The organism is Herbiconiux sp. (assembly GCF_004297105.1).
Taxonomy (GTDB): domain Bacteria; phylum Actinomycetota; class Actinomycetes; order Actinomycetales; family Microbacteriaceae; genus Herbiconiux.
Map to the genome: position 1 here is coordinate 111,828 of NZ_SCVE01000020.1, position 57,671 is coordinate 169,498.

Genomic DNA, 57,671 nt, shown 5'->3' on the forward strand with positions numbered 1-57,671 from the left:
AGGGCTGGGGGGCGATGGAATCAACGGAATCTACGCTCGAAATCGACACCCCGAAAGTCTATGTCGACCCACCGACACCGGCCCCCGATTACGCTCTGGGCAACATCCCCAGACCAGCCGAACGGGTCGCGCTCTCGGTGCGATTTCCGAACCCGCCCGCCTGTCGTTCTCGTCGAGATCGAATTCGCAATAATAATGTGAGTATGACTCATACACTAGTGGACTCGCCCCGTAGATCCGCAACAACACCGCTTGCCTTGGCGTTCGGCGTCGCTGCACTCTTGCTTTTCGCTGTCCGACCGATTGGTGCAGGAACACTGGCGATCATGGCCTCACATGGCGGAAACGTCTACACCGCTATGGCTGTCTCGCCTTTCGTCATGGATGGGATGAGCAACTGGCTCTTCGATGCCGGTTCGGTTCTGCTTCTCGCGGGCAGCGGCCTCATTGCCGGCATCTTCGCGGCTCGTGGCGGGCGGGCCTCCGTATGGCCGACGGCCGTTCTGCTCGCCCCGTCGGCGACGGCGCTGCTCTTCACTGCGGGCTCGTTCGTGGTGTTCTGGCGCTGGGCAGACCTCCTCTCCTTGTGGTCATGACAGAGCTGGTGGGTTGACGTGACGAATGCTCAGTACATGTCCTCACAGATCACCGCTCCAGGCCGCTCGGCGCAGGCGAATGCGGCACTCGTTCTCGGGGTCGTGGCCGCCCTCCTCGGCCTTCCAAGTCTCTTGACGCTCGCAGTGTTCTCACCCCCGAAGATGACGGAGTGGGTACCGGCCCTGGTTCCCAGCTGTCTGCTCGGAATCGCGATTTATGGGGCGCCGCCATACGCCATCGGAGCCTTCGCCGTGGCTCTCGCCGGCATCGCTTTCGGCCTCGTCGCTCTGATGCGACGGTCGGCCGCTCGGTGCGCGGTTGCCGGCATCGTTCTCGCAGTAGCTGCCTGTGTCGTGAGCCTGATCCCCTGGGTGGGCTGGGCGCTTATCCTGTCCGGCTCAATGGTGGTCTGACTGGCCACGAGGCGGGGCCAAATCGGGAGGAGAACACTGCGACCGTGGCGCCCGAGTGCGGACAATATCGATTGCCGGCGCGCGATAGTATATGAGTATGGCTCAGAGAAATGAACTTTGGATCTCCTCTCCGTACTCTCCAGAGAGGCCGGGGGCAAGGATGGCACGAGGGGTCCGTGCTGCCGCGGCGTGGTGTGCCGTGCCTGCGCTCGCGCTGGCGACGCCTACGCTGCTGATCTATGCGATTTACGCGGGATTGGGTCAAGGTATCGACTTTCCGCCCCTGTACTTCATCGTGACGATGTTCGCGGTGTGCTTTCAGATCTCGGTCGTGACGACTCCTCTGGCGTTCACCTTTGGCGTGGCCGCGATCGTGCTCGGGCTCATCGCCCTCGTCACAGCCCATCGCAACGCGACTGCCTATGTCGCGATTGCATTGGGATTGACGTCTCTGCTGATCGTCCTGCCCGACCTTCTAGTACAGGTTGCCCCCGATGCGTTCCTCATCAATGGATACGAGTCCTGGTACTGAATCAGACCATTTGCCTGAGCGACAGGCAGCAGTCCCGCACGGCACGTCATTCTCTGTCCTCAGTCCTCCTGCCCATCGGGCACCCCGTCAGGAGATGTGGCCTGCCTTCTCCATCTGGCGGAGTTCGCGCTTGAGTTCGGCGACCTCGTCGCGGAGGCGGCCTGCGAGCTCGAACTTGAGCTCGGCGGCGGCTTCGAGCATCTGGCCGTTGAGGTCGGCGATGATCGACTCGAGGTCGTTCGCGCCGGCCGCGGCGATGCCCTCGCGACGGAGGTTCGGCGTGGGGCTCTTCTTGCCTCGGCCCGAACGGTCGCGCAGCAGCTCTGCCGTGTCGGCACCCTCGCGGGCCAGGGCCTCGGTGATGTCGGCGATCTTCTTACGGAGGGGCTGCGGGTCGATGCCGTGCAGGGTGTTGTAGGCCACTTGCTTCTCACGGCGACGATCGGTCTCGTCGATCGCGAGACGCATCGAGTCGGTCATCTTGTCGGCGTAGAGGTGCACCTCGCCCGACACATTCCGTGCGGCACGGCCGATGGTCTGGATGAGCGACGTCGACGACCGGAGGAAGCCCTCCTTATCGGCATCCAGGATCGCCACCAACGACACCTCGGGCAGGTCGAGCCCCTCCCTCAAGAGGTTGATGCCCACCAACACGTCGTAGACGCCCATCCGCAACTCGGTGAGCAGTTCGACGCGCCGCAGGGTGTCGACGTCGGAGTGCAGGTAGCGCACCCGCACGCCCGCCTCGGTGAGGTAGTCGGTGAGTTCTTCGGCCATCTTCTTGGTGAGAGTGGTGACCAGCACGCGCTCGTCTCTCGCGGCACGGATGCGGATCTCTTCGAGCAGGTCGTCGATCTGACCCTTCGACGGCTTCACGATCAGCGTCGGGTCGATGAGGCCGGTGGGGCGGATGATCTGCTCCACCACACCATCGGCGATGCCCATCTCGTACTTGCCGGGCGTGGCCGACAGGTACACCGTCTGGCCCACCCGGTTCTTGAACTCGTTCCACTTCAGCGGACGGTTGTCGAGAGCGCTGGGCAGCCGGAAACCGTGGTCGACCAGGGTGCGCTTACGCGAGGAGTCGCCCTCGTACATCGCCCCGATCTGCGGCACGGTGACGTGCGACTCGTCGATGACCACCAGGAAGTCGTCGGGGAAGAAGTCGATGAGGCAGTGCGGCGCCTCGCCGGGCTGGCGGCCGTCGATGTGCCGGGAGTAGTTCTCGATGCCCGAGCAGAAGCCGATCTGCTGCATCATCTCGAGATCGAAGGTGGTGCGCATCCGGAGCCGCTGGGCTTCGAGCAGCTTGCCTTCGCGCTCCAGCACGGCGAGCCGGTCGTGCAACTCGGTCTGGATGGTCTCGATCGCCCGGTGCATCACGTTCGTGTCGGCCACGTAGTGCGAGCCCGGAAACACCGAGACCGCCTCCATCTTCTTCACGATGTCGCCGGTGAGCGGATGCAGCGCGTACAGACCCTCGATCTCATCGCCGAACATCTCGATGCGGATGGCCAACTCCTCATACATCGGGATGATCTCGATGGTGTCGCCGCGCACCCGGAAGTTGCCGCGCGAGAAGTCGACGTCGTTGCGCTGGTACTGCATCGAGACGAAGCGCCGGATGAGCCAGTCGCGGTCGACCTTGTCGCCGACCTGCAGCGCGATCATCGCGTTGAGATACTGCTCCGGTGCGCCCAAGCCGTAGATGCACGACACGGTCGACACGACGACGACGTCGCGCCGCGAGAGCAGCGAGTTCGTGGTGGAGTGCCGGAGGCGTTCGACCTCCTCGTTGATCGACGAGTCCTTCTCGATGAAGGTGTCGGTCTGCGGCACATAGGCCTCGGGCTGGTAGTAGTCGTAGTACGACACGAAGTACTCGACCGCGTTGTTGGGCATCAGCTCGCGGAACTCGTTCGCGAGCTGGGCGGCCAGCGTCTTGTTGTGCGCCAGCACGAGAGTGGGGCGCTGCACCTGCTCGATGAGCCACGCGGTGGTGGCCGACTTGCCCGTACCCGTTGCGCCGAGCAGCACGACATCCGTCTCACCCGCGTTGATACGCCCGGCCAGCTCGGCGATGGCCGCCGGCTGGTCGCCACTCGGCGTGTATTCACTGATGACCTCGAACGGGTGTACAGAGCGAGTGGGTTCCATGCGTTAAGTTTAGGGAGCACCACCGACACCAGCGTCGGTGCTCGCTCAGAGCGTGATGCCGAGCGGAGCAACCTCACCCACCACCACACGAGGTAGACATCAGATGCGTATTGGAATCCTCACGTCAGGCGGCGACTGCCCCGGTCTGAACGCGGTCATCCGCGGTGCCGTGCTGAAGGGCACCGAGATCAACGGCCAGGAGTTCGTCGGCTTCAAAGACGGCTGGCGCGGGGTCGTGAACGGCGACGTGCGACCGCTCGAGCGCAGCGACGTGCGCGGCATCGCCAAGCAGGGCGGCACCATCCTCGGCACCTCGCGCACCAACCCGTTCGAAGGCAATGGCGGGCCCGAGCGCATCCAGGAGATGCTCGACGCCAACGGCATCGACGCCATCATGGCGATCGGCGGCGAAGGCACCCTCGCCGCGGCGAAGCGGCTGACGGATGCGGGCCTCAAGATCGTGGGCGTTCCCAAGACCGTCGACAACGACCTCGACGCCACCGACTACACCTTCGGCTTCGACACCGCCGTGGAGATCGCCACCGAGGCCATGGATCGCCTGCGCACCACCGGCGACTCGCACAGCCGCTGCATGGTGGCCGAGGTCATGGGCCGGCATGTCGGCTGGATCGCGCTGCACTCCGGTATGGCCGCGGGCGCGCACGCCATCCTCATCCCGGAGCAGACCACGAGCCTCGAGCAGGTGGCCGCATGGGTCAGAAGCGCCGCCGACCGTGGTCGCGCCCCGCTCGTCGTGGTGGCGGAGGGCTTCAAACCCGACCACGCCGACGACGCCCACTCGGAGCGAGGCCTGGACGCCTTCGGCCGCCCGCGCCTGGGCGGCATCGGCGAGCGTCTCGCCCCCATGATCGAGGAGCTCACGGGCATCGAGACCCGCGCCACGACCCTCGGCCACATCCAGCGCGGTGGTGTTCCCACCGCCTTCGACCGGGTGCTGGCCACCCGGCTCGGCATGGCGGCCTCCGACATCGTGCAGGACGGCGCGTGGGGCCGCATGGTGGCGCTCCAGGGCACCGACATCATCACGGTGGCGTTCGAGGATGCGCTCGGCAAGCTCAAGACCGTTCCGCAGCACCGCTACGAGGAAGCGGCGATGCTCTTCGGCTGATGCGGAACTGAGATTTGCTCTGCATTGGGATTCCGACTAGCGTGACCTCATGAGCCTAAAGCGAGCAAACCTCATTCGCGCCCGAATCGTCGCTATCGGCTGTGCCGTGGCAGCCGTCACCGTGTCCACCTTCGGAGTATCGATAGCAGCCAGCGCGGCGTCTCCGGTGGCGGTCGGGGCGCGGCCGGTCACGCTCGATGTCGATGCGTCGAACCATCGCGTCTTCGTCGCGAACTCGCTGGCGACCACGGTTTCCTATTTCGATGCATCAGCCGTTTCGCCTACGGCCGCCACGATCGCCGTCGGCGCATCACCGAGCGCAGTGGCTGTGGACTCAGGACGTCATCTGGCCTTCGTCACCCTCCCTACGATGAACCAGGTCGCGGTGATCGATACCGCTGCGGCCATGCCGACGGTCCTCCGTACGATTCCGGTCGGGGCGAATCCGAATGGCATCGCTGTCGACCAGATATCCGGCAAGGTATTCGTTGCGAACTACGGCTCGTCCACGGTCTCTCGCTTCGTCGGCTTCGATCCCGCGACGGCTGTCGACAATTACGCGTCGGTCGGAGCCGGACCGGTCGGCATCGGCATCGACCGCGGAACTCAAACTGTCTTCGTCTCCAGCGCATCTGCGGGCACGATCTCTGTATTCAGCGGCACAGGCGCGACCACGGCGCCGACCGTTGCAACAATCACGGGCGTTGCGAATGCTGGTTCGATCGCCGTGCATTCCAACTCCCACCGGGTCTTCGTCACCGACAGCACGGACAACCTGCTCTACGCCTTCGATGGGCTGTCGTCCTCGCCGGCTGTGAGCACGATCACCGGGGTGCTCGCTCCGGCGGGCATAGCGGCGGATCCTGAATCAGGCGAGGTCTACGTGAGCGAGCTCAATTCGAATCGCGTGTCGCACTTCGACGGCACTCTTGCAGTGCCGGTCGTCACCACGTTCTCTGTTGGAGCCGGCCCTCGAGGGATCGCAGTGGATTCCGGTTCGGCGGCGCGCACCGTTCTCACCGCCAACTCGGCCGATGACACGGTGTCACGTGTCGATGGTGTCCCTCTGGTGCCCCCAATGATCACGTCGGGTATGCCGCCCGAGGCTACAATCGGTGTCCCTTACACATTCCAATTCACCGCCACTGGTCGACCGACTCCCGTGTTCGCGAGCAACTTGCCGCTCGGCGGTCAGTTCAACCTCAACGCAGACACCGGCCTGCTCACCGGGACGCCCACGACTGCCGGTGACATCGTCTTCTCTGTGTCGGCATTCAACGGCGCTCTACCTGCGGCGCAGAGCGACTACGTCCTCCATGTCAAGGAGGCTCCGACTCCCACTCCGACGCCCGCTCCCTCGACGATGGCAACGGCTGGCAGCGGGCACGGATCGGGAACCGGCGAACAGGGTTCCGTCGAAGCGGGCAACCGCCTTGCGAACACTGGGCAGGATGTATCGACCTCGGTCACCTTCGGTGGACTCGCCCTGGTCACGATGCTTCTGGGGCTTGCCTCCGTCATCTGGATCCGACAGAAGCACGCTCGCAACTGAGCCTCCCGGCCAGAGGCCCCCTGGTCGCAACGAACGCGCGACAACAGATGGCCAATTGGAGTCTCGGCGGCTGGGCTGAATAGTCGAACCTTGCTGCCCGGAGGCCGTCGCAAGCCGGGTGGCACAGAGCGAGGAGATCGACGCCGTATGAGGGGTCGGTCCCTCTCGCTCTGTGCGTTGGAGGTCAGCGTTGGTCCGTGAATCGCGCCGGGTCGCCGGGGCGGAGTTGGGATGCCGCGTCGATTGCGGTATCCGTCAGCACGGCGATCACCGGGTAGCCGCCCGTGACCGGGTGGTCGCGCAGAAAGATGACCGGGAGACCGCTCGGGGGGATCTGGATGGCGCCTGCCACCATTCCCTCGCTCGCCAGCTCGCGGTGCGCGAAGGGGGCAAGGCGGGCGACGCCATCCGGTGACTCCAGGCGTACGCCGACACGGTTCGAGTCGGCGCTGACGGTCCACGTCGTCTCGAGGAGAGCCGCCCAGCCCTGATCGCCGAACCAGTCGTCGCGCGGGCCGCGCCGGAGACGGAGCGGGAGAGGCGCGATCGGTGGGCGCACGAAGTCGGCCGCCGGCCACTCGCCCGCGTCATCCGCGAGCTGGAGGACATCGCCCGGTCGAAGTGCGGCTGGTCCCAGGCCGCTCAGGACATCGCTCGAGCGACTGCCGAGCACGCGTACGGCGTCGAAGCCGCCGCGCACGGCCACGTAGGTCCGGAGGCCCGCAGCGGGCTGCTCCACGGTGAGCACGTCGCCGGAGAACAGGGTGAGCGAGTGGCCGGGCGGATGATGGCGCTCGAGCAGCGCGTGCCCGCCCTCTTCGCCTGCAGGTGCTGCGTGTCGACCGCGGAGTGTGTCGTTGTCGACGAGTCGCCTTGCCGAGGCCGACGATGCGGTCCCGGTCGAGGTCGACGGTGCCGGCCCTGGTCGAACGGTCACGGATGCGCCCGCCCCCGCAGTCGCAACCAGCAGAGTGCGCCGCGCCCGAACCGTCAGCCCGCCGAGCACCGTCTCGATGCACGCGGCTCCCGGCCGATTGCCGACCAGCCTGTTGGCGGCGCGGTAGGCTCCGCGATCCGCGGCCCCGGATGCGGTGACGCCGAGGTGTGCCCATCCTGCGCGCCCGTCGTCCTCGAGCAGCGAGAGCGGTCCTGTCGCGAGGATGTCGAACGCCGGCTCATCCTGCACGGTGGAACCTCACGCGGCTGCCGGGTTCGAGGAGCGATGCAGGTTCGCGCGCGGCATCCCAGAGCGGTGCGGGGGTGGTGCCGATCACATGCCATCCGCCCGGCGACGGCCGAGGGTAGATGCCGCAGTAGCCGGCGGCGAGGGCGACCGCACCTGCCGGGACCGTGGTTCGCGGGGTCGCGCGGCGCGGGAGGTCGAGTCGGTCGTGTTCGCCGCGGAGGTAGGCGAAGCCCGGGGCGAAACCGAGGAAGGCGGCGGTCCAGAGCTGCTGGGTGTGCAGCTCGATGAGCTCATCGATGCCGGCCAGGCCGAGGGACCGGACGACATCCCCGACATCAGGGCCGTCGTAGCGAACAGCGATGTCGACGACAGCGTGCCGCCGGGTGCGGACGTCGACGACGATACCGTGCACGGTGGACGACTGGGCGGCGGCCGCCTCGACAGCCTCGATGATCCGTGCGCGCGTGGTCACGGCCGGGTCGAAGGCCACGAGCAGGGTCACTTCTGCCGGAACGAGGTCGACCACGCCCGGGACTGCCGCGTGCCGCATCCGTGTGTACAGCGGCAGGAAGCGGCCGGGCTCCGTGCACTCGGCCAGCACCGCCGACTCCCCCACCGCCAGGATGCGGAGACCCGGCGCCTCGGCCGGCAGCGCCTGCGCGGAGCTCATCGTCGGCCGCCGGGCAGCAGTGCTCCGACAAGGACGGGTGCCCCGCGAAGTACGGGTGCCCCTCGAAGGAAGGGTGCCCCGCGAAGCGGCGATACCCCGCGAAGCATCAGTGCTCCGAGAAGGAGGTGATCGTGAGTCCGGATGCGGCCAACGCCTCGCGCACGGCCCGCGCGATGCCGACGGCATCCGGGGTGTCGCCGTGCACGCAGATGGTCTCGGCGGAGAGCGCGATGTCGGTGCCGTCGATCGACGTGATCACACCCTCGGCGGCGAGGCGCAGCATCCGCTCGGCGATCTCGTCGCGGTCGTGCAGCACGGCGCCGGCCTCCGTGCGGGAGACCAGGGTGCCGTCGGCGCGATAGGCCCGGTCGGCGAAAGCCTCTGGCACGAAACGAAGGCCTTCGGCCTCGGCAAGGCGCCCCACCTCGGAGTCGGGCAGTCCGACCAGCGCCAGCGCCGGGTCCAGGGCGACGACCGCTTCGACCACGGCGGCCGCCTGTCGCTCGTCGTGCACGATTCGGTTGTAGAGGGCGCCGTGCGGCTTGACGTAGCGCACGCGGGTGCCGGCCACGGTGGCGAGAGCCTGCAGAGCGCCGATCTGGTAGATGATGTCGGCCGTGAGGTCGGCGGCGGGGAGATCGAGATCGCGACGGCCGAAACCACGCAGATCGGGGTAGGACACCTGGGCGCCCACGTCGACGCGATGGGCCGCGGCGAGGCGGAGGGTCTCGAGGAGGTGAGCGGGGTCACCGGCGTGGAAGCCGCAGGCGACGTTGGCGCTCGTGACGAGGCCGAGCATCGACCTGTCGTCGCCGAGCGTCCAGGTGCCGTACGACTCGCCGAGATCGGCGTTGAGGTCGACGGAGGTCACCGGATGCTCCCCGCCGCCCGCTCACGCAGCGCCGGCCAGAGCGCGTCGACCTGGGCGAGGGTCTCGTCGAGCGTGCCCCCGGTGTCGATCACCACATCGGCCAGCGCGCGCCGCTCCTCGTCGCTCGACTGCGAGTCGATGCGGCGCGCGGCCTCCTCGCGACTCATCCCCCGGATGTCGACCAGTCGCTCGAGCCGGGTCGCGGCCGGTGCGTCGGCCACGATCACATACTCGAACAGGCCGTTGCGCCGCCCGCCCGATTCGGCGAAGAGCGGCACGTCGTACACGAAGACACCCTGGGGATCCGCCGCGGCGGCCTCCCGGATGCGCTGGTTGGTGAGGTGGCCGACGGCCGGATGCGTGATTCCGTTCAGGTCGCTCAATGCGACCTTGTCGGCGAACACGATCGCACCGAGGGCCGGCCGATTCAGGGTGCCGTCGTCGGAGATGACGGACGCGCCGAAGCGGTTCCGGATGGCGGCCAGGGCGGGCGTGCCGGGTTCGACGGCCTCACGCGCCAGCTGGTCCGCGTCGACCACGGTTGCTCCGTGCTCGCGGAGTCGGGCGGCGACGGTGGACTTTCCGGCGCCGATGCCGCCGGTGAGCGCGATGACGAACACCTGCCCATGCTATCGGCAGCCCGCATCCGCTTTCCTCGGCCCACGTCGGACGGAGCGGCGAAACGACGGATGGCCGCCCCCGAAGGGACGGCCATCCGTGTGACGCGGTGTGCGCGAAGTGATCAGCTGTTGGAGCTGAGCTTCTCGCGCAGGGCGGCGAGGGTCTCGTCGTCGGCGAGGGTGCCGGCGCCGGCCGACTCGCTCGAGAACGAGTTGGAGCCCGACGGGATGTCGCTGTTGAGCGCCTCGGCGGCCGACGTGGCGACCTGCTTCTTGTGCGCCTCCCAGCGAGCCTGGGCCTCAGCGTACTGCTGCTCCCATGCCTCGCGCTGGGTGTCGAAGCCCTCTTTCCACTCGTTGGTCTCCGGGTCGAAGCCCTCGGGGTACTTGTAGTTGCCCTGGTCGTCGTACTCGGTGAGCATGCCGTAGAGAGCCGGGTCGAACTCGGTGCCCTCGGGGTCGACACCCTCGTTGGCCTGCTTGAGGCTCAGCGAGATGCGGCGACGCTCGAGGTCGATGTCGATGACCTTGACGAACACCTCGTCGCCGACCGACACGACCTGCTCGGCGAGCTCGACGTGCTTGCCGGAGAGCTCGGAGATGTGCACCAGACCCTCGATGCCCTCGGCGACGCGGACGAACGCACCGAACGGCACCAGCTTGGTGACCTTTCCGGGCGCGACCTGGCCGATGGCGTGGGTACGGGCGAACACCTGCCACGGGTCTTCCTGGGTGGCCTTGAGCGAGAGCGACACGCGCTCGCGGTCGAGGTCGACCTCGAGGATCTCGACGGTGACTTCCTGGCCCACCTCGACGACCTCGGAGGCGTGCTCGATGTGCTTCCAGGAGAGCTCGGAGACGTGCACGAGGCCGTCGACGCCGCCCAGGTCGACGAACGCACCGAAGTTGACGATCGACGAGACGACGCCCTTGCGGACCTGCCCCTTCTGGAGGTTGTTGAGGAAGGTGGTGCGGCTCTCGGACTGCGTCTGCTCGAGCAGGGCGCGGCGCGACAGAACGACGTTGTTGCGGTTCTTGTCGAGCTCGAGGATCTTCGCCTCGATCTCCTGGCCCAGGTACGGGGTCAGGTCGCGCACGCGGCGGAGCTCGATGAGCGAAGCCGGGAGGAAGCCGCGGAGTCCGATGTCGACGATGAGGCCACCCTTGACGACCTCGATGACCGAACCGGTCACCACGCCGTCGGCGTCCTTGATCTTCTCGACGTCGCCCCAGGCACGCTCGTACTGAGCACGCTTCTTGGAGAGGATGAGGCGGCCTTCTTTGTCTTCCTTCTGGAGGACGAGGGCCTCGACCAAGTCACCGACCTGAACGACCTCGGTCGGGTCGACATCGTGCTTGATGGAGAGTTCACGCGAAGGGATGACGCCCTCCGTCTTGTAACCGACGTCGAGGAGGACCTCGTCGCGGTCGATCTTCACGACGGTGCCTTCGATGAGGTCTCCGTCGTTGAAGAATTTCAGAGTCTTTTCGACCGCGGCGAGGAAGTCTTCAGCAGATCCGATGTCATTGATGGCGACCTGCTTGGTTGCCTTTTCGGTCGTTGCGATTGTCATGTAGTAGTTGCTCCGTTATGGACATAGTTCGGGCCGGTTGCGGGTGATGCATGTTGTGGTTTCCGCGACCGGCGGGCGGATGGAAGTCACAAGAGTGACGCTCTAGTCTAGCTATCTGGGAACCGCGGCGGCAAGCCTGGTTTCCAGCACTCCTCGAGACAACGCCGAAGTGCCGTTCAGCATTCCTGCGCCGGAGAGCGCCGCGCCGAGTTCTGAGCGACGGCGCACCCCGAGCTTGCGGAACACCCGGAGGAGATGGGTCTCGACCGTGCGCACGGACAGCACCAGCCTTTCGGCGATCTCACGATTGGAGAGGCCGTCGAGTGCGAGGGCTGCGATCTCCCTCTCGCGTTCGGACAGGTCTGGGCCGGCGACCTGTTCCCACCGGCCGAATATCGTGGTGCCGCAGATCTCCCGCTGGGCCACCCCGCGTCTCGACGAGGAGGCGGCCGCTCGAGCATCGGATCCGATCGCCAGGTGGAGTCGTGCTGCGATCGAGTAGCACTCCGCGGCGACCCCGTGCATGTCGAGTGCAACCGAATCGTTCCCGATCTCGTCGAACTCGGCGGCGAGCTCGACCTCCCGCGTGCCAGGAGGAGCAGATGACGTCGCATCCCGCTCTCCGGTCAGCATCTCGTAGCGCGCCAGAGCACCCGCCTGTCTCACCAGCACCGAGACGCAGCAGCCGTCGACGAGCGGAGCGAGCGCGTCGATGGCGCCGATCACACGGGCCGCGCCTCCGGAACGCGCTGCACCGCTGAGCGCGATCATCCGGGAGAGGGAGAACCCCATCGAGTGCTGAATCGCTGCCGCCGTCTCGAATGCCTCGATCGCCTCCTCGGATCGATTCCTGCCGAGCAGCACCCACCCATGGCTCTCGTGAGCCCAGGCTCCGATCATCGGGTTGTCGGGCGCTGCCTCGAGAGCGGGAGCGAGCATCGCCAGAGCTGCGTCATCGTCTCCGGTGCCCACCTGGGCCTTCGCGAGCGCGATCCGGGCGAGCTGCGCCGTCTCCGACAGCGCGAGGCGGTTCAACTCGGTCACGGCGCTGCCGAACTCCTCGATGGCCTCGCGTGCCCTTCCGGCATAACCGAGGGCACACGCCGCCGACCATCGAGACAGCACCTCCTGTTCGGGCTGCCCGAGCACGGCCGCCTCGTCGGCGAGGAGCATCAACTGGTCGTAGGTGGTGCCGAACGGCTGGTCCCACATGCGCGAATACGCCAGGCCCCATCGGATCCGGAAGGTGTCCGCTCCTGCCTCTCGGAGCAGGGACTCAGCGCCGTGCAGCATCTCCAGGGCGTGGGTCGACTCACCCTTCATCACGGCCAGGGAGGCCTCGAACGCGATCCGTTCACCTTCGAGGACGATCGACTGGTCCGCACGGGCGCGCCCCTGGTCGGACTCGTTGTTCGTGCCGCTCCGATCGGCCTCGATCAACGCCGCCAGATCGATCGGACCACCGACCTCCAGGTCGGTGGTCTGCTCCAGTGGACGGTCGGGCAGGCTCCATCTCGTCTTGGCGTCGCTCACCCTGTCCGAGATGAGTCGGATCAGTTCCCGGTGCGTGCGCCGCCGGTGCGGATCCGAATCCAGATCCGCCTCGATGCCGCTCAGCCGGGCCAGTGCCTCCCGGGACCGCCCGGATTGAGACTCCGCAGCAGCCAGTACGAAAGAGGCCTCCACGGGAGCGTCGTCGCGCGCGAGCGCCGCCGTCGCCAGTCGGCCCGCCAGATCGATTCGCGACGATCGCAGCGCGGCCCCGGCGGCACGGGTGAGAGCCTCACCCGTGACCGGCCACCCCAAGGGAAGGGTGAGCCGCGCCAACGCGAGCAGATCGCGATCATCGGATTCGCCCACCGCCTTCTCGGACAACACCTCGACGACCGAATTCGAAAGACGACGACGTCTCAAGCGGCCCATCGTATGAGGGAGGATGATCTCCACGACAGGGTCGCGGAGATGGATCCCCCTCCCACCGGCGTGGTGCTCGACGTCTATCACGCCGTGATCTTTCAGCCGTTCGAGAATCGACTGGGCGTCGTCGACGTCGAGACTGCCGAGGAGACGTCCGGTACGCGCGCTTCCGAGTTCGGGGGCCAGTGCGATCACATCCAGGACCGTCTCGACCTCAGGGGTCACCGGAGTGCCGAGTCGTGAGTGGAGAAGAGAACGCACGCTGTCCAGAGGGGGCAGAGGGCCGGACAGCGCCCAGACGCCCCGGGCTTCGAGGAGAGCGCCCTTGGCCCGGGCCTCGTCGAGTGCCTCACGAAGGACGACCAGATCACCACCATCTCGTCGAGGCACGAAGACCGGAACGGTTCGGGGGTCGAGCGGACCGTTCAGAAACTGTCGGCAGAGAGCCAGAACTGCTGTTCGTGTGAACGGGCGCATCGCGATCGAGACGAGTTCAGGCGTGACACGGGCGGGTTCCTGCACGGCGTCGAAGGGGTGCGATGCCGAGACGATCACCGGCAACGCGTCGGCCACCGAGACTGCTTCGGCCACGCGTCTGCGGGTGTCTTCACCGAAAGGTCGATCACTGTCGAGAATCCAGAGTCGACGGCGGAGGTCATCGTCGAGCCCGGTGACGAGCGTTCGCAGGAAAAACGACTTCCCCGAACCAGGAGCGCCCGTGATGAGAACGCCCTTGTTCGAGTGCAGAGCTCCTCGTGCCTGTCGAAGAGCGTCTTCGCGTTCGACCTCCGGTGCGCTCACGATTCGCCCCCTACCTCATGTTCCGGCGACTGGAATGCTTCACACCCCGTCTCACGGACCAGCAATTCTGCCCCATCGCCTGGTGGGAACGCCAGAGCTCTGCACGATGTCTGTCAGGGCGTCGGCGTGGTGGCTGAAGAGGAAGGAGTAGCCCGCTGCTTCGAGGCGCTCGGGCAGCACCCATCGGCTCTTCAGCACCAGTTCGGTCTCGGTGCGGATGGCCACCGAGCCGATCTCGAGCATCCAGCGCCAGGTGGGCAGGCCGAAACGGGCGCCGACGGCCTGGCGCAGCGAGGCCATGAACGTGCGGTTGTCGGTGGGGTTCGGGGCGGATGCGTTGATGGGGCCGTCGAGCTCGGGGTGGGCTTCGAGGAAGCGGATGATGCCGACCACGTCATCCAGGTGCACCCAGCTGAACCGCTGCCTGCCCTTGCGGCTGCGGGGGCGGTATTGATGAAAGGTGCCGGCCGCACGGCGTGCGGGCGTGGAGGGCCAGCGGCCGTCGAACTGCGAGCCGCCGAGGCCCGCGCGGGCGAGCGCGATGAGGGGAGCGAGCGCGCTGCCGTCGCCGAGCACGATCGCCATGCGAAGGGCCACCCGACGCGTGTGCGGGAGCTCGCCGCGGAAGAACTCCTCCTCCCAGCTCGTGGCCACGTTCACCGAGAAGCCCTCGCCGATCTCACCGGTCGCTTCGGTCATCGGCCGGTCGTCGGCGTGGCGGTAGATGGTGGCCGTGGACGAGTTGATCCAGAGCGAGGGTGGCCGGGTGGAGGCGGCGACGGCTTCGCGCAGCTGCCGCGTGGTGTCGAGGCGGGAACGGAAGATCTCTGCGCGGTTCTCTGCGGTGTAGCGGCAATTGACGCTCTTGCCCGCCAGGTTGATGAGCAGATCGGCACCGTCGATCACGCGGCTGATGGCGGCCTGGTCGCCCCACTGGGCATCCGGCGCCGCGGCGGTGCTGGGCCTGCTGGCGCCCGGGCTCTGCCGTCGCCCGATCAGAGCGACATCCGCCCCTTCGGCGCGGAAGACCTCGGCGAGGCGGGAGCCGATGAATCCGGATGCGCCGGCCAGAACCACGCGCCGGGCGCGTGCCGGGGTGGTCACTCAGCGTGCCCTGGCCGAGTGGTGAGCCCTTCGGCCACGGGGGTGCCGGCGGCCGCCTCCGCGTCGTCGGCGACGGGATCGGGCCGCACCTCGTAGTCGAAGGTGCCGGTGTATTCGAAGAGCCGGCCGAACAACGGCGCATCGACCGTGACCGAGACGCGCTGGGCGCCCGCACCAGACGCTGCGGCGTCGTCGTAGCGCTCGACGAGTGAGACGCGCGGAGCGATGGCTCGGGGGATGCCGAAGTGCTGCCGGCCGATGCGCACGTCGAGTGCGGTGGAGGTGAGGTGGAGTTCGCCACGCACCACCCGGGTGGCGAGCCGCACGCGCAGGCGGCGATCGAAGCCGAGGTGGTCGACGAGTCCGTCGGCGCCCGGGTTCTCGGCGGTGATCGCGTCGATCATGGTTCGCTCGCCATTCAGGAGGTGGAAGCGGCGCACGGCCACGATCGCGGTGCGGCCGTCGCGGTCGGTGAGTGGTGCGTTGACGACGGTGAAGGGCACATTGTGCTCCCACGCGGGGAACAGGATGCCCTGGCGCGCCAGCATCCGGAGCACCAGCCGTACCGCGCGCCGCGGGGTGCCGACGGTTTCGAAGACGCCGCTGCCGTAGCCGCGGTATCCGGGTGCGATCACGCCGAAGTACCGCCGCAGCACGGGATGCAGATCGTCGAGTACCGAGCCGGTCGTCAACTCATAGGGAGAACGCGCCTTGGCTGCCATCACGCCTCTTTCAAGAGTGTGCTGCGGAGGGTGTCGAGGCCCACGCCACCGAGGTCGAGAGCGCGGCGGTGGAACTCCTTCGACGAGAAGGCCTCCTTCTCGCGGGCCCGGGTGGCGTCGCGCAGCTCCTGCCAGATGCGCTGGCCGATCTTGTACGACGGGGCCTGACCGGGCCAGCCGAGGTAGCGGTTGACCTCGAAGCGGATGAAGGCGTCGTCCATGTTGACGTTCTGACGCATGAACTCGAGCGCGTACTCCGCGTTCCACACGCCCGTGCCGTCGAGACGGGGCTTCTGGAGGTGCACGCCGATGTCGAGCACTACGCGTGCCGCGCGCATCCGCTGCCCGTCGAGCATGCCCAGGCGGTCGGCCGGGTCGTCGAGGTAGCCCAGCTCTTCCATCAGGCGCTCGGCGTAGAGGGCCCAGCCCTCGGCGTGGCCGCTCGTGCCGGCGAGCTGGCGGCGCCAGGTGTTGAGCTTGGCGCGGTTGTGCACCGCCTGCCCGATCTGCAGGTGATGGCCGGGAACGCCCTCGTGGTAGACGGTGGTGAGCTCGCGCCAGGTGTCGAACTCGGTGACGCCCTCGGGCACCGACCACCACATGCGCCCGGGGCGGGAGAAGTCGTCGGTGGGGCCGGTGTAGTAGATGCCGCCCTCGTGGGTGGGGGCGATCATGCACTCGAGCGTGCGGATCTCGGCGGGGATGTCGAAGTGGCTGGCGCCGAGCTCGGCCACGGCGCGGTCGCTGGTGGCCTGCATCCATTCGCGCAGAGCATCCGTTCCGTGCAGTTTGCGGCTCTGGTCGCGGTCGAGGAACTCGATGGCCTCGTGAACGGATGCGCCGGGCGTGATCTCCTCGGCGATGGCCTCCTGCTCGCGCACCATGCGCCCGAGTTCTTCGATGCCCCACTCGTAGCTCTCGTCGAGGTCGACCGTGGCGCCGAGGAAGCGCCTCGACTGGAGCGCGTAGATCTCGCGGCCCACGGCATCGTCGTGTGCGGCGACGGGCGCGAGCTCGTTCTCGAGGAACTGGGCGAGCTTCGAGTAGGCCTCCGACGCGGTGGTCGCGCCGCGGTCGAGATCGGCTTTCAGCGAGGTGGGCAGCTCGCCCTCTTTGACGGTCGCCTCCGACGCGAACTCGGCGAAGAAGCTGCCGGGGCCGGAATTCGCCCGCACCTGGGTGAGCACCTCGGCCACCTGGCGGCGAGCCGGCGTGATGCCGTGGCGCATGCCCTCGCGCAGCGTGACGATGTAGCCGTCGATGGCTTCCTCGACCGCCGAGAGGCGCCGCGCGACCATCGACCAGTCGTCGGGCGTGTCGGTGGGCATGAGGTCGAAGACCTCGCGGATGTGCTGCGACGGGGAGTCGATGACGTTCAGGTCGCGCAGCTGCAGCCGGGCGTCTGAGCTCGCGAGCGTGAGCCGCAGCTCGTTGCCGAGATCGGTCTTGGTGACCTCGTCGATCTCGTCGACGGCCTCGGTGCGGGCGAGCTCGGCGAGAACCGAGGAGGTGGCGATGATCTGGGCTTCGTGGCCCTCGGGTGAAAGGTCTCCATAGCGGTCGTTGACCTCGGTGCGGCCGATGTAGGTGCCCAGCACGGGCTGCAGCTCGACAAGCGTGTCGACCCATCGTTCTGCGATGCGATCGATGTCGGTCTGAGGGCGGGAGGTCGAGCTTTCCATGCTTCGACCCTAGGCCACGCCCCGGACAGCGGAGGGTGTTTCCACAGCGACCGGGATTGTCCACAGGCTGAGCGTCCCCGATTGACTTATTCGAACATATATTCGAACATGAGGGCATGACGGATGCCGCACTCACGCTCTCCTCCCCCGCTCCGGCGGGCGAGGAGATCCGGGTGCTGCAGTCGCGCATCCGGGAGATGCAGGCCACCAAGCTCGACACCCGCGCGGTGCCCACTCACCCGTCGCTCGCCTCCCTCCTGCCGGGCGGATCGCTCAGGGCGGGGGCCGCCTACTCGGTGCAGAGTTCGACGGCGCTCGTGATGGCACTGATGGCCGGGCCCTCGGCCGAAGGGCTGTGGTGCGGTGTCGTGGGGCTGCCCGATTTCGGGGTGGAGGCCGCATCCCGGTTCGGCGTCGATCTGGCTCGGCTGGCGCTGGTGCCGCATCCCGGTGAGGAGTGGCTCACGGTCACGGCGGCGATGGCCGATGTGGTGGCAGTGGTGGTCACCCGGGCGCCGGGGCGGGTGTCGCCGTCGTCGATGGCGCGGCTGCAGGCACGCATCCGGCAGCGGGATGCGACGCTGATCGTGCTCGGAGACTGGCCGCAGAGCGAGGCGACGTTGCGCATCACCGAGAGCTCCTGGTCGGGCATCGGAGTCGGGCACGGGCACCTCGCGGGTCGCCAGGCCATGGTCTCGGTCACCGCGCGGGCCGGGTCGGGCCGGCCGCGGCGGGCGCGACTGTGGCTGCCCGATGGAGACGAGCTGTTCCGGCCGGTGCACGAGCCGCCGCAGCTCACCGACGTGCGGCCGAGAGCGCTTCACGAGGTGGCGGGATGAACGCGGTCACCCGGCTTTCCGCGCCCGCGCTGACTCCGGTGCGCACGATGGTGGTGTGGTGCCCCGATTGGCCCGTGGTGGCCACTGCCGCCCTCGAGGAGATCTCGGTCGACGAGCGCATCGCCGTGATCGAGAGGGGTCTGGTCTACGCCTGTTCGGAGTCTGCCCGGGCGGATGGGGTGCGCCGGGGGCTGCGGCTCCGGGAGGCGCAGGCGCGGAGTCCGCGCCTGCGCGATTTCCCGCACGACCCCGTGCGAGTCAACCGCGCCTTCGAGCCGTTCATCTCCGCCCTCGAAGAGATGAGCCCCCATGTGCAGATCGTGCGGGCGGGCAGTTGCGCCCTCCGAGCGCGCGGCCCGGCGCGCTTCTACGGCACCGAGCACGCCGCGGCCCTCGCCTTCCTCGAGCGCTTCGCCGAACTGGGGGTCACGGATGCGCGGGTCGGGGTGGCCGATGGCGTCTTCGCGGCCGATCAGGCGGCGAGGCTGCCGGGCGTCGATCTCATCCGTATCGTGCCGCCGGGGCGCTCCCCCGAGTTCCTCGCGGGGCTGCCGTTGAACCTGCTCGATGAAGAAGAGCTCACGCTGCTGCTCTGGCGGCTGGGAATCCGTACCCTGGGTGATTTCGCGCGGCTTCCGGCCGAAGACGTGCAAGCCAGGTTCGGCGAGGCAGGGGCTCGGGCGCACGCGCGTGCCGGAGGGCTCGACGGCACCCAGGTCACACCGCGCATCCCGCCGGAGATCCGCGAGAGCGTCAACGACTTCGAGCCTCCGCTCGACCGCATCGACCAGATCACGTTCGGGGTGCGCGCGGCGAGCGATCGTTTCATCTCCGAGTTGGCGGGGGCGATGTTCGTGTGCACGGCACTCCGGGTGGAGATCACCACCGAGCGCGGGGAGGTGCGGGAGCGCAGCTGGCTGCATCCGCGCTGGTTCACGGCCTCCGACGTGGTCGACCGGGTGCGCTGGCAGCTCCAGGGCGGCAGCACCATCGAGAGCGCGCTCTCCTCGCCGGTCATCCGGGTGCGCATCACCGCCGAGACGATCGACCACAGTGCCAAGCACGAGACGGGGCTCTGGGGAACCGGGTCCGATGAGCGCATCCACCACGGTCTGTCGAGGGTGCAGAGCATGGTGGGTCATGAGGGAGTGCTCACGGCCTCGATCGGGGATGGGCGTTCGCCACGCGAGCGTCAGGTGCTCATCCCCTGGGGCGATCGAGGCGAGGAGACTCCCGCGCCGAAGAGGGCTTCGACGGGGAGATCGTCAGCGCGCGGAGGGCGAGGTCCGGCCGGCGAGGTCCCGCCCTGGCCGGGCAGCCTGCCGCCTCCGTTGCCCACGACGGTGTTCGAGAAGCCACTGCCGGTTCTGGTACTGGGCGCCGACCACGATGCGGTGTCGGTCACCGAGCGCGGAGAGCTGTCGGCGGTGCCGGTGTACTTCGCGGCGAATCCCGCCGGGCAGGGGCTCCGGCCGCTGGAGGCCTGGGCGGGCCCGTGGCCCGTGTACGAGCGCTGGTGGGATGCGGAGAAGCGGCGGCGGCTCGACCGGTTCCAAGTGGTCGACGCCGAGGGCACGGCCTGGTTGCTCGCGCTCGAAGACCGGGTGTGGCGTGCGGAGGCTCGATATGACTGAGTTCACCGCGCCCGTCACCGCGGCCGGGTCCGGGCCCTGGTCCGCGAGCGAGAGAGGCCGGTGAGATGGGATTCAACAACCCCGCCATCCCCTGGTCGGAACTCGAGCGCACCCTCTCCGGGCGGAGCCGGCCGGAGAGCGCCCTTGCCGATGAAGAGACGCACTCCCGCAAGAGACCGGCGTACGAGGCATCCGAATCGCTGCCGCGAATCGATGCCGGCTCGGTGGTGCCCTATGCCGAGCTGCACGCGCACTCGAACTTCAGCTTCCTCGACGGGGCATCCTCCCCCGAAGCTCTCATCCAGGAGGCGGCTCGATTGCGCCTGAACGCGCTCGCCATCACCGATCACGACGGGTTCTACGGCATCGTGCGATTCGCCGAGGCGGCGGAGACGCACGACGTCGCCACGGTCTTCGGGGCCGAGCTCTCGCTCGACCTCAGCCGGCCGCAGAACGGCGTGGCCGACCCCGAGGGGTCTCATCTGCTGGTGCTCGCCCGGCAGCAGGAGGGCTACCACCGGCTCGCCGGCGCCATCACCTCGGCTCAGCTCGCCCCGCGGGCGGAGAAGGGGCGCCCGCTCTACGACCTCGATGAACTCGCCGCCGAGGGTGCAGGCCAGTGGATGGTGCTCACCGGGTGCCGTAAGGGTCCGGTGCGGCAGGCGCTCGCCTTCGAGGGAGCACGGGAGGCAGAACGGGAGATCGACCGCCTGGTCGCGCTCTTCGGCCGCGACAACGTGCTCGTCGAGCTGTTCGATCGTGGAGACCCGCTCGACAGCGCCGCCAACGACGCCCTCCATGACATCGCCCTGCGCCGCCGACTCGGCGTCGTGGCCACGGGCAACGTGCACTACGCCTCCCCCGACAAGCACCGGCTCTCCCAGGCTCTCGCCGCCGTGCGGGCGCGTCGCAGTCTCGATGAGCTCGACGGCTGGCTGCCCGCCGCGCCCGCGGCGCATCTCCGCTCCGGAGCAGAGATGGCTGCCCGCTTCGCGCGGTACCCGGGCGCCGTGGAGCGCACCGTCGAGGTGGCCGACGATCTCTCGTTCCAGCTCCGGATGGCGAAGCCGCACCTCCCGAAGCAGGAGGTACCCGAGGGCCACACCCCGATGTCCTGGCTCCGCGCGTTGGTGGTCGATGGTGTGGCCGAGCGGTACCCCGATGCCGATGACGAGGTGTGGAAGCGTATCGAGAGAGAGCTCTCCGTCATCGAGCAGAAAGACTTCCCGGGCTACTTCCTCATCGTCTACGACATCGTGCGGGAGGCGCGCGCGCGAGGCATCCTGTGCCAGGGGCGCGGATCGGCGGCGAACTCGGCGGTGTGCTACCTGCTCAAGATCACGGCTGTCGATCCGATCGCGTGCCTCCTGCCGTTCGAGCGCTTCCTCTCGAGCATGCGCGAGGAGGAGCCCGACATCGACGTCGACTTCGACTCCGATCGCCGCGAGGAGGTCATCCAGTACGTCTACGGCAAGTACGGACGGCGGAACGCGGCCCAGGTGGCCAACGTCATCCAGTACCGGCCGAAGTTCGCGGTGCGCGACATGGCGAAGGCGCTCGGCCACAGCCCGGGGCAGCAAGACGCCTGGTCGAAGCAGATCGAACGCTGGGGCCCCATGGTGGAGAGCGACGATCACGACATCCCCGCCGAGGTGATCGAGCTCGCCACCGAGGTGCTGAAGTTCCCCCGGCATCTCGGCATCCATTCCGGAGGGATGGTGCTCACCGACCGGCCCGTGGGCGAAGTATGCCCCATCGAGAATGCGCGGATGGATGACCGCACCGTTCTGCAGTGGGACAAAGACGACTGCGCCTGGATGGGACTCGTGAAGTTCGACCTGCTCGGCCTCGGCATGCTCACCGCGCTGCGTCACACGATGGATCTGGCGGCCGCGAGCACCGGCCGGCCCTTCGTCGATCTCAACAGTTTCCCCAAAGAGGAGCCGGCCGTCTACGACATGCTCTGCCGGGCCGACTCGATCGGCGTCTTCCAGGTGGAGAGCCGCGCGCAGATGGGCACGCTCCCCCGGCTGCAGCCGCGGCGGTTCTACGACCTCGTGGTGGAGATCGCGCTCATCCGGCCCGGGCCCATCCAGGGTGGTGCAGTGCATCCGTACATCCGGCGCAAGCTCGGCCTCGAAGAGGTCACCTACATGCATCCCAAGCTCGAACCGGTGCTCGAACGCACCCTCGGGGTGCCGCTCTTCCAGGAGCAGCTCATGCAGATGGCCATGGCCGTGGGGGGATGTTCGGGCGACGACGCCGACCTGCTGCGGCGGGCCATGGGCTCGAAACGCGGTCTCGAGAAGATCTCCAGCCTCAAGGCGAAGCTCTACGCGGGCATGGCCGAGAACGACATCGTGGGCGATCTCGCCGACGACATCTACCGGCGCATCGAGTCGTTCGCCAGCTTCGGGTTCGCCGAGAGCCATTCCACGAGTTTCGCGCTGCTCGTCTACGCCAGTTCCTGGTTCAAGCTGCACTACCCGGCGGCCTTCCTCGCCGGGCTGCTGCGGGCGCAACCGATGGGGTTCTACTCCCCGCAGACCCTCACGGCGGATGCTCGCCGGCACGGCGTGGTGGTGCGGCGCCCCGACATCCAGCGCTCCGGAGTCACCGCGGGACTCGAACCGCTGAGGCTCGCCGAGGGCGAGGATGCCGGAGACGCCGGAGAAACCGCCGCGATCGTCGAGGAGACCGGTCTCGACAGTTGTCTGGTGGAGAACTTGCCGGCACCGGAGACGTTCGACCGAGAGGCGCCCGACCGCAGTGCGGAACACCGCCGCGACGGCAACCTCACCGTACGGCTGGGGCTGGCCGAGGTCACGTCGATCGGAGAGAAGCTGGCCACGCGCATCGTGGAGGAGCGCCAGCAGCACGGTCGCTATCTCAGCATGGCCGACGTCTCACGCCGGGTCGGCCTCACCACCCCCCAGCTCGAGGCACTCGCCACAGCGGGGGCCTTCGAATCACTGGGACTCACGAAGCGCGAAGCACTCTGGGAAGCGGGTAACGCCTCCCACGACCGTGCCGAGTACCTTCCCGGCACCTTCGTGTCGGTGCAGCCGCCCCTGCTCCCGATGCTGTCGCCCGAGGAGCAGGTGGTCTACGACCTGTGGGCCACCGGCATCTCGCCCGACGACCACCCGCTGCGGCACGTGCGCGCTGAGCTCCGGAAGAGGGGGGCACTGACCTTCACCGAATTGGCACACACCGAAGTGGGCCGGCGCATCGAGGTGGGCGGCGTGGTGACACACCGCCAGCGGCCGGCCACGGCGAGCGGAATCACTTTCATGAACATCGAAGACGAGACGGGCATCCTCAACGTCATCTGCGGTGTCGGGGTGTGGAAGCGCTACCGGCGCATCGCCCGGGAGGCACCCGCACTGATCGTGCGCGGCATCCTCGAACGCTCGCCGGAAGGCGTCACCAACCTCATCGCCGATCGTTTCGAGCCTCTCGTGCTCAGCGCCAAGACCCGCTCTCGAGACTTCCAGTGACCCGCAGCTGCCCGGAAACGACGGAGAAGACCCGGGAAGGCGGACTCAGAGTCCGTCGTTTCCCACGAATGCCCGCACATACCGTCGATTCCCACGGCCCACGTACCAGGTGCCGCCGCCCGGCACGAACCGGCAGCGGCGGGCACCAGGATGCCGGCAGTTCAGTGCGCGGCTTCGTTCCAGTTCTGGCCACGACCGAGCTGCACCTCGAGAGGCACCGACAGGTCGGCGGCACCGGCCATGCGGGCGGTCACGATCGACGCCAGAGCGTCCCACTCCCCCGGCGCCACGTCGAACACCAGCTCGTCGTGCACCTGGAGCAGCATCTTCGACCCGAGCGACTGGGCCGCCAGATCGGCGGAGATGCCGATCATGGCGATCTTGATGATGTCGGCCGCCGTGCCCTGGATGGGCGCGTTCAGCGCGGCACGCTCGTCGTTGTCGCGCAGCACGCGGTTGGTGCTGTTGAGGTTCGCGAAGGGCCGCCGCCGCCCGAAGATGGTCTCGGTGTAACCATCGGCCTTCGCCTGAACCACCACGTTGCGCAGGTAGTCGCGCACCGCTCCGAAGCGCTCGAAGTAATCGGTCATCAGCTGCTTGGCCTCAGCCGTCTCGATGCGCAACTGCTTCGAGAGACCGAACGCCGACAGGCCGTAGGCCAGGCCGTACGACATCGCCTTCACCTTGGTGCGCATGTTCGGGGTCACGTCTTCGGGCTCCACCGAGAAGATGCGCGCACCCACGAAGCGGTGCAGGTCTTCTCCGGAGTGGAACGCCTCGATCAACCCGGCGTCTTTCGAGAGGTGCGCCATGATGCGCATCTCGATCTGCGAGTAGTCGGCGGTGAGCAGTGTGTCGTAGCCCGAGCCCACGTGGAAGGCCGCACGGATACGTCGCCCCTCCTCGGTGCGCACCGGGATGTTCTGCAGGTTCGGATCGGTCGACGAGATGCGGCCCGTCGACGACCCGGTCTGCACGTAGGTGGTGTGCACCCGCCCGTCGGAGGCGATGGCCTTGTCGACCGACTCGATGATCTGCCGCAGCTTCGTGGCATCGCGGTGCGCGAGCAGCAGGCCGAGGAACGGATGCGGGTTCGATGCCTGCAGATCGGCGAGAGCGCCGGCATCCGTGGAGTAGCCGGTCTTGGTGGCACGGGTCTTCGGCATGTCGAGCTGGTCGAAGAGCACCTCCTGGATCTGCTTCGGCGAGCCGAGGTTGATCTCGCGCCCGATGATGCCGAAGGCCTCGGACGCGATCGCGGCCGCAGATTCACCGAGTTCAGCCGAGAGCGCCGAGAGCTCGGTGTGGCTCACCGTGACACCCGTGAGCTCCATCTCGGCGAGCACGAGCAGGGTGGGCATCTCGATGTCGGTGAGCACCCCGCGGGTGCGGTCGTCGAGCAGGCCGGAGAGCGCCTGCGCGACGCGCCAGACGTACCAGGCCTCCCCGGCCGGGCCGACGACCGTATCGCTGTCGGGCACCAACTGGTTGGGGTCGGGCGTCGGCAGCGTCTCGAGCAGGTGCCGGTCGACGAGCTGCGCCAGGGAGCGGTCGGCGCTCGAGTCGGGCTTCAGCAGCCACGCGGCGATCACCGGGTCGAACGAGAGCCCGCCCACGTCGAGCCCGGCCAGGCGCAGCGCCTTCACCTGCTTCTTCGCGTCGAACAAGATCTTGGGTCTCGGCCCGGCGAGCCACTCCTCGAGCGGCGCGTAATCGCGGCTGTTCGGGATCCACGGCAAGAAGACCGTCTCGTGGGCGGTGCCCAGACCGATGCCGATCGGAAAACCGTCGACCGTCTCGATGTGCACGGCCACGCCGTCGGCCACCGGATCGGCAGCGGCATCCGAGTGCCGTTTCAGCCACGCCGCGAGTTCTTCATCGAGCAGAGTCACGGCCGTCGGGGCGTTCTCCGCCTTCGCCGCCGCCTCCGCCGCGGCCGCGAGGCCCACCTCGCTGTCGCCCGCGATGCCCTCGAGCTTCAGTACCCGGTCGAGCAGCGTGCGGAATTCCAGCCGCGCGAACACATCGCGCACCTGCTGCTCGTCGGCGGGTTGACGTTGCAGATCGGATGGCCCGACCGGCAGCTCCACGTCGGTGAGCAGGCGGTTCAGCCGGCGATTGCGGATGGCGTTCTCCGCGAACTCGCGCAGGTTGTTGCCCACCACACCCGGGATCTCGTCGCGGTGCTCGAGGATGGCGTCGAGCGAGCCGAACTGGTTCAGCCACTTCACCGCCGTCTTCTCGCCCACCTTCGGGATGCCGGGAAGGTTGTCGCTCGTCTCACCGACCAGGGCGGCGATCTCGGGGTACTGCTCGGGCCGGATGCCGTAGCGGTCGAACACCTTCGCCTGGTCGTACCGGGTGAGGTCGGAAACGCCCTGTCGCGAGGGGTAGAGCAGGGTGACGCTGTCGTTCACCAGCTGGATCGCGTCGCGGTCGCCCGAGACCACGAGCACGCGATAGCCCTCCGCCGTGCCCTGAGCGGCGAGCGTGGCCAGGATGTCGTCGGCCTCGAAGTCTTCTTTCTCGATGGTGGTGATGCCGAGCGCGTGCAGCGCCTCCTGCAGCAGCGGGATCTGACCGATGAACTCGGGCGGGGTCTCGCCCCGGGTGCCCTTGTATTCCGGATACTCCCGGGTGCGGAACGAGAAGCGCGAGATGTCGAAGGCCACCGCCAGATGCGTGGGCTTCTCGGCCTTGAGGAGGTTGATGAGCATCGCGATGAAGCCATGGATGGCGTTCGTGTGCTGCCCGTCGCGGGTCTGGAAACTGTCGACCGGAAGCGCGTAGAACGCCCGGAATGCGAGCGAATGACCGTCGATGACGAGGAGGGTAGGCTGATCTTTGTCCGGCACACGGCAAGCCTACACAGGCCCTCCGACAGCCTCCCGAGACAGGAACACGCACCGATGACGCAGCCCGAACCGCTCCCCCTCGACGCAATGAAGGCCTACGGCTTCGAAGGTGTCGGCGAACTCGCCGAACGCATGGGCATCGAGTTCCTCGAACTCAGTGCCGAGCGCGCCGTGGCCCGGATGCCCGTGGCCGGCAACACGCAGCCGGTCGGCTTGCTGCACGGCGGGGCATCCGTCGTTCTCGCCGAGAGCCTCGGCTCGACGGCCGCAGCCCTGCACGCCGGCCCGGAGCGCCTCGCGATGGGCATCGAGATCAATGCCTCGCACTCCGGTGCGGTCACCGAGGGATGGGTCACCGGCGTCTGCACGCCGATCCACCTCGGTCGCACGCTCGCAACCCATCAGATCGAGATCAGCGATGAGCGCGGTCGCCGTGTCTCCACGGTGAGGATCACGAACATCCTCACCGATCGAAAGAAGTAGGAACTACTTCTTCGGGCTCAGCTGTTCGATGATGGCCTGAGCCACGTCGTGCATCGTGAGACGGCGATCCATCGAGGCCTTCTGGATCCAGCGGAACGCCTCAGGCTCGGTGAGCCCCATCTTCTCGTTCAGGAGGCCCTTGGCCCGGTCGACGAGCTTGCGGGTCTCGAAGCGCTCGACCAGGTCGGCCACCTCGGCCTCGAGCGTGATGATCTGCGCGTAGCGCGAGAGAGCGATCTCGATCGCGGGGAGCAGGTCGTTGGGGGTGAAGGGCTTCACCACGTAAGCCAGAGCGCCCGCCTCGGTGGCCCGTTCCACGAGCTCCTTCTGGCTGAACGCGGTGAGCAGCACCACGGGGGCGATGTGGTCTTTCGACAGGCGCTCCGCAGCGGAGATGCCATCGAGCTGCGGCATCTTGACATCCATGATCACGAGATCGGGACGCAGTTCGGTCGCGAGAGCGACGGCGGTCTCGCCGTCACCGGCCTCGCCGACGACCTCGAAACCGTTGTCACGCAGGATCTCGACGATGTCGAGGCGGATCAGGGATTCGTCTTCGGCCACCACTACGCGGCGCGGCGCAGGTGTCGTTGGTTCTTGGTCAGTCACGGATTCAACCCTACGGTATTCTTGACCTCGCTCGTAGCAAGCCGGTGTGGCGGAATGGCAGACGCGACGCACTCAAAATGCGTTGTCCGTGAGGGCATGTGGGTTCGAGTCCCACCACCGGTACCGCTTCTCGGATGGGCGGCCCGCGCGAGCGTCAGGCCGTTCAGGTCACCCCGCAGGGATCGGCGTGGGCGTCACCGTCGGGGTAGGGGTGCTCGTCGACTGCACGATCTCCGAGAAGATCGCCACCGGTACGTACTGATGCACGATCTGGGTCGTGTAGGTGTTCGAGAGCGGGCTGGTCTCGAACGACACCTGCATCGCGAAGTCGAGCATGAGACCCTGGGTGTCGGCAGCCAGCACCCCGATCTGCTGCGATTCGAGCTGGAACCCGCCCTTGGGCGACGTGATCAGAAGGCCGAGGCCCTGTTCCGAACGAAGCGCCTCGGGGTCGAGCGTGACCTTCAGCGGGTCGGTATTGAGCGAGTAGGGCGTCTCGACCTGTCCGGAGCTGGTCGACGTCTTCGCCGTCACCGAGATGTTCGACATGTACACCCGGCGCTTCTGGTCGAACGGTGCCTCCGCGGCGACCCGGTTGTCGTACACGCCGATCACGAACGAGAAGCGCTTGTCGGCGAGCGGGGTCCAGTCGTGGGTCTTCTGTTCGGTCCACACGTCGAGCTTCAGCTCGAGCTGGTCGGCGATGTCGACCGTGGGGTGGATGGAGCCCATGTCGGTGAAGACCGATGCGAACTGCAGACTCGTGTCGGTGGTGGCCGCACCCAGGTCGCTGGTGGTGGAGTCCTTCGAGGAGTCGCCCGAGGTGCCGGATGAGCTTCCCGGCTGGGTGGGCTGGATACCGAACAGAGGCATGATCGTGGAGCAGCCGGACAACGCGATCACGGTGACGAGAGCGGCGCCCACACTGAGGGTGCGCAGAACGAGATGCTTGCGGGGCATGATCGGATTCTTTCGGTCGGGTCGAGCAAAGCGGTGTGCGGTGCGCAAGGGTGGCGCGGAGCATCCGAAATCTAACATCGGGCACGAGCCCGCGAACGAGGAACGGCCAGGAAGCGATCAAGTCTTGATCGAATCCTGGCCGAATCCTGAGGTGCGTTCCGCCGACCCTCCCGAAGGGGGGTCAACTCCCCGATCAGTCGAAGGTGTCGGGTTTCAGCGGGTTGTGTGCCGAACCGATGACGTGCACGCGCATGTCGTTGGTGGAGCCCGCGACTCCGGGAGGGGAACCGGAGATGACGATCACCTTGTCGCCGAGCTGAGCGCGGCCGAGGCCGAGCAGCACGTCGTCGACCTGCACCATGAGCTCGTCGGTGTGCTTGACCCGCTCGACCAGGTAGGACTGCACGCCCCAACTGAGCGACATGCGGTTACGGATGCCCGGCTCCGGCGTGAAGCCGATGATCGGGATGATGTTGCGCAGGCGCGACATGCGGCGCACGGAGTCGCCCGACTCGGTGAACACGCACAGGAACTTGGCGCCCACGAACTCACCGACCTCGGCGGCGGCCAGCGTGACCGCTCCGCCCTGGGTGCGGGGCTTGGTGCCGAGCGCGGGGATGCGCTCGAGGCCGTGCTCCTCGGTGGACTCGATGATGCGCGCCATCGTCTGCACGGTGATCACCGGGAACTCGCCCACGCTGGTCTCGCCGGAGAGCATGACCGCGTCGGCACCGTCGAGCACGGCATTGGCGCAGTCGGAGGCTTCGGCCCGCGTCGGACGCGGCGACGAGATCATCGACTCGAGCACCTGGGTGGCCACGATGACCGGCTTGGCCATGCGGCGGGAGAGCTCGACGGCGCGCTTCTGCACGATCGGCACGGCTTCGAGGGGCAGCTCGACGCCGAGATCGCCGCGGGCCACCATGATGCCGTCGAAGGCGTCGATGATCTCCTCGAGGTTGTCGACCGCCTGGGGCTTCTCGATCTTGGCGATGACGGGCACGCGGCGGCCCTCTTCATCCATGATGCGGTGCACGTCGTCGACGTCGGCGGCGTTGCGCACGAATGAGAGCGCGATGTAGTCGGCACCGAGCTTGAGGCCCCAGCGGAGGTCGGCGATGTCTTTCTCGCTCATGGCGGGCACGTTCACCGCGACGCCCGGCAGGTTGATGCCCTTGTTGTTGGAGACGGCGCCGGGGACCTCGACGCGCGTGGTGACCACGGTGCCATCGGTCTCGAGCACGCGCAGGCCGACCTTGCCGTCGTCGATCAGCAGCGGATCGCCGGGGGCCACGTCGTCGGGCAGGCCCTTGTACGTGGTGGAGGAGATCTCTTTGTTGCCGATGATGTCGTCGATGGTGATCTTGAAGATGTCACCCTCGGCGAGGTCGTACGGGCCGTTCTCGAACTTGCCGAGACGGATCTTCGGACCCTGCAGGTCGACGAGCACGGAGACCGCGCGACCGGAGTCGTCGGCGGCCTGGCGCACGTTGCGGTAGACGGCCTCGTGCACGTCATAGCTGCCGTGACTGAGGTTCATCCGTGCCATGTCGACACCGGCATCGATGATGGCCCGGATGGTTTCATAGGTCGACGTTGCCGGCCCGAGTGTTGCGACGATCTTCGCGCGTCTCATCTGTGTGTACTGCTCCGAAATCTGCGCCGGGGCGCATGGTGTGGTGGTGGTGTTGGAGTCTGTTCAGGTCGATGACGGCCCGGCTGGGAGGCTATCAGACCGAGATGGCGCGATCGGTCGGCTTCACCGGGAACGGCAGCTCGGTCGTGCCCTCGAGGTAGCGGTCGACCGCGGAGGCCGCGGCGCGTCCTTCCGCGATCGCCCAGACGATGAGCGACTGACCGCGACCGGCATCGCCGGCCACGAAGACACCGGGGATGGTGCTCTGGTAGTCGCCGTCGCGCTCCACGTTGCCGCGGCCGTCGAACTGCGTGCCGAGCTGCTCGGTGATCTCGTCCGACTCGGCTCCGGTGAATCCGAGTGCCAGCAGTACCAGGTCGGCGGGGATCTCGTGCTCGGTGCCGGCCTTGGGGACGCGGCGCCCGTCGAGGTACTCGGTCTCGGCCACGCGGATGGCGCGCACCTCTCCCGACTCGTTGGAGAGGAACTCGACGGTGGAGGCCAGGTACTTGCGGTCCCCGCCCTCCTCGTGGGCGCTCGACACCTCGAACAGCGTGGGGAACATCGGCCACGGCTGGTTCTCGGGGCGCTCCGTCGGCGGCTGCTTGCCGATGGCGAGGTTCGTGACCGAGAGGGCGCCCTGACGGTGGGCCGTGCCGATGCAGTCGGCTCCGGTGTCGCCGCCGCCGAGGACGACGACGTGCTTGCCCTCTGCGTCGATCTGGCCGAGGAGGTCGTCGCCCGCACCGACCTTGTTCTGCTGAACGAGGTACTCCATGGCGTAGTGCACGCCGTCGAGGTCGCGGCCCGGGATGGGCAGATCGCGCGGCACCGTCGATCCGGTGCAGACGATCACGGCGTCGTACCGGGCACGCAGGTCGTCCCAGGTGACGTCGACACCGATCTCGATGCCGGCACGGAAGCGGGTGCCCTCGGCCATCATCTGGTTGATGCGGCCCTCGAGGTGCTTCTTCTCCATCTTGAAGTCGGGGATGCCGTAGCGCAGCAGGCCGCCGATGCGGTCGTCGCGCTCGTAGACCGCGACGGTGTGGCCCGCGCGGGTGAGCTGCTGCGCGGCGGCAAGGCCTGCAGGGCCGGAACCCACGACCGCGATCGTCTTGCCGGTGAGGCGCTCGGGCGGATGCGGCTGCACCCAGCCGTTGGCGAACGCCTGGTCGATGATCGAGACCTCGACCTGCTTGATGGTGACGGGCGGCTGGTTGATGCCCAGCACGCACGACGCCTCGCACGGTGCCGGGCAGAGCCGGCCCGTGAACTCGGGGAAGTTGTTCGTGGCGTGCAGCCGCTCGATGGCCGCACGGCCTTCATCGCGCCAGGTGAGGTCGTTCCACTCGGGGATCAGGTTGCCGAGCGGGCAGCCGTGGTGGCAGAACGGGATGCCGCAGTCCATGCAGCGACCGGCCTGACGCCGCGTGGTGGCGGCATCGCCCTGCTCGTAGACCTCTTTCCAGTCCATGAGCCGCACGGAAACCGGCCGGCGGGCCGGGAGCTCGCGCTCCTGTGTCTTGAGGAAGCCCTTGGGATCAGCCACCTGTCACCTCCAAAATACGTCCCCACACGATGTCGCCATCGGGGTCGAGTCCTTCTTCGACCGCCGTCTGCCGGGTGGCGAGCACGGCGGCATAGTCACGCGGCAGCACCTTCGTGAACGCGGCGATCGTGGTATCGAAATCGGCCAGCATCCGGGCCGCCAGCGGCGAACCCGTCTCGGACTGGTGCCGCTCCAGCAGATCGCGCACGATCTCCACGTCGGCGCCGCCGAGCGGAAGCAGCTGGAGCTCACCGGAGCTCAGCGAGTCGGCGTTCACGCGCTCGGGGTGCAGGTCGTGGATGTAGGCGGTGCCGCCCGACATCCCCGCGCCGAGGTTGCGGCCCGTCGAACCCAGGATGAGCGCGAGGCCACCGGTCATGTACTCGAGTGCGTGGTCGCCCACGCCCTCGACGACGGCCGTGGCGCCGGAGTTGCGCACCAGGAACCGCTCCCCCACGATGCCGCGCAGGAACATGCTGCCCCGGGTGGCCCCGTAGCCGATCACGTTGCCCGCGATGACGTTGCGCTCCGCCGGGAAGACGGAGTGGCGATCGGGCCGCAGGATGATCTGGCCACCGGAGAGGCCCTTGCCCACGTAGTCGTTCGAGTCGCCCTCGAGGCGCAGCGTGATGCCTGACGGCAGGAACGCCCCGAGCGACTGGCCGGCCGAGCCGAGCAGCGTGACCTGGATGGTGCCGTCAGGAAGGCCCTGTTCGCCGTGCCGCTTGGTGACCTCGTGGCCGAGCATGGTGCCCACGGCGCGCTCGGTGTTGCGGATCGGCAACGTGATGGCCACCGGCTCGCCGTGCTCGAGAGCCGTGCGCGCTTCGTGGATGAGGCGGTTGTCGAAGTGCTTGTCGAGCTCGTGCTCCTGCTTCCGGCGGTTCGCGCGCGGTTCGTCGGCCTCGAAGTGCGGGCCGACCAGCACCGGGCTCAGGTCGAGTCCATCGGTCTTCCAGTGCTCGATCGCCGCGTTGACGTCGAGCAGCTCGTTGTGGCCGATGGCCTCCTCGAGCGAACGGAACCCGAGCTCTGCGAGGTACTCGCGAACCTCCTGGGCCAGGAACTCGAAGAAGTTCACCACGAACTCCGGCTTGCCGGAGAACCGCGCCCTCAGCTCGGGGTTCTGCGTGGCGACGCCCACGGGGCAGGTGTCGAGGTGGCAGACGCGCATCAGGATGCAGCCCTCCACCACGAGCGGCGCCGTCGCGAAACCGAATTCCTCGGCACCGAGAAGGGCGCCCACGATCACGTCGCGGCCTGTCTTCATCTGTCCGTCGACCTGCACCACCACGCGGTCGCGCATGCCGTTCAGCATGAGCGTCTGCTGGGTCTCGGCGAGACCGATCTCCCAGGGTGTGCCGGCGTGCTTCAGCGAGTTGAGCGGGCTGGCACCTGTTCCGCCGTCGTGGCCGGAGACGAGCACCACGTCGGCCAGCGCCTTCGTGACACCGGCGGCGACCGCCCCGATGCCGTTCTGGCTCACGAGCTTGACGTGCACCCGGGCATCCGGGTTGGCCCGTTTGAGGTCGAAGATGAGCTGCTTGAGGTCTTCGATCGAGTAGATGTCGTGGTGCGGCGGCGGCGAGATGAGGCCGACACCCGCGGTGGCGTGCCGGGTGCGCGCCACCCACGGGTAGACCTTCGTGGGCGGCAGCTGGCCGCCCTCGCCGGGCTTCGCGCCCTGTGCCATCTTGATCTGGATGTCGGTGGCGTGCGTCAGGTACATGCTCGTGACGCCGAACCGGCCGGATGCGACCTGCTTGATCGCGCTGCGGCGCCGCGGGTCGAGCAGGCGGTCGACGTCTTCGCCGCCCTCACCGGTGTTCGACTTGCCGCCGAGCTGGTTCATGGCGATCGCGAGCGTCTCGTGCGCCTCTTTCGAGATCGAGCCGTAGCTCATCGCGCCCGTGGAGAAGCGCTTCACGATCGACTCGACGGACTCCACCTCGTCGATCGGCACCGCCGGGCGCACGCCGGTGCGGAACTTGAAGAGGCCGCGCATCGTCATGAGGTTCTCGGCCTGGTCGTCGACCAGCTTGGTGTACTCGCGGAAGATGTCGTAGCGGCGGGCGCGCGTGGCGTGCTGCAGACGGAACACCGTGTCGGGGTTGAAGAGGTGCGGAGGGCCTTCGCGGCGCCACTGGTACTCGCCCCCCACGGCGAGCGGCTCGTGGGCCGTGATCGCGCCGTCTTCGGGGTAGGCGAGCCGGTGGCGCGCAGCGCTCTCCGAGGCGATCACGTCGATGCCGATGCCGCCGAGCTTCGAGGAGGTGCCGGTGAAGTACTTCTCCACGAAGTCGGGCGCCAGACCGACCGCCTCGAAGGTCTGGGCCCCCGCGTAGGACGACACGGTGGAGATGCCCATCTTCGACATGATCTTCAGAACGCCCTTGCCGAGCGCTTTGATGACGTTCTTCACGGCCTTCTCGGGGGTGACCCCCGAGATGACGCCGGAGCGCACGAGGTTCTCGCAAGTCTCCATGGCGAGGTACGGGTTCACGGCGGAGGCGCCGTAACCGATGAGGAGCGCGACGTGGTGCACCTCGCGCACATCGCCGGCCTCGACGATCATGCCGACCTTCATGCGGGTCTGCTTGCGGATGAGGTGGTGGTGCACACCGGCCAGCATCAGCAGCGAGGGCACGGGGGCCAGGTCTTTGTTCGAGTCCCGGTCGGAGAGCACGATGAACGCGGCGCCGTTCTCGATGGCCTCATCGGCTTCGGCGCACATGGCGGTGATGCGATCCTGCATGGCACGGGGACCGTCGTCGACGCGGTAGAGACCCTTGATCGTGGTCGTGAGACGACTGCCCGGTGACGGATCGATGTGCTGGATCTTCGCGAGCTCGTCGTTGTCGATCACCGGGAAGTCGAGGATGACCTGACGGGTGTGCTCCGGCGTGGCCGCGAGCAGGTTGCGCTCCGGACCGAGCCCGAGGCGCAGGCTCGTGACGACCTCTTCGCGGATGGAGTCGAGCGGCGGGTTCGTGACCTGCGCGAACTGCTGCGTGAAGTAGTCGAAGAGCAGCCGGGGGCGGTCGGAGAGGATGGCGATGGGCGTGTCGGAGCCCATGGCGCCGAGCGGCTCGGCCGCGTTCTTCGCCATGGGGGTGAGCAGGATGCGCACCTCCTCCTCGGTGTAGCCGAAGGTGCGCTGACGGCGCGTGACCGATGCAGGGGTGTGCACGATGTGCTCGCGCTCGGGGAGGTCGCGCAGGTTGATGCGGCCCTCGTCGAGCCACTGGGCGTACGGCTGCGCCGAGGCCAGCTCGGCCTTGATCTCGTCGTCTTCGATCAGCCGGCCGGCCGCCGTGTCGACGAGGAACATCTTGCCGGGGCGCAGGCGCCCCTTGCGCACGACACGGGAGGGGTCGACATCCGGGAACACGCCGATCTCGCTCGCCAGCACCACGAGGCCGTCATCCGTGATGAGGTAGCGGCCGGGGCGGAGACCGTTGCGGTCGAGTGTGGCACCCGCGAGCGTGCCGTCGGTGAAGATCAGCGCGGCGGGGCCGTCCCACGGCTCCATCATCATGGAGTGGTACTCGTAGAAGGCGCGGCGGGCGTCTTCGAAGTCGGCCTGGTTCTCCCACGCCTCGGGCACCATCATCATGATGGCGTGCGGCAGCGAGCGGCCGGCGAGCGTGAGCAGCTCCACGACCTCGTCGAACGAGCCGGAGTCGGAGAGCCCGGGTGTGACGATCGGGAAGAGCGGCGACAGGTCGCCGAGCAGCTCGTTCTCGAGCTGAGACTGGCGTGCCCGCATCCAGTTGCGGTTGCCCTGCACCGTGTTGATCTCGCCGTTGTGCGCCATCATGCGCAGCGGCTGCGCGAGCGGCCACGACGGGAAGGTGTTGGTGGAGTAGCGCGAGTGCACGAGGGCCAGCTTCGACGCGAACCGCTCGTCGGAGAGGTCGGGATAGAAGGGCTCCAGCTGCAGCGTCGTGACCATGCCCTTGTAGGTGAGGGTGCGGCACGAGAGCGACATGAAATAGACCTTGTGCTCCAGCTCGGCGCGCTTGCGCAGCCGGAAGGCCTGACGGTCGAGGGCGATGCCCGACAGGGTGGCACCGGACTCGGTGGTGCGTGCGCTCTGCACGAAGAGCTGCCAGATGGCCGGCATGGCGTCGCGGGCGAGGCGGCCGAGCTCATCGGGGCGCACGGGCACCTCGCGCCAGCCGAGGATGGTCAGGTCTTCCTGCTCGGCCAGGGTCGCGATGCGGCGCATGACCTCGCGGCGCTCACGGGCGTCGAGGGGAAGGAAGGCGTTGCCGACGGCGTAGCGGCCGACCGGGGGCAGCTCGGCCGGTGCGACCGCGCGGAGGAACGCATCCGGGATCTGCGTCAGGATGCCCGCGCCGTCGCCCGTGCCCGCGTCGGAGCCGATGGCGCCGCGGTGCTCGAGGTTGCGCAGGGCACCGAGTGCCGTGTCGATGATGTCGTGACCGGCAGTGCCACGGAGCGTCGCAACCATCGCCAGGCCGCACGCGTCTTTCTCGGCGGCGGGGTCGTACAGACCTTGCGCAGCCGGGAGGGCGCTGAATGCAAACCCGTGGGGTGCAGGCTGATCGGCCATGAGAGAACCGTCCTCTACGTGATTCTTAGGGAACTGGGACGCCGATGGCCCATGTAATTGCTACGGAGACATCGCGCTCCGTGTGTGGTCTTCGGCGAGAGTATGGATGCTGTGCCTACTCAGGCGTGGACGTCGCTCCGACTTCACTTGTGGCGCTCGGGACCGGGTCGCTCGATTCTACCCCAGCGGATGGCGGAACCCATTCCGCACCCCGCCGATAGGGGCCGGGTTCGAGTCCGGGATGCCGCCGCGCCTGCACGACGACGATGACGAGACCCAGCACCACCAGCGCCCATCCGGCCCACGGACCCACGCCGAGACCGAACCAGACGAGCGAGACGCCCCAGAGTCTCCCCCACTGCAGATGGAAGGCCCGCTCGATGAGGAGCAGCACGCCGGCGCCCGCCAGACACCAGAGCGCGTTGTAGAGGAAGAGCGGTTGGAAGAGCGTGCCGTCGGCCAGTCCAGCGGGGAAGGCGGGGTTGTTGCTCGGCACCTCGAGGCCCCACGGCAGCGTCGTGGGCACGCCGAAGCGCACTCCGTCGAAGTAGTCGCCGAGCCGGCCCACCGCCTGCGCCACGAGCAGAGCGGGTGCGAGGGCGTCGGCGAACGTCCAGAAGCGGATGCCGCTCAGACGGCAGCCGATCAGCGCCCCCACGGCGCCTCCGATCAGGGCGCCCACGAACGACAGCCCGGCCAGCGACAGGGAGAAGATCGCGCTCGCATCGGCGCGCGGCCCGAAGTAGTCGCCGGCGTGCGTCAGCACGAAGAACACCCGCGCTCCCACGAAACCCAGCGGGATCGCCCAGATGATCACGTCGAGCACCACCCCCGGTTCGGCCCCGCGTCTCGTGAGGCGGTGCGACGTCATCCAGGTGGCGAGCACGATGCCGAACGCGATGCAGAGCACCGAGAACCGGATGGGCAGGTTCCACTGGCCGAAGAAGTCGAGGCCGAGACCGGCCAGCCACTGGGTGAGGTCGAAGGAGTCGGCGCCGGGGCTCGGGATGCTGAGCGGCACGAGCATCCGGATGCTACCGCCCGGCCCCTACGGAGAGTTCGGCGGCCAGGCGGCCGACCGCGTCGACTCCTCCGTCGGCGAGGGCCTTGACGAGGGCCGAGCCCACGATGGCACCGTCGGCGTAGGAGAGGATCTCGGCGATCTGATCGGCGGTGGAGATTCCGATGCCCACGCACAGGCTCTCACCGCCCTGGGCCCGGAGCCGCCCCACGAGAGTGCGAGCGGCCGCATCCAGATCGGCTCGGGCACCCGTGATGCCCATGGTGGAGACGGTGTAGACAAAGCCGCGGCTGCTGTCGATGGCGAGCTTCAGGCGCTCGTCGGTGGAGGTGGGGGCGGCGAGGAAGACCCGGTCGAGGCCGGTTCGATCGCTCGTGGCGAGCCAGTCGGCACCGGAGTCGACGGTGAGGTCGGGTGTGATGAGTCCGGCGCCCCCGGCGGACACCAGGTCATCGGCGAAACGATCGATGCCGTACTGCAGCACCGGGTTCCAGTAGGTCATGAGCAGCACGGGGGCATCGACGCGCGAACGGATGCGCTCCACCGCGGTGAACGCGTCGTGCAGTCGCACGCCGTTCTTCAGCGCCTGAACGGTGGCGGCCTGGATGACCGGGCCGTCCATCACCGGGTCGGAGTACGGCAGGCCGAGCTCGATCACGTCGACGCCGTTCTCGACGAGCGCGACCGCCGCGTCGATGCTCTCGTCGAGGGTGGGGAAGCCCACGGGCAGGTAGCCCACGAGGGCGCCCGCGCGCTGGGTGTTCGCGGCGGCGATGGCCCCCGCGACAGGAGAATTCTGGACGGTGGAGGTCATAGGACGGCGTTCCCCTGCTCGTCGAGCACGTCGAAATAGCGGCCGGCGGTCTCGACGTCTTTGTCACCGCGGCCGGAGAGCGACACCAGGATGGTGGCGTCGGGGCCGAGCTCCTTGCCCAGCTCGATGGTGCCCGCCAAGGCGTGCGCCGACTCGATCGCGGGGATGATGCCCTCGGTCGTGCAGAGCAGGCGGAACGCGGCCATGGCTGCGGCATCCGTGACCGGACGGTAGCTCGCTCGCCCGATCGAGGAGAGCCAGGCATGCTCAGGACCGACGCCGGGGTAATCGAGACCGGCCGAGATCGAGTGGGAGTCGAGGGTCTGGCCGTCTTCGTCTTGCAGCATGAGACTCCGCGAGCCGTGCAGCACCCCGGGGCGGCCCATGGTGATGGTGGCCGCGTGCTCGAGGGTGTCGACCCCGTGGCCGGCCGCCTCGTAGCCGTACAGGCCCACCGAGGTGTCGTCGAGGAAGGCGTGGAAGATGCCGATGGCGTTGGAGCCCCCGCCGACGCACGCGGTGACCGCATCCGGCAGCGAACCGGTGAGGTCGATGACCTGCTGGCGCGCCTCTTCGCCGATCACCTTCACGAAGTCGCGCACCATCACGGGGAACGGATGCGGCCCCGCGACGGTGCCGAGCAGGTAGTGCGTGCTCTCGACGTTGGCCACCCAGTCGCGGAACGCCTCGTTGAGCGCGTCTTTCAGCGTGCGGGTGCCACTCGTGACCGGGATGACCTCGGCGCCGAGCAGACGCATGCGGGCCACGTTGAGCGCCTGGCGCTCGGTGTCGACCTCGCCCATGTACACGACGCACTCCATGCCGAACAGCGCGGCGGCGGTGGCCGTGGCCACGCCGTGCTGGCCGGCGCCGGTCTCGGCGATGAGCCGGTGCTTGCCGATGCGCTTGGCGAGCAGCGCCTGCCCGAGCACGTTGTTGATCTTGTGCGAGCCGGTGTGGTTGAGGTCTTCGCGCTTCAGGATGATGCGCGCGCCACCCGCGTGCGTGGCGAACCGTGGAACCTCGGTGAGGATCGAGGGCCGGCCGGTGTAGCTGCGGCCGAGCTCGGCGAGCTCGCGGTGGAACTCGGGGTCGAGCTTGGCCAGCTGGTAGGCCTCGTCGAGCTCGTCGAGCGCGGCGATCAGCGACTCGGGCATGAAGCGGCCGCCGAACTCGCCGAAGAACGGCCCGGCTTCGTCGCGGAGTGATGTGGTCATACGGAGAGGAACTCCTTCAGTGTCGTCACCGGGTCGTCGCCCGTGACGAGGGCTTCGCCGACCAGCACGACGTCGGCGCCCGCTGAGCGGTAGTGCGCGACATCCGAGACGGTCTTGACGGCGGATTCGGCCACCTTGATGGTGCCCTCGGGGATGCGATCGGCCAGACGGCCGAACAGATCGGGATCGAGCTCGAAGGTGCTCAGGTTGCGGGCGTTCACGCCCACCAGCCGGGCTCCCAGGTCGACGGAGCGGGAGACCTCGGTGGAGTCGTGGGTCTCGACCAGCGGAGTCATACCGAGCTGCACGATGAACTCGTGCAGCCGCACCAGTGTGGGCTGATCGAGCGCGGCCACGATCAGCAGCACGAGGTCGGCCCCTGCGGCACGCGCCTCGAGCACCTGGTACTCCGTGGCGATGAAGTCTTTGCGCAGCACGGGGACGGAGACGGCCGCCCGCACGGCCTCGAGATCGGCGAGCGAACCGAGGAACTTGCGGCCCTCGGTGAGCACGCTGATGGCACCGGCACCGCCCGCGGCATAGCGCGAGGCGAGGTCGGCGGGATCGGCGATCGCGGCGAGGGAACCCCTCGAGGGGCTCGCCCGCTTCACCTCGGCGATGATCTTGAGCTGCTCGGCGGGTGCGAGGAACGACAGGGCATCGAGTGCGGGGCTCTGGGCCAACGCATCCGTCTCGACCGCGGAGAGACTCCGTTCGGTCTGCCGCTCCGCCGCGTCCTCGAGCGCTCCGGCTACGAGTTCGGCGAGCACCGGATCAGTGCTCCTTCTGCAGCGACTTCGAACCGTTCACGCCGTAGCCGGCCTTCGACAGGATGAAGCCGATGAGGAAGCCGAGGAGCATGATGGCCGCGCCCATCCACACGAGCCACTCGATGGCGAAGAAGAACGCGACCGTGCCGATGGCGATGCCGAGGAGCGACACCACAACGGTGGTCCAAGCTGCGAGCGAGTGGCCCTCGCCGATTTCTTCCTCTTCGTGGCTCATCGATCTCTTCCTGTCTCAAAGGGGTCGTCAGAAGTCTATCGGGATCAGCGCGGCGAGCCCGACCCGGGGTCGGTCGTCGGGTCTGTTCCGCGGGTCATGCTGTCCCAGTCGTCGACGGCGGCGTCGCGCGCGTTGATGGCCGGCAACGGGGCATGGGCGGCATCCGTCGCGCCACCGGCCGGGAACGACTCGTCACTCTCGTCGAAGAAGTCGCCGAGATCGCCGCTACGCGTGCCGTCGGCCGACTCGTAGGTGACGGCCTGGTATCTGCGGCTCGCGGCGGGCCAACGGCGCACGGTGATGATGATCACCAGGCCGGCCAGCACCATGACGGCGCCGAACACCACGGTCAGCGCGGGCCAGATGCTCGCCGGGCCCGCGGTGACCAGTTCCCGGATCGAGGCGAGGCCCGCCACACCGGTGCTGGTGGTGACGACGGATGCCCCGGTGGCGACGGGATCGGTCAGCGCGCCGATCGCCGACCACAGAACACTCGCCCCGAGCAGCACCTCGAGCGCGCCGAGCACGATGCGGATCACCGGACCGGCGATCGCCAGCGCCCCCGCCAACGCAAGACCCGCGAGAGCCAGCGCCGACAGCGCCGGCGCGGCAGCGGAGCCGGGCACGTCGAGGGTGAGCGCGACACTCGAGTCGCCCACGATCGAGAGACTTCCCCACGACTGCGACCAGGCGAGGAAGGTGAGCGCGCTCGCGAGCAGCACCACGACGATGGTGAGGAACTTCACGCGGCGGCCGGACATCAGCGCACTCTCGTCATCGCGTTCGCCACGGCGACCGCGCGCAACGGAGCGGCCGCTTTGTTCTGCGACTCGCGGAACTCGCTCATCGGGTCGGAATCGGCCACCAGACCGCCGCCGGCCTGCACGCGCGCGACACCGTCGCGGATGGTGGCGGTGCGGATGGCGATGGCCAGGTCGGCGTCGCCCCCGAACCCGAAGTAGCCCACCACGCCGCCGTAGACGCCTCGCTGGGAGGGCTCGAGCGCGTCGATGATCTCGAGAGCGCGCGGTTTCGGTGCGCCCGACAGCGTGCCGGCCGGGAAGGTGGCCCGGAACACGTCGATCGCGTCGACTCCGTCGCGCAACGCGCCCTCGACGGACGACACGATGTGCATGATGTGGCTGAACCGCTCCACCCGCATGAACTCGGTGACCTCCACCGAATCCGCCTGGCACACCTTCAGCAGGTCGTTGCGGGCGAGATCGACCAGCATCAGGTGCTCGGCCTTCTCCTTGTGGTCGGCCAGCAGCTCGTGCTCGAGCTCGAGGTCTTCCTGGGGTCCCGCGCCGCGCGGCCGGGAGCCCGCGATGGGGTGCGTGAACGCGCGGCCGCGTTGCACCTTCACGAGCGCTTCGGGGCTCGAACCGACGATCTCGTAGGGCGTGCCATCGGCGTCGACCAAGGTGAGCAGGTACATGTACGGGCTCGGGTTGAGCGTGCGCAGCACCCGGTAGACGTCGAGCGGATGCGCGGCGCAGTCGAGCTCGAAGCGCTGCGCGATCACGACCTGGAAGATGTCGCCCTCGCGGATGTGCTCCTTGGCCACGTCGATCGCGGCGAGGAAGTCGCTCTGCTCGGTGCGGTGCCGAGGAGTCTCGGCCAGCGAGAAGTCGGCGGTGGCGAGCCACGCCTCGCTCGGTGCGGCAAGAGCGGCCTGGATGGCGTCGAGCCGGCCCTGGGCGTGCTCCCACGCGGCATCCGCAGTGCTCTGCCCGTCGGCGAGGGCGGTGACGATCAGCTGCACGGTGCCGAAGTCGTGGTCGACCACGACCAGCTCGGAGACGAACGACAAGCCCTGGCTGGGCATCCGGTAGTCGGCGGGTGGGCGGTGGGGCAGCCGTTCGATCTGCCGAACCGTCTCCCAGCCGATGAAGCCCACGAGGCCACCGGTGAGGGGAGGATGCGACGCGACCGCAGGAGTCTTCCAATGGTCGTAGAGCGCGCTGACGGCGTCGAGCGGCCCTTCGGGCAGCCCACCGGGGAAGGCACGCTCGACGGGCAGGCCGAGGTCGAGCCAGTGCGCGCGGTCGTCGTGCTCGGTGAGCAGGCCGAAGCTCGAGACGCCGATGAACGAGAAGCGCGACCAGATACCGCCCTGCTCCGCCGACTCGAGCAGGAACGTGCCGGGCCGGCCGTCGGCGAGCTTGCGGTAGATGCCCACCGGCGTCTCGCCGTCGGCGAACAGCTCGCGGATCACCGGGATGACCCGGTGGGTGCCGTGCACCTGGTCGAACTCGTCGCGGGTGGTCGAGGCCGTCGATGCGGTCATGAGCCCACCACCGGCTGCAGCGGGTCGACGTCGAAGCAGCGGCGGGCGCCCGTGTGGCACGCGACGCCGATCTGGTCGACCTCGACCAGCAGGGTGTCGGCGTCGCAGTCGAGCGCGGCGCCCTTCACGAACTGGGCGTGGCCGGAGGTGTCGCCCTTGCGCCAGAACTCCTGGCGCGACCGCGACCAGAAGGTGACGCGACCCTCGGTGAGCGTGCGGCGGAGCGCCTCCGCGTTCATGTAACCGAGCATCAGCACCTCCTTCGAGTCCCACTGCTGGATGATGGCAGGCAGGAGTCCCTTGTCGTCGAAGGTCACGCGATCGAGGATCGCGGCGACGTCGGTGACCCGTGCGGTGTCGTCGGTCATCGAACGAGCACCCCTTCCTTCTTCAGTTCGTCTTTCACGTCGCCCACCGTCATCTCGCGCAGGTGGAACACGCTCGCGGCGAGCACGGCATCCGCACCGGCCTTGATGGCCTGGCCGAAATGCTCGACCTTGCCGGCGCCGCCCGAGGCGATCACCGGCACCGAGCTGAGCTCGCGCATGAGGCCCACGAGCTCGAGGTCGAAGCCGTCTTTCGTGCCGTCGGCGTCGATCGAGTTCACCAGCAGCTCACCTGCACCACGCTCGATGGCCTCGCGGGCCCAGTCGAGCGCATCGAGCTGTGTCTCGGTGCGGCCGCCGTGCGTGGTGACCACGAAACCGGATGCCGTGGCCGGCGACCGCTTCACATCGAGCGAGAGCACGAGCACCTGCGCCCCGAAGCGATCGGCGATCTCACTGAGCAGCTCGGGGCGCGCGATGGCGGCACTGTTGACGCCCACCTTGTCGGCGCCGGACGCCTGGAGCCGCGCGACGTCATCCGTGGAGCGCACTCCCCCGCCCACCGTGAGCGGGATGAAGACCTGCTCGGCGGTCTGCCGCACCACGTCGTACATCGTGGCCCGGGCGTCCACCGTGGCGGTGACGTCGAGGAACGTGATCTCGTCGGCGCCCTGGGCGGAGTAGAGCGCTGCGAGCTCGACCGGGTCGCCGGCATCCCGCAGGTTCTGGAAGTTGACGCCCTTGACCACGCGGCCCGCGGCCACGTCGAGACACGGGATCACGCGAACCGCGAGAGCCATCAGATCCTCGCGGCGTGGATCGGCGAGACGAGGATCGCGCGGGCACCCACGGCGTACAGGCGGTCCATCACGAGGTTGGTGTCGTGCTTCGGCACCATGGCGCGCACGGCGACCCACTCGGCGTCGTGCAGCGGAGAGATCGTGGGCGACTCGATGCCGGGCGTGAGCGCGCAGGCCTCGTCGAGGTGGGTGATCGGCACGTCGTAGTCCATCAGCACGTACTGACGGGCCACCAGAACGCCCTGCAGGCGGCGCAGCAGCGTCTCCGCCCCCGGGTGCGTGGTGCCGGAGCTGATGAGCACCGCGGTGGATTCGAGGATGATGGGGCCGAAGATCTCTAGGCCCGCCTTGCGCAGGGTGGAGCCGGTGGAGACGACGTCGGCCACGGCATCCGCGACGCCGAGGCGCACAGCCGATTCGACGGCGCCGTCGAGGCGGATGAGGGTGGCGGTGATGCCGTGGCCGGCGAGGAACGCGCCCACGAGCCCCGGATAGCTGGTGGCCACGCGAGCGCCCTGCAGGCTCTCGAGTTCGATGTCGGTGCCTTCGGGGCGCGCGAAACGGAACGTGGACCCGCCGAAGTCGAGTGCCGCCACCTCGCTCGCGGGCGACTCGGAGTCGAGCAGCAGGTCGCGGCCGGTGATGCCCACATCGAGGGCGCCGGAGCCGACGTACGTGGCGATGTCGCGAGGACGCAGGTAGAAGAACTCGACCTCGTTGCGGGGGTCGAGCACGACCAGCTCGCGCGAGTCACGGCGGCCCTGGTAGCCCGCCTCGGCGAGCATCTGGGCGGCGGTTTCGGAGAGGGAGCCCTTGTTGGGCACCGCGATCTTGAGCATGAGGGTCTTTCGGATGGGTGAAGGAGTCGGTGGGGTGAGTGCTCAGATCGTTACAGATGTCGGTACAGGTCGGCCGGGGCCAGGCCCTTCGCGAGCATCATCACCTGCAGGTGGTAGAGCAGCTGCGACATCTCCTCGGCGAGGTTGTCGTCGCTCTCGTACTCCGCAGCCATCCAGACTTCGGCGGCCTCCTCGACGATCTTCTTGCCGATGGCGTGCACGCCGGCGTCCAGTTCACGAACGGTGCCCGAGCCTTCGGGTCGTTCGGCCGCCTTGGCGGAGAGCTCGAGGAACAGCTCGTCGAAAGTCTTCACAGGTCAAGGGTACCGGTCGGGATCAGTGGGTGTGTTCGCCGGCGAGGGCGCGCAGCTTCTCGATCTGGGCGGAGGCGCTCTCGGCGCCGAACACGCTGGAGCCGGCCACGAAGGTGTCGGCGCCCGCATCCGCTGCGATCGCGATGGTGTCGTCGTTGATGCCGCCGTCGACCTGCAGCCAGACGTCGAGACCGGATGCGCGCACCGCGCTGCTCAGCGTGTTCAACTTCGGCATCGTCGACGACATGAACGACTGGCCGCCGAATCCGGGCTCGACGGTCATCACGAGCACCATGTCGAACTCGGGCAGCAGTTCGAGGAACGGCTCGGCGGACGTGCCGGGCTTCAGCGCGATCCCCGCGCGGGCGCCGCGTTCGCGCAGGCTGCGGGCGACCTTGACGGGATCGGCGGCGGCCTCGGCGTGGAACGTGACCGAGTAGGCGCCGGTCTCGGCATAGGCGGGGGCCCAGCGGTCGGGGTCGTCGATCATGAGGTGCACGTCGAGCGGGATCGGGGAGATCTCCTGAAGCCGGGCCACCACGGGCAGGCCGAGCGTGAGGTTCGGCACGAAGTGGTTGTCCATCACGTCGACATGAGCCAGGTCGGCGTTGGCGATGCGCCCGAACTCGGTCTCGAGATTGGCGAAGTCGGCGGAGAGGATGCTGGGGTTGATGCGTACGGCCACGAGACGACCCTATCGGGCGGGGCCGGAGCCGAAAGGGCCGTCGGCATCACCGGTCACGAATCCGTCGCGCACTTCCTGCACGGTGAGCGGACGCAGCTCGGGTGGCATTGGCCACTCCAGCGTGTACTCGAGCAGCGCCGCATCGATCGCCCCGAAGTCGTCCTTCTTCACTCGGATGCGCCGGGTGCTCACTTCGATGATCCGCACCCGGAGCGGCGGCTGCCCCTCTCGCGCCTCGGGAAGGGTGAGCCCGTACGGATCGGCGAGATACCCGATGCCGAGTTCGTCGAGCAGTTCTTCGGCCACGAGCCACTCCACCTCACCCGCCACGTCTCGCCCCAGCAGATCGACGGGAACGAACCCGTCACCCTCGGGCCGCATCCACCCCACGAGCTCCCCGTCGCCTCGCCGGTGCTCGATCCACCCGCCGATATCGCTCGATCCCCTCGCGGATATCGCTGACATCAGCGCATCAGAGCTTCTGGAAGAGGGCGATGAACATGGCGTCGGTGGTGTTGCGGTGCGGCCAGAGCTGCACGGCCGCATCCGGGGCCCCCAGGGTGATCGGGTCGTCGGTGAGCGTGCGGAGCACGTGCTGGGTGTCGAGCTGCTCGAGGCTGCCCTGCCAGCGGCGCAGGGCGCCCTGCACCTGGCCGCGGGTCTCGGCCACGTGGGGCGAGCAGGTCACGTACGCGAGCAGGCCGCCCGGCTTCAGCGCCTCGACGGCGGAGTCGATGAGGCGCTGCTGCAGGGCCACGAGGTCGGCGACGTCGGCCGGCGACTTGCGCCAGCGCGCCTCCGGGCGACGGCGGAGTGCACCGAGGCCGGTGCAGGGGGCGTCGACGAGGATGCGATCGAACGACTCGGGCTCGGTCGAGCCGATCGTGGTGCCGTCGCGCTCCCATACCTCGGGGGCGTCGGGGATGGCCGACACCGCACGGCGCACGAGGCCCGCACGGGCCGGCACCGGTTCGTTGGCCGTCACCACGGCACCGCCGAGGCGGGCCTCAGCGGCGAGCACCGCCGTCTTGCCACCGGGGCCCGCGCAGAGATCGAGCCAGCGCTCCCCCGCCTGCACGGGTCGAGCCCGGGTCAGGGCGAGGGCGGCGAGCTGCGAGCCTTCGTCCTGCACCCGCGCGACACCGTCGTGCACGGCCGGGATCGATGCGGGGTCGCCCGTCGGCGCGAGGAGGCCGATCGGTGACAGCGCGGCCGGCTCGGTGCCGTCACCCACGTCGTCACGATCGATCAGTCCCGGCAGGGCCGCCAGGCTGATCCGGGCCGGTGTGTTGTCGGCCTCGAGCAGCTCGTCGAGCTGGAAGGCCACGTCGTCGGCGGGCACGCCGTCGGCCACGAGGGCTCGGCGGAACGCCCGGATGACCCACGCCGGGTGCGAGGCGGCCACGGCGAGACGCTCGTCGTCGTCGCCGGCCGACTCCATGGCACGATCGAGCCACTCCGCTGGCGGGGTGCGGGTGATGGCCCGCAGCACCCCGTTCACGAACCCGGTCGACGATCGGGATGCCGTCTGCCGCGCGAGCTCGACCGACTCGTTCACGGCCGCGTGGGTCGCCACCCGCATCGAGAGCAACTGGTGGCAGCCGAGTTCGAGCACATCGAGAACGGCGCCGTCGATCTCCGCGGTCGGTCGGCCCGAGGCGAGTTCGATCACGCGGTCGTAGTAGCCGCGCATCCGGAGCGTTCCGTAGGTGAGCTCGGTGGCCAAGCCTGCGTCGGCGCTGTCGAGACGTGCCTCGGCGATCTTGGCGGGCAGCAGGAGGTTGGCGTAGGCGTCGTCGACGCGCACAGCGGTGATCACCTCGAGGGCGATGCGGCGGGCGGGCTGCACCTCGCTCGGCTTGGGCGAGGGGGTGGCGGGCTTTCGGCGGTCGGGGCCGCGGCGGCCTGAGGCGGCACGGCCGGAGCCGCCGCGGCCCGCGCCCGCTCGACCCGCGCCACTCGAAACGCCGTCCCTGTTGCGGTCACCCGTCATCGTGCCGTCATCCTCTCCACGCCTGTGCCACGCCACCAGTCGGCGGCCGGCATAGCCTTCTTGCCCGCCGGCTGCACCCTCAGCAACTCGAGCGGAGCGCTCGCCGTGCCGGCGTACACCCGGCCCGCGTCGGCGAGCAGCACCCCCGGTTCGAGCCGCGCCCGGTCACGTGCCGGAACCGCATCGAGCACCTTGAGCCGTGCCCCGTCGATCTCGGTGAAACCGCCCGGCTCCGGGGTGACCCCGCGGAGCCGTCGATAGACCACCTCGACCGGCTCGTGGAAGTCGAGCCGGGCATCCTCGATACCCAGTTTCGGAGCGAGAGTGACCTCACCGCTCTGCGGCTGGGCGCTCAGAGTGCCCGTGCCGATCCCCTCGACCGTGTCGGCGAGAAGCCGTGCACCCGAGTGCGAGAGCCGTTCGAGCAGGTTGCCGGATGTCTCGTTCGCTCCGATCGGCGTGCTCGACATCGCCCAGATGTCGCCGGCGTCGAGCGCCGGCACGAGCTGGAACACGGCCGCGCCCGATTCGGTGTCGCCCGCGATGACGCTCCACTGCACGGGGGCGGCGCCGCGCCAGCGCGGCAGGAGCGAGAAGTGCAGGTTGATCCAGCCGAGTCGCGGGGTGCTGAGCAGCGGCTCCTTCACGAGCCCGCCGTAGGCCACGATCACGCCGAGGTCGGCCTCGAGAGCCGCCACCTCCGCGGTCACCGCGTCGTCGAGCCGGTTCGCCTTGATGACGGCCAGACCGAGCTGCTCAGCCGCATCCGCCACCGGAGACGGGGTGAGCACGCGCTTGCGCCCCTGCGGAGCGTCGACCCGCGTGATCACCGCCGCGATCTCGTGCGCCGGCGCGAGAGCCGTGAGGCTCGGCACCGCCACCTGCGGGGTACCCGCGAAGACGAGCTTCATTCCATGATCTCCGAATCGTCGAACCGCACGCGAAGGGTCGGTGGGGGGCGGTAACCGGGCGGGCTCCCCGCCTTCGACCTCCTGGTGGTGGCGTTCTTCACCACGAGAGCCCGCAGGTGACGCGATACCGCGGCACCGATCGCGTAGTCGAACCGCACGATCGCCCGCACGGCTCCGTCGTCGGTCGGCACCGGACCCAGGGTATCCATCTTCGCCCACTCGGCCGGGGTCAGAAGCGCCTTCAGGTCTTTCAGGGCCGAATCCACAGTCGCCGGGGTGCCGGTGAGCGTGGCGATGCGTACGGCGGGCGGGAAGCGCAGCCGCCGCCGGTCGGCGAGCTCGTCTTCGGCCACGGCCTCCTGCTGCCAGGTGACGAGGCTCTTCGCGAGCTCTCCACCGACCCCGACGAGCACGTTGGTCGCGCGGGGTGCCGAGAGCGCGATGGCGTTCGACCACCAGCGGAGGCAGTCCTCCGCGACGCGGAGGGACTCGCGGGCGAGCATCCGAGGGCCGTCGAGAAGCAGCACGGCGCGGTAGCCCCCCGCGGCGATGGGTTCTGCGCCCCGGGTCGCGACGACGAGCGCGGGGCGGCCGTCGATCTCCTGCAGGTTGCGTTCGCCGTCGGAGACGACCACACGCACTCCCGGAAAAGCGCGGCCCAGTTCGTCGGCCGTGCGCCCGGCACCGATCGACGCGAAGCGGAACGTCGTGCCCGCGCAGTGCGAGCAGTGCCAGTTGGCGGCGATCGCGCCGCACAGGGTGCACGACGGCCGCTCCCCGGCGCGACGTACATGAAGCGGGCCGCCGCAGACGGTGCAGGATGCGGGTGTGCCGCAGGTCTGGCAGGCCAGAACGGGCGCGTACCCGGGCCGTGCCACCTGCACCAGCACGGGCCCGTCTTCGAGCGCTCTGCGGGCGATGGACCACGCGGCGGTGGGGATGCGCGCGGCGTTCTGGGGCGCATCCGGGTCGTCCTGCTCGGCCGTCGGCACCACCCGCGGCAGGTATCGCGGAGCCGGGAACACCGGATGCAGGAACCCCAGGTCGACGAGCCGCTGAACCTCGGTGCTCCGCGAGTGCGACACGAACGCCAGGCGCGCCCCCGACTGCTCCTGGCGCACCAGCGCGGCATCGCGCACGTGCACGTACGGGGCGAGGGGTTCGGCCAGGAGGGGGTCGCCCTCGTCCCAGACGACGATCTGGCCGAGCTTCGCCACCGGGGCGTAGATGCTCGAGCGGTTGCCCACCACGATGTGGGGTGTGCCGTCGAGCGCGGTGAGGAAATTGGCATAGCGCTCGTTGCGCGCCTGACGGGCATCCAGTCGCACGACGGCGTCGCCCGCGCCCAGGTGCTCGAGGGCGTGCTCGAGCGAGGCCTGGTCGCGGTAGTCGGGCACGGCGACGATCACCGACTCGCCACCCCGGTGCACGGATGTGGCCAGCTCGGCGATGGTGAGCGCCCAGTGCCCCACCGTGTGCTCCCCCACGGCGGCCACGGTGGCGATCGCGTCGATGGCGCTCCGCGCACCCGGCGCCGCAAGATGCGCGGCATCCCCGCCCGAGTACCCGGTGAGCGCCCACGTGCCCCGGGTCTCGAGCACGTCAGGGTGCGCAACCGTGTCTTCCTGGGCGAACGAAGTGACATTCGTGCGACCTGGATCGGCTGTGCTCGCGGCGGCGGCACGGGCGGCCTGGGCGGCCACGAAGAATCTCTCCACACGAACGAAGCGCGGAGGCACGGCGAGGCGCACGATGTCGCAGGCGCTGCCCGCGGCGCGGTCGGCCAGGCGCCGCACCAGAGCCCACACCTCGGGGGTGAGTACCGGCAGGGGCGACACGACCTCGCTGAGCTCGCTGAGGGTGCCGGAGTATCCGGCGCTCGAGACCAGCTCGATGATGTAGCCACGAGCGGTTCGGCCGGCCGAGCGCAAGGGCACCTTGACCCGAACGCCGGGGTGCGCGTCCGGAACCAGAGCCGGTGGCACCAGGTAGTCGAACAGCCGATCGAGCTGGGGCAGGGGCGACTCGAGCATCACCCGCGCCACCACCGCCTCCCCGCCGCCGGACGCCGCGGGATCGGATGCGGTGGCGGGCGCGAGTGCGTCGCCTGAGAGCGACGCGACCTCGCCCGGCACGATCAGAGGCCCGCTGCGGCCCGGATCTCGTCGACCCGGTCGAGGCGCTCCCAGGTGAAGTCGGGCAGTTCCCGGCCGAAGTGGCCGTAGGTCGCCGTCTGGGCGTAGATGGGGCGCAGCAGGTTCAGGTCGTCGATGATGGCCGCGGGGCGCAGGTCGAAGACGCTGCGCAGAGCGTCGGTGATGGCAGCATCGGAGACCACTCCGGTGCCGAAGGTCTCGACGTAGAAGCCCACCGGTGCGGCCTTGCCGATGGCGTAGGCGATCTGCACCTCGAGGCGCGACGCGAGGCCGGCTGCCACGGCGTTCTTGGCCACCCAGCGCATCGCGTAGGCCGCCGATCGGTCGACCTTCGACGGGTCTTTGCCGCTGAAGGCGCCACCGCCGTGACGGGATGCCCCGCCGTAGGTGTCGACGATGATCTTGCGCCCGGTGAGCCCGGCGTCACCCTGCGGCCCGCCGATCTCGAACCGGCCGGTGGGGTTGATGAGGATCTTCACGTCGGAGTAGTCGAGCTGCACCCCGCCGGCCGCCGTGGCCTCCAGCACGGGGCGGATGACGAGCTCTTCCACCTGGTGCCGCAGATCGTCGAGCCCGATGCTCGGCGCGTGCTGTGTCGAGAGCACGACCGTGTCGACCGTGCGGGGAACCACGCCGTCGTAGCCGATGGTGACCTGGGTCTTGCCGTCGGGTCGCAGGTAGTCGAGCAGGCCTTCTTTGCGCACGGTGGCCAGGCGCTCGGAGAGCCGGTGCGCCAGCCAGATCGGCAACGGCATGAACTGGGGCGTCTCCGTGGTGGCGTACCCGAACATGATGCCCTGATCGCCTGCACCCTGCCGGTCGCCCTCATCGATCGACGCACCCTCGCGGGTCTCGAACGCGTTGTCGACGCCCTGGGCGATGTCGGGCGACTGGCCGCCGATCGACACCGACACACCGCAGGAGCGGCCGTCGAACCAGACGTCCGACGAGGTGTAACCGATCGACGTGATCTTCTCGCGCACGATCGCCGGGATCTCGACGTAGCCCTGCGTGGTGACCTCGCCCGCCACATGCACGAGACCGGTGGTGACGAGGGTCTCCACCGCGACACGCGAGTGCGGGTCGACCGCGAGCAGTGCGTCGAGGATGCTGTCGGAGATCTGGTCGCAGATCTTGTCGGGGTGCCCCTCGGTGACGGACTCGGAGGTGAAGAGGCGTAGAGAGGTCATTGTGCTCCTGATAAGGCGGCGGCGAACACTCCGAGAATGTCATCGGCCACCGACGTCTTGCTGCCGGATGCCTCGAAAACTATAGCGCCGGATGCATCGAGCACGGTCACCGCATTTCCTTCTGTGGCGAACCCGGTGGTCCAGCCCACCTCGTTCACCACGAGGTAGTCGCAGCCCTTGCGCGCGACCTTCGCGCGACCGAGTTCGAGCAATGCCTCGCGATCGGATGCGGTCTCGGCTGCGAAACCCACGATCAACCGGCCGTCGCGCGGCAGCGCCGAGATGGTGGCGAGGATGTCGGGGTTCTGCACGAGCTCGAGCGTGAGCCGCTCCCCCGCGTGGATCTTCTTGATCTTGCCCTCGGCGACCTCGACCGGCCGGTAGTCAGCCACCGCCGCCGCCATGATGGTGAGGTCGCTGCGCGCCGCCTCGGCGCTCGTGGCCTGCAACAGCTGCTCGGTGGTCTCCACCCGGATCACGTCGATCTCCGTGGGCAACGGAACCTCCACGTGGGCCGCGATGAGCGTCACGGCGGCGCCCCGGTCGCGCGCGGCCTCGGCGAGGGCGACGCCCTGCCGGCCGCTCGAGCGGTTGCCGATGAAGCGCACGGGATCGAGCGGTTCGCGGGTGCCCCCCGCGGTGACCAGAACGCGCCGGCCTTCGAGATCCCGGATGCGGGTCGACGCGCCCGAGGCGACGGCCAGCGCGTGCGCGACGATGTCGTCGGGTTCGGCCATCCGCCCGACACCCGAGTCCGTGCCGGTCAACTGCCCGCTCACCGGCCCGACGAGATGCACTCCCCGCGATCGGAGCAGCGCGATGTTGGCGACCGTGGCCGGGTTCTGCCACATCTCGGTGTGCATCGCCGGGGCGATCACGAGAGGGGCGCGACTGGCCAGCACGGTGTTGCCGAGCAGGTCGTCGGCGAGGCCGGTGGCGAGCTTCGCGATGGTGTTCGCGGTGGCCGGCGCGATCACGATGAGATCGGCGGCCTGACCGATGGCCACGTGCCGCACCTCGGCCACGGCCTCATAGAGGTCGGTGTTGACGGTGTTGCGGGAGATCGCCTCGAGCGTCGGGCGGCCGACGAACCGCAGGGCCGCCTCGGTGGCCACCACGTGCACGTCATGACCCGCCAGAACGAGACCACGGATGACGTTCACGGCCTTGTAAGCCGCGATGCCACCCGTGATTCCGACGACGATGTTCAATTGCGCTCCGTTGAGAAGGTGCTGTGGTGCCGTTCCGTTCGATGTGAACGAGCTGTACTACTCGACGATCGGGGCGCCGGCCTTGATCTGGAGCTTGTCCTCGTTGATCTCGTGCATGGCGACGGAGAGCGGCTTGTCGTCGATCGTGGAATCGACGAGGGGGCCGACGTTGTCGAACAGGCTGCCTTCGTGCAGATCGGCGTAGTAGTCGTTGATCTGGCGGGCGCGCTTCGAAGCGAAGATCACTAGGGCGTACTTCGAGTCGACCTTCGAGAGAAGTTCGTCGATGGGCGGGTCGATGATGCCGAGTTTGTTGGTGGGCATTGTGTGCTTACTCCTTGCTGCGAAGGTCGATCGCCTTCTGAATCTGCATCAATTCTACGACCTCTGCCGCCGCGGCCTGCACATCGTTGTTCACGACACGGAAATCGAACTCGTCCTGGGCCGCCAATTCGACCTTCGCGGTGGTGAGCCGGCGCTGCTGCTCCTCGAGCGTCTCGGTGCCGCGGCCGATGAGCCGGCGCACCAGTTCGTCCCACGTCGGAGGCAGCAGGAACACCAGGGTCGCGGATGGCTCGGCCTGCTTGACCTGGCGTGCGCCCTGGATGTCGATCTCGAGCAGCACGCTCCGGCCCTCGGCGAGAGCGGCATCGATCGGGGGCCGTGGAGTGCCGTAGCGCGACTTGTTGTGCACCACCGCCCACTCGAGGAACTCCCCCGCCTCGACCATGCGGTCGAACTCCTCGTCGGTGACGAAGTAGTAGCTCACGCCATCGATCTCGCCGGGGCGCGGTGCCCGAGTGGTGGCCGACACCGAGAGGAGGACGTCGGGATAGTTCTCGCGGATGTAGCCCGACACGGTTCCCTTGCCCACGGCCGTGGGGCCCGCGAGCACCACCAGGCGGCTCTGCTCGCCACCTTCGACCCGGGGGGCGCGCTGAGCGAGGAAGGCGCGCAGACGGTCCCGCTGGTGCACACCGAGCCCGGCGAGCCGCTTCGAGGGAGCGATCTCGAGCCGCTCCATGATGCGCTCGACACGCACGGGGCCGAGGCCCGGGATGCTGAGCAGCAGATCGCGCACGCGGAGCGTCGCCTCGATGCTCTCGGTGCTCGACAGTGCGGTCTCGAGAACGGATGTCGCACTGAGACGACGCTCGTTCACCGCACGCTTCACGGCGGCACGGGCGCGACGCGCCGCGACGGCGGCGCGCGATGCGGCGGCTCGGTCGACCTCGGGCGGGTTCATGCGATCACCTCGCCCACGCGGGAGGCATCCGCCTCGATCGCCGACGCGAGCCCGGCAGCCCCGTGCTGCAGGATGGAACGCGACACGCTCACGATCACATCGGGCGCGAGCGGCCCGAAGACGTGTGGGATCGCGGTGAACTCGGCACCCTGGAACCCGAACCCGGGAGCGAGCACCGGGGTCGTGGAGAGGGCACGCACCGCCTCCGGCGTGAAACCATACTCATCGAGGCGCTTGGTGGCGCCGAGCACCAGGCCGAAGTCGCCGAGCCGGGTGCGGTCGGTGTTGCGGGAGGCCACCCCCTCGGCAACCAGACGGGAGACGCTCGCGCCCGCATCCGTTCGCGCGGTCTGCAGGGCACGCGACTCGGGGTTCGAGGTGGCGCTCAGCACGAAGAGACCCTTTCCGTGCTCGGAGGCACGGTCGAAGAGGGGGCCCAGTGCGTCGACCCCAGTGAAGGCGGTGACGGTGAGGGCGTCGACCTCGAGCGGCGAGCCCGGGGTGAGCCAGGCCGCCGCGTAGCCTTCGTTGGTCGACCCGATGTCGCCGCGTTTGGCATCGCCGATCACCAGCAACCCCGCCGCGCGGGCTGCGGCGAGCACGTCTTCGAGGGCCGCGAATCCTGCCGACCCGTAGGCCTCGAAGAACGCGACCTGCGGCTTCACGATGCCGGCGCGCGGAGACGCCGCCACCGCCTCGACGACCGAGAGCCCGAACGAGCGCACACCGGATGCGTCGGCCGGCAGGTCCCACCCGTCGAGCAGGTAGGGGTGCGGGTCGATGCCGACGCAGAGGTGCCCACGCCGCCCGAAGACGGTGTCGAGGCGCTCTCCGAAGGAGGCGGGGCGAGCGTCGGTCATCCGCGCGCGCTCCGGGCCAGGGCGTACTCCTGCAGCGAGGTGACCTCGAATCCTTCGCTGAGCACATCGAACGAGGCCACGGCCGCGCCGAGTTGGGCGATCGTGGTGAACAGCGGCTTGTCGGCCGCCACGGCCGCGGCACGGATCTCGTAGCCGTCGACCCGTGCCGAGCGGCCCGAGGGCGTGTTGATCACGATGTCGACCTTGTCGGCGTTGATGAGGTCGACGATGGTCTCGACCGCCTCTTCCGACTCCTTGCCCTCGGAGTGCTTCGCCACGAGCCGGGCGTGGATGCCATTGCGGTTCAGCACCTCGGCCGTGCCCTCGGTGGCGAGGATCTCGAAGCCCAGCTGCTGCAGCCGCAGCACCGGCAGCACGATGGCGCGCTTGTCGCGGTCCGAGACCGACACGAACACGGTGCCGGATGTCGGCATGCCGCCATATGCGGCCTCCTGGCTCTTGGCGAACGCCCGCGGGAAGTCGCGGTCGATGCCCATGACCTCACCGGTGGAGCGCATCTCCGGGCCGAGCACCGAGTCGACGATCAGGCCCTCCTTGGTGCGGAACCGCTTGAACGGCAGCACGGCCTCCTTCACCGACACCGGCGAGTCGAGCGGCACGATCGAGCCGTCCTGCGTCGGCAGGAGGCCTTCCGACTTCAGCTCGTCGATGGTCGTGCCCACCATGATCCGTGAGGCGGCCTTCGCCAGGGGGATGCCGAGCGCCTTCGACACGAAGGGCACCGTCCGCGAGGCGCGCGGGTTGGCCTCGAGCACGTAGAGGATGCCGGCACCGATGGCGAACTGCACGTTCAGCAGACCGCGCACCCCGATGCCCTCGGCGATCTTCAGCGTCGCATCCCGCACCGCGTCGATCTGCTGGCGGCCGAGCGTCACGGGTGGCAGCGAGCAGCTCGAGTCGCCGGAGTGCACGCCGGCCTCCTCGAGGTGCTCCATGATGCCGCCGACGTAGAGCTCGGTGCCGTCGTAGAGCGCGTCGACGTCGATCTCGATGGCGTCGTCGAGGAAGCGGTCGACGAGCAGGGGGTTGGCGGTGCCCACCATGCCCTGACCGGCGATGCGCTCGAAGTAGTCGGCGAGCGACGGGGTGTCGTAGACGATCTCCATACCGCGGCCGCCCAGCACGTAAGAGGGACGCACGAGCACCGGGAAGCCGATCTCCTCGGCCACGGCCACGGCCGACTCGTAGTCGGTGGCCGTGCCGTTCTTCGGGGCCAGGATGCCGGCGGCGTCGAGGATGCCCGAGAAGAGCCCGCGTTCCTCCGCCAGGTCGATCGCGGCGGGGGTGGTGCCGAGGATCGGCACGCCGGCCTCCTCGAGCCCCTTGGCGAGGCCCAGGGCGGTCTGGCCGCCGAGCTGCACGACGACGCCCACGAGCTCACCCGACTGCGATTCCGCGTGGATGACCTCCAGCACGTCTTCGAGCGTGAGCGGCTCGAAGTAGAGGCGGTCGGAGGTGTCGTAGTCGGTGGAGACCGTCTCGGGGTTGCAGTTGATCATGATGGTCTCGAAGCCCGCATCCGACAGCGCGAACGAGGCGTGCACGCAGGAGTAGTCGAACTCCACGCCCTGGCCGATGCGGTTGGGGCCCGATCCGAGGATGACGACCTTGCGGCGGTCCGACGGAGCGACCTCGGTCTCCTGGTCGTAGCTCGAGTAGTGATACGGCGTGAGGGCGGGGAACTCCCCCGCACAGGTGTCGACCGTCTTGTAGACCGGGCGGATGCCGAGGATGTGCCGCACCTCGCGCACCTCCTTCTCGCCGAAGCCGCGCAGCGACGCGATCTGGGCATCCGAGAAGCCGTGCTCCTTGGCGAGGGTGAACATCGCGTGGTCGGCGTTGTCCGAAGCCGCGATGGCGTCGGCCACCTCGTTGATGAGCACGATCTGGTCGATGAACCAGGGGTCGATCTTGGTGGCCTCGAAGGCCTCCTCGATCGATGCGCCGGCCCGCAGCGCCTGCTGCAGCGTGACGATACGGCCATCCGTCGGCACCGCCGCGATGGCGAGCAGTTCGTCTTTGTCGCCGGGCTCGCCGTCCCAGTGGAACGAGGAGCCGCGCTTCTCGAGCGAGCGCAGAGCCTTCTGCAGCGCCTGCGAGTAGTTGCGTCCGATGGCCATCGCTTCACCCACCGACTTCATGGTGGTGGTGAGGGTGGGGTCGGCGGCCGGGAACTTCTCGAACGCGAAGCGGGGAACCTTCACCACGACGTAGTCGAGCGTGGGCTCGAAGGATGCCGGGGTCACCTTGGTGATGTCGTTCGGGATCTCGTCGAGCCGGTAGCCGATGGCGAGCTTCGCCGCGATCTTGGCGATCGGGAAGCCCGTGGCCTTCGAGGCCAAGGCGCTGGAGCGGGAGACGCGCGGGTTCATCTCGATCACGATGATGCGCCCGTTGGCGGGGTCGACGGCGAACTGGATGTTGCAGCCGCCCGTGTCGACGCCCACCGCGCGGATGATGTCGATGCCGATGTCGCGCAGCTTCTGGTACTCGCGGTCGGTCAGCGTGAGCGCGGGTGCCACGGTGATCGAGTCACCCGTGTGCACGCCGACGGGGTCGACGTTCTCGATCGAGCACACCACCACCGTGTTGTCGGCG

Annotated in this window: 47 protein-coding genes and 1 tRNA gene (1 of these 48 only partly in view); 10 read left to right on the forward strand and 38 right to left on the reverse strand. The window is 68.5% G+C overall.

All coding sequences use genetic code 11. The features are described from left to right. Positions 1-380 precede the first annotated feature (380 nt). From EPO52_RS16635 to EPO52_RS16645, 3 genes are all read left to right on the forward strand, one after another. Positions 381-596, forward strand: coding sequence for a hypothetical protein (locus EPO52_RS16635; protein WP_290808823.1), 216 nt, complete (start codon positions 381-383; stop codon positions 594-596). A 36-nt stretch (positions 597-632) separates the two neighbouring features. Next, positions 633-1,010 carry a hypothetical protein gene (locus EPO52_RS16640; protein ID WP_290808824.1) on the forward strand — a complete coding sequence of 126 codons (378 nt, stop codon included), beginning with the start codon at positions 633-635 and terminating at the stop codon, positions 1,008-1,010. Between the two features lie 160 nt (positions 1,011-1,170). Further along, on the forward strand, positions 1,171-1,542 hold the full coding sequence (locus EPO52_RS16645) for a hypothetical protein (protein WP_290808825.1): 372 nt from the start codon (positions 1,171-1,173) through the stop codon (positions 1,540-1,542). Between the two features lie 87 nt (positions 1,543-1,629). On the opposite strand, the gene uvrB is transcribed toward EPO52_RS16645, so the two are convergent. Next, a complete protein-coding gene (gene uvrB, locus EPO52_RS16650) occupies positions 1,630-3,699 on the reverse strand; it encodes an excinuclease ABC subunit UvrB (RefSeq protein ID WP_290808826.1) in 2,070 nt (689 codons plus the stop codon). A gap of 103 nt (positions 3,700-3,802) precedes the next feature. Here uvrB and EPO52_RS16655 point away from each other — a divergent pair, with 103 nt between their 5' ends. After that, on the forward strand, positions 3,803-4,828 hold the full coding sequence (locus EPO52_RS16655) for a 6-phosphofructokinase (protein ID WP_290808827.1): 1,026 nt from the start codon (positions 3,803-3,805) through the stop codon (positions 4,826-4,828). A 106-nt stretch (positions 4,829-4,934) separates the two neighbouring features. Then, positions 4,935-6,380: a YncE family protein gene (locus EPO52_RS16660; RefSeq protein WP_290808829.1), complete on the forward strand. Its 1,446-nt coding sequence runs from the start codon at positions 4,935-4,937 to the stop codon at positions 6,378-6,380. Between the two features lie 184 nt (positions 6,381-6,564). Here the strand turns inward: EPO52_RS16660 and EPO52_RS16665 are convergent, their stop codons facing one another. The 9 genes from EPO52_RS16665 to EPO52_RS16705 form a co-directional block, all read right to left on the reverse strand. After that, positions 6,565-7,566 (reverse strand): biotin-dependent carboxyltransferase family protein, encoded by a 1,002-nt coding sequence (locus tag EPO52_RS16665; protein ID WP_290808831.1) that lies wholly within the window; start codon positions 7,564-7,566, stop codon positions 6,565-6,567. Continuing rightward, positions 7,556-8,236 (reverse strand): allophanate hydrolase subunit 1, encoded by a 681-nt coding sequence (locus tag EPO52_RS16670; protein ID WP_290808833.1) that lies wholly within the window; start codon positions 8,234-8,236, stop codon positions 7,556-7,558. The genes EPO52_RS16665 and EPO52_RS16670 overlap by 11 nt, the downstream gene beginning before the upstream one ends. Positions 8,237-8,342: 106 nt before the next feature. Continuing rightward, on the reverse strand, positions 8,343-9,107 hold the full coding sequence (locus EPO52_RS16675) for a 5-oxoprolinase subunit PxpA (protein WP_290808835.1): 765 nt from the start codon (positions 9,105-9,107) through the stop codon (positions 8,343-8,345). Beyond that, a complete protein-coding gene (gene coaE, locus EPO52_RS16680; protein WP_290808837.1) occupies positions 9,104-9,727 on the reverse strand; it encodes a dephospho-CoA kinase in 624 nt (207 codons plus the stop codon). Before coaE ends, EPO52_RS16675 begins: the two co-directional genes overlap by 4 nt. 122 nt (positions 9,728-9,849) lie before the next feature. Further along, complete coding sequence (rpsA, locus tag EPO52_RS16685) at positions 9,850-11,301, reverse strand: 30S ribosomal protein S1 (RefSeq protein ID WP_290808839.1); 1,452 nt, start codon at positions 11,299-11,301, stop codon at positions 9,850-9,852. Positions 11,302-11,412: 111 nt separating this feature from the next. Further along, the gene (locus EPO52_RS16690; protein WP_290808841.1) at positions 11,413-14,019 is read right to left on the reverse strand and encodes a LuxR C-terminal-related transcriptional regulator; all 2,607 of its coding nucleotides are present in this window, start codon (positions 14,017-14,019) and stop codon (positions 11,413-11,415) included. Between the two features lie 51 nt (positions 14,020-14,070). After that, entirely contained in the window at positions 14,071-15,123 is a 1,053-nt protein-coding gene (locus EPO52_RS16695) for a DUF1731 domain-containing protein (protein ID WP_290808843.1), read from the reverse strand. Next, positions 15,120-15,845 carry a DUF4166 domain-containing protein gene (locus tag EPO52_RS16700; protein ID WP_290808845.1) on the reverse strand — a complete coding sequence of 242 codons (726 nt, stop codon included), beginning with the start codon at positions 15,843-15,845 and terminating at the stop codon, positions 15,120-15,122. The genes EPO52_RS16695 and EPO52_RS16700 overlap by 4 nt, the downstream gene beginning before the upstream one ends. Then, positions 15,845-17,527 (reverse strand): DUF885 domain-containing protein, encoded by a 1,683-nt coding sequence (locus EPO52_RS16705; protein WP_290808847.1) that lies wholly within the window; start codon positions 17,525-17,527, stop codon positions 15,845-15,847. Before EPO52_RS16705 ends, EPO52_RS16700 begins: the two co-directional genes overlap by 1 nt. 116 nt (positions 17,528-17,643) lie before the next feature. Between EPO52_RS16705 and EPO52_RS16710 the strand changes: the two genes are divergently transcribed. The 3 genes from EPO52_RS16710 to EPO52_RS16720 all read left to right on the forward strand — a co-directional run bounded on the left by EPO52_RS16710 (position 17,644) and on the right by EPO52_RS16720 (position 23,500). After that, complete coding sequence (locus tag EPO52_RS16710; protein ID WP_290808849.1) at positions 17,644-18,366, forward strand: hypothetical protein; 723 nt, start codon at positions 17,644-17,646, stop codon at positions 18,364-18,366. Beyond that, positions 18,363-20,000 carry a DNA polymerase Y family protein gene (locus tag EPO52_RS16715; protein ID WP_290808851.1) on the forward strand — a complete coding sequence of 546 codons (1,638 nt, stop codon included), beginning with the start codon at positions 18,363-18,365 and terminating at the stop codon, positions 19,998-20,000. Before EPO52_RS16710 ends, EPO52_RS16715 begins: the two co-directional genes overlap by 4 nt. Positions 20,001-20,065: 65 nt before the next feature. Continuing rightward, positions 20,066-23,500 carry an error-prone DNA polymerase gene (locus EPO52_RS16720; protein ID WP_290808853.1) on the forward strand — a complete coding sequence of 1,145 codons (3,435 nt, stop codon included), beginning with the start codon at positions 20,066-20,068 and terminating at the stop codon, positions 23,498-23,500. Positions 23,501-23,661: 161 nt separating this feature from the next. On the opposite strand, the gene polA is transcribed toward EPO52_RS16720, so the two are convergent. Beyond that, positions 23,662-26,355, reverse strand: coding sequence for a DNA polymerase I (gene polA, locus EPO52_RS16725; protein WP_290808854.1), 2,694 nt, complete (start codon positions 26,353-26,355; stop codon positions 23,662-23,664). Positions 26,356-26,409: 54 nt separating this feature from the next. On the opposite strand from polA, the gene EPO52_RS16730 reads away from it, so the two are divergent. Next, positions 26,410-26,838 (forward strand): hotdog fold thioesterase, encoded by a 429-nt coding sequence (locus tag EPO52_RS16730; protein ID WP_290808856.1) that lies wholly within the window; start codon positions 26,410-26,412, stop codon positions 26,836-26,838. 3 nt (positions 26,839-26,841) lie between these two features. Here the strand turns inward: EPO52_RS16730 and EPO52_RS16735 are convergent, their stop codons facing one another. Continuing rightward, entirely contained in the window at positions 26,842-27,447 is a 606-nt protein-coding gene (locus tag EPO52_RS16735) for a response regulator (RefSeq protein WP_290808858.1), read from the reverse strand. A gap of 40 nt (positions 27,448-27,487) precedes the next feature. On the opposite strand from EPO52_RS16735, the gene EPO52_RS16740 reads away from it, so the two are divergent. Continuing rightward, positions 27,488-27,570 (forward strand) — tRNA-Leu (locus EPO52_RS16740). A gap of 45 nt (positions 27,571-27,615) precedes the next feature. On the opposite strand, the gene EPO52_RS16745 is transcribed toward EPO52_RS16740, so the two are convergent. The 26 genes from EPO52_RS16745 to carB form a co-directional block, all read right to left on the reverse strand. Then, positions 27,616-28,407, reverse strand: a complete 792-nt coding sequence (locus EPO52_RS16745) for a hypothetical protein (protein ID WP_290808860.1) — start codon at positions 28,405-28,407, stop codon at positions 27,616-27,618. 193 nt (positions 28,408-28,600) lie between these two features. Next, a complete protein-coding gene (pyk, locus tag EPO52_RS16750; protein ID WP_290808862.1) occupies positions 28,601-30,043 on the reverse strand; it encodes a pyruvate kinase in 1,443 nt (480 codons plus the stop codon). A 94-nt stretch (positions 30,044-30,137) separates the two neighbouring features. Then, a complete protein-coding gene (locus EPO52_RS16755) occupies positions 30,138-31,595 on the reverse strand; it encodes a glutamate synthase subunit beta (protein ID WP_290808864.1) in 1,458 nt (485 codons plus the stop codon). After that, positions 31,588-36,174, reverse strand: a complete 4,587-nt coding sequence (gltB, locus tag EPO52_RS16760; protein ID WP_290808866.1) for a glutamate synthase large subunit — start codon at positions 36,172-36,174, stop codon at positions 31,588-31,590. Before gltB ends, EPO52_RS16755 begins: the two co-directional genes overlap by 8 nt. Before the next feature lie 115 nt (positions 36,175-36,289). Next, on the reverse strand, positions 36,290-37,201 hold the full coding sequence (locus EPO52_RS16765; protein WP_290808868.1) for a prolipoprotein diacylglyceryl transferase: 912 nt from the start codon (positions 37,199-37,201) through the stop codon (positions 36,290-36,292). A 7-nt stretch (positions 37,202-37,208) separates the two neighbouring features. Further along, on the reverse strand, positions 37,209-38,009 hold the full coding sequence (gene trpA / locus EPO52_RS16770; RefSeq protein WP_290808870.1) for a tryptophan synthase subunit alpha: 801 nt from the start codon (positions 38,007-38,009) through the stop codon (positions 37,209-37,211). After that, positions 38,006-39,226, reverse strand: a complete 1,221-nt coding sequence (trpB, locus tag EPO52_RS16775) for a tryptophan synthase subunit beta (protein ID WP_290808872.1) — start codon at positions 39,224-39,226, stop codon at positions 38,006-38,008. The genes trpA and trpB overlap by 4 nt, the downstream gene beginning before the upstream one ends. Next, a complete protein-coding gene (trpC, locus tag EPO52_RS16780) occupies positions 39,223-39,996 on the reverse strand; it encodes an indole-3-glycerol phosphate synthase TrpC (RefSeq protein WP_290808874.1) in 774 nt (257 codons plus the stop codon). The genes trpB and trpC overlap by 4 nt, the downstream gene beginning before the upstream one ends. 4 nt (positions 39,997-40,000) lie before the next feature. After that, positions 40,001-40,231, reverse strand: a complete 231-nt coding sequence (locus EPO52_RS16785) for a DUF6704 family protein (RefSeq protein ID WP_290808876.1) — start codon at positions 40,229-40,231, stop codon at positions 40,001-40,003. 44 nt (positions 40,232-40,275) lie between these two features. Continuing rightward, the gene (locus tag EPO52_RS16790) at positions 40,276-40,992 is read right to left on the reverse strand and encodes a Trp biosynthesis-associated membrane protein (RefSeq protein WP_290808878.1); all 717 of its coding nucleotides are present in this window, start codon (positions 40,990-40,992) and stop codon (positions 40,276-40,278) included. Continuing rightward, complete coding sequence (locus tag EPO52_RS16795; RefSeq protein WP_290808880.1) at positions 40,992-42,521, reverse strand: anthranilate synthase component I; 1,530 nt, start codon at positions 42,519-42,521, stop codon at positions 40,992-40,994. The genes EPO52_RS16790 and EPO52_RS16795 overlap by 1 nt, the downstream gene beginning before the upstream one ends. Next, positions 42,518-42,889, reverse strand: a complete 372-nt coding sequence (hisI, locus tag EPO52_RS16800; protein WP_290808882.1) for a phosphoribosyl-AMP cyclohydrolase — start codon at positions 42,887-42,889, stop codon at positions 42,518-42,520. Before hisI ends, EPO52_RS16795 begins: the two co-directional genes overlap by 4 nt. Next, positions 42,886-43,647, reverse strand: a complete 762-nt coding sequence (gene hisF, locus EPO52_RS16805) for an imidazole glycerol phosphate synthase subunit HisF (RefSeq protein WP_290808884.1) — start codon at positions 43,645-43,647, stop codon at positions 42,886-42,888. Before hisF ends, hisI begins: the two co-directional genes overlap by 4 nt. After that, on the reverse strand, positions 43,647-44,486 hold the full coding sequence (hisG, locus tag EPO52_RS16810) for an ATP phosphoribosyltransferase (protein ID WP_290808886.1): 840 nt from the start codon (positions 44,484-44,486) through the stop codon (positions 43,647-43,649). Before hisG ends, hisF begins: the two co-directional genes overlap by 1 nt. A 50-nt stretch (positions 44,487-44,536) precedes the next feature. Continuing rightward, the gene (locus EPO52_RS16815; RefSeq protein WP_290808888.1) at positions 44,537-44,800 is read right to left on the reverse strand and encodes a phosphoribosyl-ATP diphosphatase; all 264 of its coding nucleotides are present in this window, start codon (positions 44,798-44,800) and stop codon (positions 44,537-44,539) included. Between the two features lie 22 nt (positions 44,801-44,822). Then, positions 44,823-45,485, reverse strand: a complete 663-nt coding sequence (gene rpe, locus EPO52_RS16820; protein WP_290808890.1) for a ribulose-phosphate 3-epimerase — start codon at positions 45,483-45,485, stop codon at positions 44,823-44,825. Positions 45,486-45,494: 9 nt separating this feature from the next. Beyond that, a complete protein-coding gene (locus tag EPO52_RS16825; protein WP_290808892.1) occupies positions 45,495-45,950 on the reverse strand; it encodes a hypothetical protein in 456 nt (151 codons plus the stop codon). Positions 45,951-45,957: 7 nt separating this feature from the next. Next, entirely contained in the window at positions 45,958-47,478 is a 1,521-nt protein-coding gene (locus tag EPO52_RS16830; protein ID WP_290808894.1) for a transcription antitermination factor NusB, read from the reverse strand. Further along, a complete protein-coding gene (gene fmt / locus EPO52_RS16835; protein WP_290808896.1) occupies positions 47,475-48,389 on the reverse strand; it encodes a methionyl-tRNA formyltransferase in 915 nt (304 codons plus the stop codon). The genes EPO52_RS16830 and fmt overlap by 4 nt, the downstream gene beginning before the upstream one ends. After that, positions 48,386-50,524 carry a primosomal protein N' gene (locus EPO52_RS16840; protein ID WP_290808898.1) on the reverse strand — a complete coding sequence of 713 codons (2,139 nt, stop codon included), beginning with the start codon at positions 50,522-50,524 and terminating at the stop codon, positions 48,386-48,388. Before EPO52_RS16840 ends, fmt begins: the two co-directional genes overlap by 4 nt. Before the next feature lie 2 nt (positions 50,525-50,526). Next, on the reverse strand, positions 50,527-51,735 hold the full coding sequence (gene metK / locus EPO52_RS16845; RefSeq protein ID WP_290808900.1) for a methionine adenosyltransferase: 1,209 nt from the start codon (positions 51,733-51,735) through the stop codon (positions 50,527-50,529). Further along, positions 51,732-52,946: a bifunctional phosphopantothenoylcysteine decarboxylase/phosphopantothenate--cysteine ligase CoaBC gene (gene coaBC / locus EPO52_RS16850; protein ID WP_290808902.1), complete on the reverse strand. Its 1,215-nt coding sequence runs from the start codon at positions 52,944-52,946 to the stop codon at positions 51,732-51,734. The genes metK and coaBC overlap by 4 nt, the downstream gene beginning before the upstream one ends. 57 nt (positions 52,947-53,003) lie before the next feature. Continuing rightward, entirely contained in the window at positions 53,004-53,270 is a 267-nt protein-coding gene (gene rpoZ, locus EPO52_RS16855; protein WP_290808904.1) for a DNA-directed RNA polymerase subunit omega, read from the reverse strand. A 7-nt stretch (positions 53,271-53,277) separates the two neighbouring features. Next, positions 53,278-54,192 (reverse strand): guanylate kinase, encoded by a 915-nt coding sequence (gmk, locus tag EPO52_RS16860; RefSeq protein ID WP_290808906.1) that lies wholly within the window; start codon positions 54,190-54,192, stop codon positions 53,278-53,280. Next, on the reverse strand, positions 54,189-55,052 hold the full coding sequence (gene pyrF, locus EPO52_RS16865; protein ID WP_290808908.1) for an orotidine-5'-phosphate decarboxylase: 864 nt from the start codon (positions 55,050-55,052) through the stop codon (positions 54,189-54,191). The genes gmk and pyrF overlap by 4 nt, the downstream gene beginning before the upstream one ends. Next, a protein-coding gene (carB, locus tag EPO52_RS16870) for a carbamoyl-phosphate synthase large subunit (protein WP_290808910.1) crosses the window boundary here: on the reverse strand, positions 55,049-57,671 show its 3' portion. 671 nt of this gene lie beyond the right edge of the window; 2,623 of the gene's 3,294 nt are visible here — the last part of the coding sequence; the start codon falls outside the window, past its right edge; its stop codon occupies positions 55,049-55,051. Before carB ends, pyrF begins: the two co-directional genes overlap by 4 nt.

Excerpts from the sequence above, each read along its gene's own strand:
- pyrF (WP_290808908.1), bottom strand. The coding sequence starts at position 55,052 with ATGACCGACGCTCGCCCCGCCTCCTTCGGAGAGCGCCTCGACACCGTC.
- EPO52_RS16715 (WP_290808851.1), top strand. The coding sequence starts at position 18,363 with ATGAACGCGGTCACCCGGCTTTCCGCGCCCGCGCTGACTCCGGTGCGC.
- EPO52_RS16700 (WP_290808845.1), bottom strand. The coding sequence starts at position 15,845 with ATGGCAGCCAAGGCGCGTTCTCCCTATGAGTTGACGACCGGCTCGGTA.
- EPO52_RS16635 (WP_290808823.1), top strand. The coding sequence starts at position 381 with ATGGATGGGATGAGCAACTGGCTCTTCGATGCCGGTTCGGTTCTGCTT.
- rpsA (WP_290808839.1), bottom strand. The coding sequence starts at position 11,301 with ATGACAATCGCAACGACCGAAAAGGCAACCAAGCAGGTCGCCATCAAT.
- hisG (WP_290808886.1), bottom strand. The coding sequence starts at position 44,486 with ATGCTCAAGATCGCGGTGCCCAACAAGGGCTCCCTCTCCGAAACCGCC.
- EPO52_RS16785 (WP_290808876.1), bottom strand. The coding sequence starts at position 40,231 with ATGAGCCACGAAGAGGAAGAAATCGGCGAGGGCCACTCGCTCGCAGCT.
- EPO52_RS16745 (WP_290808860.1), bottom strand. The coding sequence starts at position 28,407 with ATGCCCCGCAAGCATCTCGTTCTGCGCACCCTCAGTGTGGGCGCCGCT.
- EPO52_RS16670 (WP_290808833.1), bottom strand. The coding sequence starts at position 8,236 with ATGAGCTCCGCGCAGGCGCTGCCGGCCGAGGCGCCGGGTCTCCGCATC.
- EPO52_RS16830 (WP_290808894.1), bottom strand. The coding sequence starts at position 47,478 with ATGACGGGTGACCGCAACAGGGACGGCGTTTCGAGTGGCGCGGGTCGA.
- uvrB (WP_290808826.1), bottom strand. The coding sequence starts at position 3,699 with ATGGAACCCACTCGCTCTGTACACCCGTTCGAGGTCATCAGTGAATAC.
- hisF (WP_290808884.1), bottom strand. The coding sequence starts at position 43,647 with ATGGCTCTCGCGGTTCGCGTGATCCCGTGTCTCGACGTGGCCGCGGGC.
- EPO52_RS16710 (WP_290808849.1), top strand. The coding sequence starts at position 17,644 with ATGACGGATGCCGCACTCACGCTCTCCTCCCCCGCTCCGGCGGGCGAG.
- EPO52_RS16645 (WP_290808825.1), top strand. The coding sequence starts at position 1,171 with ATGGCACGAGGGGTCCGTGCTGCCGCGGCGTGGTGTGCCGTGCCTGCG.
- EPO52_RS16790 (WP_290808878.1), bottom strand. The coding sequence starts at position 40,992 with ATGTCCGGCCGCCGCGTGAAGTTCCTCACCATCGTCGTGGTGCTGCTC.
- EPO52_RS16825 (WP_290808892.1), bottom strand. The coding sequence starts at position 45,950 with ATGTCAGCGATATCCGCGAGGGGATCGAGCGATATCGGCGGGTGGATC.
- pyk (WP_290808862.1), bottom strand. The coding sequence starts at position 30,043 with ATGAGACGCGCGAAGATCGTCGCAACACTCGGGCCGGCAACGTCGACC.
- fmt (WP_290808896.1), bottom strand. The coding sequence starts at position 48,389 with ATGAAGCTCGTCTTCGCGGGTACCCCGCAGGTGGCGGTGCCGAGCCTC.
- gmk (WP_290808906.1), bottom strand. The coding sequence starts at position 54,192 with ATGAACCCGCCCGAGGTCGACCGAGCCGCCGCATCGCGCGCCGCCGTC.
- EPO52_RS16765 (WP_290808868.1), bottom strand. The coding sequence starts at position 37,201 with ATGCTCGTGCCGCTCAGCATCCCGAGCCCCGGCGCCGACTCCTTCGAC.
- EPO52_RS16655 (WP_290808827.1), top strand. The coding sequence starts at position 3,803 with ATGCGTATTGGAATCCTCACGTCAGGCGGCGACTGCCCCGGTCTGAAC.
- metK (WP_290808900.1), bottom strand. The coding sequence starts at position 51,735 with ATGACCTCTCTACGCCTCTTCACCTCCGAGTCCGTCACCGAGGGGCAC.
- EPO52_RS16795 (WP_290808880.1), bottom strand. The coding sequence starts at position 42,521 with ATGACCGCATCGACGGCCTCGACCACCCGCGACGAGTTCGACCAGGTG.
- trpA (WP_290808870.1), bottom strand. The coding sequence starts at position 38,009 with ATGACCTCCACCGTCCAGAATTCTCCTGTCGCGGGGGCCATCGCCGCC.
- EPO52_RS16720 (WP_290808853.1), top strand. The coding sequence starts at position 20,066 with ATGGGATTCAACAACCCCGCCATCCCCTGGTCGGAACTCGAGCGCACC.
- EPO52_RS16705 (WP_290808847.1), bottom strand. The coding sequence starts at position 17,527 with ATGGAAAGCTCGACCTCCCGCCCTCAGACCGACATCGATCGCATCGCA.
- trpB (WP_290808872.1), bottom strand. The coding sequence starts at position 39,226 with ATGACCACATCACTCCGCGACGAAGCCGGGCCGTTCTTCGGCGAGTTC.
- EPO52_RS16730 (WP_290808856.1), top strand. The coding sequence starts at position 26,410 with ATGACGCAGCCCGAACCGCTCCCCCTCGACGCAATGAAGGCCTACGGC.
- EPO52_RS16640 (WP_290808824.1), top strand. The coding sequence starts at position 633 with ATGTCCTCACAGATCACCGCTCCAGGCCGCTCGGCGCAGGCGAATGCG.
- gltB (WP_290808866.1), bottom strand. The coding sequence starts at position 36,174 with ATGGCCGATCAGCCTGCACCCCACGGGTTTGCATTCAGCGCCCTCCCG.
- rpoZ (WP_290808904.1), bottom strand. The coding sequence starts at position 53,270 with ATGCCCACCAACAAACTCGGCATCATCGACCCGCCCATCGACGAACTT.
- hisI (WP_290808882.1), bottom strand. The coding sequence starts at position 42,889 with ATGACCGACGACACCGCACGGGTCACCGACGTCGCCGCGATCCTCGAT.